The organism is Paraburkholderia sp. HD33-4, assembly GCF_021390635.1.
Taxonomy (GTDB): Bacteria; Pseudomonadota; Gammaproteobacteria; order Burkholderiales; family Burkholderiaceae; genus Paraburkholderia.
The window spans coordinates 229871-287541 of record NZ_JAJEJS010000004.1 but is presented as its reverse complement, the minus strand read 5'-3'; the positions used below and the strand labels follow the sequence as shown (position 1 = coordinate 287541).

The 57671-nt window shown below is 59.3% G+C and carries 48 protein-coding genes and 2 pseudogenes; 32 read left to right on the top strand and 18 right to left on the bottom strand.

Annotated elements, in window-relative coordinates:
- Positions 1-297: 297 nt before the first annotated feature.
- On the top strand, positions 298-612 hold the full coding sequence (locus tag L0U84_RS43205) for a hypothetical protein (RefSeq protein WP_233860267.1): 315 nt from the start codon (positions 298-300) through the stop codon (positions 610-612).
- 45 nt (positions 613-657) lie between these two features.
- Positions 658-912 carry a hypothetical protein gene (locus L0U84_RS43200; RefSeq protein ID WP_233860266.1) on the top strand — a complete coding sequence of 85 codons (255 nt, stop codon included), beginning with the start codon at positions 658-660 and terminating at the stop codon, positions 910-912.
- Between the two features lie 1156 nt (positions 913-2068).
- Here the strand turns inward: L0U84_RS43200 and L0U84_RS43195 are convergent.
- The gene (locus tag L0U84_RS43195; RefSeq protein WP_442794143.1) at positions 2069-2776 is read right to left on the bottom strand and encodes an IS6 family transposase; all 708 of its coding nucleotides are present in this window, start codon (positions 2774-2776) and stop codon (positions 2069-2071) included.
- A gap of 550 nt (positions 2777-3326) precedes the next feature.
- Between L0U84_RS43195 and L0U84_RS43190 the strand changes: the two genes are divergently transcribed.
- The gene (locus L0U84_RS43190) at positions 3327-4319 is read left to right on the top strand and encodes a hypothetical protein (protein ID WP_233860263.1); all 993 of its coding nucleotides are present in this window, start codon (positions 3327-3329) and stop codon (positions 4317-4319) included.
- 10 nt (positions 4320-4329) lie between these two features.
- The gene (locus L0U84_RS43185) at positions 4330-6342 is read left to right on the top strand and encodes a hypothetical protein (protein ID WP_233860261.1); all 2013 of its coding nucleotides are present in this window, start codon (positions 4330-4332) and stop codon (positions 6340-6342) included.
- Positions 6343-6374: 32 nt separating this feature from the next.
- On the opposite strand, the gene L0U84_RS43180 is transcribed toward L0U84_RS43185, so the two are convergent.
- From L0U84_RS43180 to L0U84_RS43160, 5 genes are all read right to left on the bottom strand, one after another.
- A complete protein-coding gene (locus tag L0U84_RS43180; protein ID WP_233860260.1) occupies positions 6375-7127 on the bottom strand; it encodes a FecR domain-containing protein in 753 nt (250 codons plus the stop codon).
- Positions 7128-7239: 112 nt separating this feature from the next.
- Positions 7240-10761 carry an nSTAND1 domain-containing NTPase gene (locus L0U84_RS43175; RefSeq protein ID WP_233860259.1) on the bottom strand — a complete coding sequence of 1174 codons (3522 nt, stop codon included), beginning with the start codon at positions 10759-10761 and terminating at the stop codon, positions 7240-7242.
- Position 10762: 1 nt separating this feature from the next.
- A complete protein-coding gene (locus L0U84_RS43170; protein WP_233860258.1) occupies positions 10763-12136 on the bottom strand; it encodes a toll/interleukin-1 receptor domain-containing protein in 1374 nt (457 codons plus the stop codon).
- Positions 12137-12425: 289 nt separating this feature from the next.
- Positions 12426-12521, bottom strand: coding sequence for a GMC oxidoreductase (locus tag L0U84_RS43165; RefSeq protein WP_233860391.1), 96 nt, complete (start codon positions 12519-12521; stop codon positions 12426-12428).
- A complete protein-coding gene (locus L0U84_RS43160) occupies positions 12490-12831 on the bottom strand; it encodes a hypothetical protein (RefSeq protein ID WP_233860409.1) in 342 nt (113 codons plus the stop codon). The genes L0U84_RS43165 and L0U84_RS43160 overlap by 32 nt, the downstream gene beginning before the upstream one ends.
- Positions 12832-13685: 854 nt before the next feature.
- Between L0U84_RS43160 and L0U84_RS43155 the strand changes: the two genes are divergently transcribed.
- From L0U84_RS43155 to L0U84_RS43140, 4 genes are all read left to right on the top strand, one after another.
- A complete protein-coding gene (locus L0U84_RS43155) occupies positions 13686-13841 on the top strand; it encodes a hypothetical protein (protein ID WP_233860257.1) in 156 nt (51 codons plus the stop codon).
- Between the two features lie 203 nt (positions 13842-14044).
- Complete coding sequence (locus L0U84_RS43150) at positions 14045-15667, top strand: Mu transposase C-terminal domain-containing protein (RefSeq protein WP_233860256.1); 1623 nt, start codon at positions 14045-14047, stop codon at positions 15665-15667.
- Positions 15668-15675: 8 nt separating this feature from the next.
- Entirely contained in the window at positions 15676-16545 is an 870-nt protein-coding gene (locus L0U84_RS43145) for a TniB family NTP-binding protein (protein WP_233860255.1), read from the top strand.
- Positions 16523-17053, top strand: a complete 531-nt coding sequence (locus L0U84_RS43140; protein ID WP_233860254.1) for a TniQ family protein — start codon at positions 16523-16525, stop codon at positions 17051-17053. The genes L0U84_RS43145 and L0U84_RS43140 overlap by 23 nt, the downstream gene beginning before the upstream one ends.
- Positions 17054-17124: 71 nt before the next feature.
- Here L0U84_RS43140 and L0U84_RS43135 read toward each other — a convergent pair whose 3' ends face one another.
- A complete protein-coding gene (locus L0U84_RS43135; protein WP_233860252.1) occupies positions 17125-17406 on the bottom strand; it encodes a hypothetical protein in 282 nt (93 codons plus the stop codon).
- Between the two features lie 280 nt (positions 17407-17686).
- Between L0U84_RS43135 and L0U84_RS43130 the strand changes: the two genes are divergently transcribed.
- The 3 genes and pseudogenes from L0U84_RS43130 to L0U84_RS43120 form a co-directional block, all read left to right on the top strand.
- Positions 17687-18421 (top strand): IS6 family transposase, encoded by a 735-nt coding sequence (locus tag L0U84_RS43130; protein WP_233860390.1) that lies wholly within the window; start codon positions 17687-17689, stop codon positions 18419-18421.
- Between the two features lie 357 nt (positions 18422-18778).
- On the top strand, positions 18779-20896 hold the full coding sequence (locus L0U84_RS43125) for a hypothetical protein (RefSeq protein ID WP_233860250.1): 2118 nt from the start codon (positions 18779-18781) through the stop codon (positions 20894-20896).
- A 398-nt stretch (positions 20897-21294) separates the two neighbouring features.
- Positions 21295-21384, top strand: a pseudogene (locus tag L0U84_RS43120) (H-NS family nucleoid-associated regulatory protein); the annotation flags it as partial.
- A gap of 783 nt (positions 21385-22167) precedes the next feature.
- Here the strand turns inward: L0U84_RS43120 and L0U84_RS43115 are convergent.
- Positions 22168-22863 carry a hypothetical protein gene (locus tag L0U84_RS43115; RefSeq protein WP_233860248.1) on the bottom strand — a complete coding sequence of 232 codons (696 nt, stop codon included), beginning with the start codon at positions 22861-22863 and terminating at the stop codon, positions 22168-22170.
- A gap of 242 nt (positions 22864-23105) precedes the next feature.
- Between L0U84_RS43115 and L0U84_RS43110 the strand changes: the two genes are divergently transcribed.
- Both L0U84_RS43110 and L0U84_RS43105 read left to right on the top strand, forming a co-directional pair.
- Positions 23106-23546: a hypothetical protein gene (locus L0U84_RS43110; protein ID WP_233860246.1), complete on the top strand. Its 441-nt coding sequence runs from the start codon at positions 23106-23108 to the stop codon at positions 23544-23546.
- 523 nt (positions 23547-24069) lie between these two features.
- Positions 24070-24315, top strand: a complete 246-nt coding sequence (locus L0U84_RS43105; protein WP_233860244.1) for a DUF3244 domain-containing protein — start codon at positions 24070-24072, stop codon at positions 24313-24315.
- Here the strand turns inward: L0U84_RS43105 and L0U84_RS43100 are convergent.
- On the bottom strand, positions 24312-24572 hold the full coding sequence (locus tag L0U84_RS43100; RefSeq protein ID WP_233860243.1) for a hypothetical protein: 261 nt from the start codon (positions 24570-24572) through the stop codon (positions 24312-24314). The two genes, L0U84_RS43105 and L0U84_RS43100, sit on opposite strands and share 4 nt — an antisense overlap.
- Before the next feature lie 189 nt (positions 24573-24761).
- Here L0U84_RS43100 and L0U84_RS43095 point away from each other — a divergent pair, with 189 nt between their 5' ends.
- Positions 24762-25250: a hypothetical protein gene (locus tag L0U84_RS43095; protein ID WP_233860242.1), complete on the top strand. Its 489-nt coding sequence runs from the start codon at positions 24762-24764 to the stop codon at positions 25248-25250.
- A gap of 127 nt (positions 25251-25377) precedes the next feature.
- Here L0U84_RS43095 and L0U84_RS43090 read toward each other — a convergent pair whose 3' ends face one another.
- Positions 25378-26109 (bottom strand): IS6 family transposase, encoded by a 732-nt coding sequence (locus L0U84_RS43090; RefSeq protein WP_442794140.1) that lies wholly within the window; start codon positions 26107-26109, stop codon positions 25378-25380.
- Positions 26110-26379: 270 nt separating this feature from the next.
- Between L0U84_RS43090 and L0U84_RS43085 the strand changes: the two genes are divergently transcribed.
- The 17 genes from L0U84_RS43085 (at position 26380) to L0U84_RS43005 (ending at position 50141) form a co-directional block, all read left to right on the top strand.
- The gene (locus L0U84_RS43085) at positions 26380-27048 is read left to right on the top strand and encodes a DUF6880 family protein (protein WP_233860240.1); all 669 of its coding nucleotides are present in this window, start codon (positions 26380-26382) and stop codon (positions 27046-27048) included.
- Positions 27049-27410: 362 nt separating this feature from the next.
- Positions 27411-28310 carry a LysR substrate-binding domain-containing protein gene (locus tag L0U84_RS43080; RefSeq protein ID WP_233860239.1) on the top strand — a complete coding sequence of 300 codons (900 nt, stop codon included), beginning with the start codon at positions 27411-27413 and terminating at the stop codon, positions 28308-28310.
- A 93-nt stretch (positions 28311-28403) separates the two neighbouring features.
- Positions 28404-30365 (top strand): aconitase family protein, encoded by a 1962-nt coding sequence (locus L0U84_RS43075; RefSeq protein WP_233860238.1) that lies wholly within the window; start codon positions 28404-28406, stop codon positions 30363-30365.
- A gap of 53 nt (positions 30366-30418) precedes the next feature.
- Positions 30419-31447: a 3-isopropylmalate dehydrogenase gene (gene leuB, locus L0U84_RS43070; protein ID WP_267940240.1), complete on the top strand. Its 1029-nt coding sequence runs from the start codon at positions 30419-30421 to the stop codon at positions 31445-31447.
- Positions 31448-31500: 53 nt separating this feature from the next.
- On the top strand, positions 31501-32949 hold the full coding sequence (locus L0U84_RS43065) for an MFS transporter (protein WP_233860236.1): 1449 nt from the start codon (positions 31501-31503) through the stop codon (positions 32947-32949).
- A gap of 28 nt (positions 32950-32977) precedes the next feature.
- Positions 32978-36472 carry an indolepyruvate ferredoxin oxidoreductase family protein gene (locus tag L0U84_RS43060; RefSeq protein WP_233860234.1) on the top strand — a complete coding sequence of 1165 codons (3495 nt, stop codon included), beginning with the start codon at positions 32978-32980 and terminating at the stop codon, positions 36470-36472.
- A 70-nt stretch (positions 36473-36542) separates the two neighbouring features.
- Entirely contained in the window at positions 36543-37724 is a 1182-nt protein-coding gene (locus L0U84_RS43055) for an isovaleryl-CoA dehydrogenase (RefSeq protein WP_233860232.1), read from the top strand.
- Positions 37725-37752: 28 nt separating this feature from the next.
- Positions 37753-39360: a carboxyl transferase domain-containing protein gene (locus L0U84_RS43050; RefSeq protein WP_233860230.1), complete on the top strand. Its 1608-nt coding sequence runs from the start codon at positions 37753-37755 to the stop codon at positions 39358-39360.
- A 49-nt stretch (positions 39361-39409) separates the two neighbouring features.
- Positions 39410-40195 (top strand): enoyl-CoA hydratase/isomerase family protein, encoded by a 786-nt coding sequence (locus tag L0U84_RS43045; protein ID WP_233860228.1) that lies wholly within the window; start codon positions 39410-39412, stop codon positions 40193-40195.
- Between the two features lie 52 nt (positions 40196-40247).
- Positions 40248-42302, top strand: coding sequence for an acetyl/propionyl/methylcrotonyl-CoA carboxylase subunit alpha (locus L0U84_RS43040; RefSeq protein WP_233860226.1), 2055 nt, complete (start codon positions 40248-40250; stop codon positions 42300-42302).
- Between the two features lies 1 nt (position 42303).
- The gene (locus L0U84_RS43035) at positions 42304-43245 is read left to right on the top strand and encodes a hydroxymethylglutaryl-CoA lyase (protein WP_233860224.1); all 942 of its coding nucleotides are present in this window, start codon (positions 42304-42306) and stop codon (positions 43243-43245) included.
- Positions 43246-43305: 60 nt separating this feature from the next.
- On the top strand, positions 43306-43632 hold the full coding sequence (locus tag L0U84_RS43030; protein WP_233860222.1) for a hypothetical protein: 327 nt from the start codon (positions 43306-43308) through the stop codon (positions 43630-43632).
- A gap of 45 nt (positions 43633-43677) precedes the next feature.
- Positions 43678-44427, top strand: coding sequence for an electron transfer flavoprotein subunit beta/FixA family protein (locus L0U84_RS43025; RefSeq protein WP_233860220.1), 750 nt, complete (start codon positions 43678-43680; stop codon positions 44425-44427).
- Positions 44428-44440: 13 nt separating this feature from the next.
- Complete coding sequence (locus L0U84_RS43020) at positions 44441-45373, top strand: electron transfer flavoprotein subunit alpha/FixB family protein (RefSeq protein ID WP_233860218.1); 933 nt, start codon at positions 44441-44443, stop codon at positions 45371-45373.
- Between the two features lie 78 nt (positions 45374-45451).
- Entirely contained in the window at positions 45452-46984 is a 1533-nt protein-coding gene (locus tag L0U84_RS43015) for an acetyl-CoA acetyltransferase (RefSeq protein WP_233860216.1), read from the top strand.
- 394 nt (positions 46985-47378) lie between these two features.
- Entirely contained in the window at positions 47379-48851 is a 1473-nt protein-coding gene (locus L0U84_RS43010) for an ISNCY family transposase (protein WP_442794054.1), read from the top strand.
- Between the two features lie 183 nt (positions 48852-49034).
- The gene (locus tag L0U84_RS43005) at positions 49035-50141 is read left to right on the top strand and encodes a helix-turn-helix domain-containing protein (RefSeq protein WP_233860214.1); all 1107 of its coding nucleotides are present in this window, start codon (positions 49035-49037) and stop codon (positions 50139-50141) included.
- Here the strand turns inward: L0U84_RS43005 and L0U84_RS43000 are convergent.
- Positions 50135-50611: a hypothetical protein gene (locus L0U84_RS43000; protein ID WP_233860213.1), complete on the bottom strand. Its 477-nt coding sequence runs from the start codon at positions 50609-50611 to the stop codon at positions 50135-50137. The genes L0U84_RS43005 and L0U84_RS43000 overlap by 7 nt on opposite strands.
- Positions 50612-50958: 347 nt before the next feature.
- Here L0U84_RS43000 and L0U84_RS42995 point away from each other — a divergent pair, with 347 nt between their 5' ends.
- Positions 50959-51267, top strand: coding sequence for a hypothetical protein (locus L0U84_RS42995; RefSeq protein WP_233860212.1), 309 nt, complete (start codon positions 50959-50961; stop codon positions 51265-51267).
- A gap of 485 nt (positions 51268-51752) precedes the next feature.
- On the opposite strand, the gene L0U84_RS42990 is transcribed toward L0U84_RS42995, so the two are convergent.
- From L0U84_RS42990 to L0U84_RS44340, 7 genes and pseudogenes are all read right to left on the bottom strand, one after another.
- Positions 51753-53384, bottom strand: a complete 1632-nt coding sequence (locus L0U84_RS42990) for an NAD(P)-binding protein (RefSeq protein ID WP_233860211.1) — start codon at positions 53382-53384, stop codon at positions 51753-51755.
- A 50-nt stretch (positions 53385-53434) separates the two neighbouring features.
- On the bottom strand, positions 53435-53833 hold the full coding sequence (locus tag L0U84_RS42985) for a hypothetical protein (RefSeq protein ID WP_233860210.1): 399 nt from the start codon (positions 53831-53833) through the stop codon (positions 53435-53437).
- A 226-nt stretch (positions 53834-54059) separates the two neighbouring features.
- Entirely contained in the window at positions 54060-54494 is a 435-nt protein-coding gene (locus L0U84_RS42980; RefSeq protein ID WP_233860209.1) for a site-specific integrase, read from the bottom strand.
- A 150-nt stretch (positions 54495-54644) separates the two neighbouring features.
- Positions 54645-56072 carry a UvrD-helicase domain-containing protein gene (locus L0U84_RS42975; protein WP_442794139.1) on the bottom strand — a complete coding sequence of 476 codons (1428 nt, stop codon included), beginning with the start codon at positions 56070-56072 and terminating at the stop codon, positions 54645-54647.
- Between the two features lie 197 nt (positions 56073-56269).
- On the bottom strand, positions 56270-56698 hold the full coding sequence (locus L0U84_RS42970; RefSeq protein ID WP_233860207.1) for a hypothetical protein: 429 nt from the start codon (positions 56696-56698) through the stop codon (positions 56270-56272).
- Positions 56699-56795: 97 nt separating this feature from the next.
- Positions 56796-57254, bottom strand: coding sequence for a DUF7713 domain-containing protein (locus tag L0U84_RS42965; RefSeq protein ID WP_442794142.1), 459 nt, complete (start codon positions 57252-57254; stop codon positions 56796-56798).
- Positions 57243-57347, bottom strand: a pseudogene (locus L0U84_RS44340) (DUF7685 domain-containing protein); the annotation flags it as partial. The pseudogene L0U84_RS44340 and the gene L0U84_RS42965, both read right to left, overlap by 12 nt.
- Between the last annotated feature and the right edge of the window lie 324 nt (positions 57348-57671).

The window sequence follows — 57671 nt, the reverse complement described above, 5'->3', positions numbered from 1 at the left end:
TTGCGACATCGCGGGCTCGCCAACATCCGAGGCACACTCAGCGCTTGTCGCTTTATGCTCGGCCAAAAAAGAGGGCCGCTTTGAGGCGACCCTAATGCGTGTACTTTCCATACTAGGCAAACAATCTTAAGGAAAGCTTAAAGATGGCTACTGTGGGGACGAAACGTGATTTTCCATGCACCGAAATGTGACATGTAATATTAATCAAATCAGCTTGCTTTCCGGTGGTTGATAACCTAATTTGAAGCACGATACATCTTATCAACTACCAATCGGCTTAGCGGATGGGAGGTTGTCATGGGTGTTTTTATCGTTGAGCTTAAAGACATCGTAGTAAAGAGATGGTTTCCTTCTATATTGCCTATCGAAGAACTATTGCTTGAGAATGGAGAGGGTTATCTAACCATTTTCGAAGAGGGTGTAATAGGGGCAGATTTTAAACTCGCCTATACCCTTCTGGTCGACAAGGCATCGGAAAGGAATCCAATGTTTATTGGAGAAGTAGTGGTTGCATGGGGGAAAGATCATCGTGGTAGAACGGTAGCCCCATCGGCACGATTGGAAGCTTATAGCTCTGGCGTACCTGCCGTCTTTCGCGCCACGGTAGGCTAGCCGTTCGCCTTAATTTTTCCCAATGACTGTTGTGCAGGAGGTTTTATGTCGTCCCAAAGTGAGCATGACTTGTCTGCACTCGACAAAGGTATGGAGGCGCTTGGCGGGACTATCCGGGAGCTTGCTGAGCAAAAGACTGTTGATGCGCTAAAGAGGATTGTTCACAAACCAGGCTGGACGTCTGTTGCCGAATACGCGCTGTTCGCCGCCAGTTTGGACGCTGTCCAACAACAGGCAGAACTATTGAAAAAGCACTGTCGCGCTCTCGTCGAGGCCGCTGAGAAAGTGGGATCGAAGTAGCGAATCGGCCAGCATACAGCCCAGCAGATTGGGGCGAATTGTCTTCTACTATCTTTAGTGGTAGACACACGCAAAGCAGTTAACTCCTCTGCACCCGCGGCGGGAGGTAAAGATGTCATCGTCTTTCAAATGCCCAAGCTCTCAGGCCGATCTCCCTGGCAGTGTCGTATTTGGGGTAGTGAATCGCGAATCGGGGGTCGCCCGCGTTGCATGGCTCACTCACGCAGTGCCGGTGGAGCGAATCGAGGGTCTAATCCCCAACTCCGTGCCCATCTCAGCCGTAGTGCGTGTCGCATCGCCATGCGCCGAGCACGCATGTCGCCATTTTTCGGGTAGCAAGTGCTCGCTCGCGACCAGAGTCGTCCGGCAACTGCCCGTTGTCGCCGACAAGCTTCCGCACTGCTCAATCCGGCCGGCTTGTCGTTGGTGGAGTCAGGAGGGGCCGGTTGCTTGTTATCGATGTCCTCAAGTAGTAACCGAGCCACTCGTGGCGTCGGACGAAATGAAGGCTCTCGCGTCACCTAACCCGTCTTGTGGCGTTCAGGCACGTTGATACAAAGTGGAGATGATGAAATGGCAACCGAAGATATCAGCCCTCAGCCGCTGCCAACTGTCCAAAGAGTGGACCTCGGAGAGCTCACCGAGGCAGTGACGAGCTCAGTGCGAAAAGCGTTAGAAGAGCGTCCCCCAACCGAAAACACTCCGCTAGTATTTCGTAATCCGAGGATCATCATCGGGATCATTGTGGAGCCGCCCGCCTCGACTGCCGAGGAATAGGGATCACCAAGCAATTTTCCTGCGTCGATCGGACCGAGAAGAAAAAACCGAGGGTCCCGAAATGCGCCCGCGGAGAAGCTCGCCGCGGTAGCGTCCGGTGAACGGTTATCTGCACGGTCTTAATACAGAAGGAAGGCAAGAAAATGAGGGGATGGATGGGAAAGTGACTCAGCGTTTAATTCCTCACTCAGAGAATTGACCCAAGCGAATTAGCGTGATACCACAGAGGGGCTTCTTTTATCGGAAACAGTGATAGCGACGCCTTGCATCGAGCACTGCCTTCGGCAGCGCTAAAACTGACGGAGAAATGCTATGGCAAACGGCTCTGGTGCAAATAGGCGATATGGACGAGATGTTTTGCGATATAAAGGATACCTGATCAGGCAAACAGGACGGCCAGCCAGACTGCGGGTGCAGCGGTATCTTTGAGGCCGAGTTTCGCGAGGCTGAATTGGCCCTTGCGAATACGATGTACCAGTTCAATACCTGAGAGAGTGATCGCCGCGTTCCGGAAACGTTTGAAGCCGAGCATGACTTTCGTCCGGGACTTGATATTGCGGTGGTCCTGCTCGACCAGATTATTGAGATGTTTCGAGGATCGGACCTTCGTGTCCTCCGGCAGCAAGCCATCGGTCTTCATCTCGCGCACGGCGCGGTGCGAGGCGGCGTAGCCATCAAGCGTGATCGTCTTCGGTGGCTGGCCTTGATGTTTGATCGCCTTCCTGAAAAACGCTTTTGCCGCCTTCACGTCGCGCCTGGCGCTGAGCATGAAATCGACCGTCTGACCCGCCCGATCCACCGCCCGATAAAGATAGACCCACTTGCCGCGCAGCTTAAGGTAAGTCTCGTCGACACGCCACGACTGGCCGGTGGGCTTGCCAAAGCGGTTCCACCGTTTGACGAATTCCGGCGCAAAACGACGCACCCAGCGCAGGATGGTCGTGTGCGCCAGCGACAGACCCCGCTCCGCCATCATTTCGACCAGATCGCGCAGGCTAAGCTTGTAGCGCAGGTACCAACGAACACACAGAATGATCACATCGCGGTCAAAATGACGGCCCGCGAACAGTTCCTCCAGACTCTTCAGCTTGCTCATCGGCGGTTCTCGATTCGTTCAGACCGACACCTTAACCGATTTGCCCCTGTGCTATTTGCACCAGAGCCGTCGGCTCGGCTCAGATCCCAGTCATGCCTCATGCGCCACAAAGCACGCTGGTTTTGCTCTTCCGAGAGGTTGAACCATTCGCGGGGCCATAGCAAGGTCTAAAAAGGCGCACATCCGACGCTTCCGTTCGTGCGCCGGCTGGTGACTGTTCTCAGCTCGGTCGCCTCGACAGCCAATGTACCTTCCAGATACGCCGCGTGTGACTCAGGACGATCTCGACTGGATGTATAAAGGAACTTCGCTGTGTGCAACGACTTCAAAACGACACTCACATCCGCATCTAAAGATCGGGAGTGCCATTCCGGGGGCTCGACCTCCAAACATGGTCAGCAAAAAAACTCCATTACAAGTTCACTTGCTAGCGACTACTGTAAACAGGTTCGACGAGCTCTACGCAAGAATGCCGACGTTCACGGGCCCGTCCGCGCGTTTATACGAATGATCGTGCCTGCACCTCTTCTGCGGAGATGCCATGAAATTCGCTTCCGCTTTCAAGATGACGCGTTTGGGTCCGGCGTGCGGCGCATGCAGGCGCGGACGACTTCCCGCACTGCTGCTCGTCGCGGTGATGAGCGACGTCGCTTTCGCGGACACATCCGAACCCACGATTCCAGACACTTCCACTGTCGAAGACGCCAGCCAGGGGACGCCTTTGCGCAAGCCGCTTGACATCGCGGTGAGTCTGGGCGTGGGTTATGACAACAACGTTAGCCGCGCTCGCGATTCCATCGATAAGCTTTCCGACGAGTCGTTGCAGGGCGAGGTCACGAAGACATTCTTCGTTCCACTCGGAAATTCCTTTCAGGTCATGCTCGACGTATACGGCGGCGCCGAAGGGTTCAGGACGTATACAAAATTGTCGAGCCTTTACGGGGGCCTGTATGGACAGCTTCAATATCGGCCGTCAATTGCTTTCTATGCGCCGGTGATCTCTGTCTTCAGCCTCTTCGAGGGCGACCAGTACGGCTCGGACCTGCGCAGGGGTTATCGCTATTCGGTGGGCGGCACGATCGATCAGCCTGTTACAGACCGGATTCGAGTGGTGGGTACGCTTGCCCATAACCAGCGCTTCGCGAAGAGCGATGTATTTGCAACCATCGACAACGCCGCGCAACTGAGCGTTAACTATCGGACGCTCGCAGGCGGTCGCTTCTACGCCAATGTGGAATACCGGCTTGGCGACACCGTGTCGTCCGGACAGCTGACGCTAGAGAACATCGACGTTGCAAACGTCTTCGTTCGTGACGACGCGTTCAATCGCAACGATTTCTTCAGCTACCGCTTCCGGGCGCATATGTGGTTCACGTCGCTGGGCTATGTCCACCCGATTGGTTCGAACGGATCATTGGATGTCTCGTGGCGCTATGCGCATGTGACGCCGACGGAGACGCCCGACTTCGAAGGGGCAAGCAATGTGCCCTATGTGTCGAGCGCGTTCGTCATCACCTACAAGCACCGCTTCTGAGGACAGGACCGTGACTTTGAGACCCTTTGCCTTGCTCCCGGCCCTCGCGCTGGCGTCGTGGCTCGCCGCCTGCACCGGAGGCAGCAGCAGCAACGATGTGTCGGCCTCTGCACCGCCCATCGCGGCGCCGACGAGTTCCGACCTGTTCCTGATCTTCCCGAACCCGCAGTTGCCGCCCGACGCCACGCAAGTGGCCCAGGCGCAGACGCTGTCCGAAGACTATGCCAAGGCGTATTACGCGGCTATCGATCCGCTCAACGAGCGGGATACGCTCGACAAGTGGAAAGCCGCAAACGGCTTCGGAAGTGGTACGGGAACCGAAGTCACCGCCGTATTCGGCGATGTGCGCGATCTGGGTTACGGGCGCAGGATGACGGCACGGCGCGATCCCGCGCGCAAGACCATTGCGTTTCTCGTCGAGAACTACCTGACGAGTCCGGGCGGCGTCTATGGCTACACGCCGCAAAGCCTCAGCGCCGCAATCGTGCAGGACACGCGCTGGCGCATTCTTTACAACGCCATCGAATTCAGTCCGAGGCCTGGCGCCGGGCCGAACGATGCACCGTTCGCGAAGTTTTTCAACTTCGATCCGATTACGGGGCAGCGCCAACTGACGGTCAATATCGACGGGCGAGGGAGTAAGGCGATGCCGACGGTCTGCTTCAGTTGTCACGGCGGACGCGCCGATGCACTGGACAGAAATGCGAGCGGTCAACTTTTCTTTGGCAGTCCATTGTTTGCAGCGTTGCCAGGGACTTCCAACGCTAACGGTGATGCACAGGCGCACCTGGCGCCGTTCGAGGTCGGTACCTTCGATTTCTCGACGATGACCGGAAACACGCGCGCCGATTACGAAGCCGCGCTGAAGCTGATGAACCGCTTCGTCTTGTGTTCATACCCGTCGCTCACCGGGAGCTCCCCCAACAACTGCCCCGATGAACCGGTCTTCCAGCGCGTAGCGAACGCGAACGAATGGCAGGGCGGCGCGGCGAATTTGATCCGTAACGCATACGGCGGTGATGGACTTCCCAATGCCGTTTATGCGGATACCTACATACCGGATTCATGGGCCAACAACAATCCGGACCTGTATCACAGCGTCATTGCGCAATCCTGCCGCGCGTGTCACATGTTGCGGGACGATGCGAGGTCTGCCGACTCCACTTTGCATCTCGACTTCGACGACTATGCGGCCTTCCAAAACTACGCCGCGCTGACACGGCACTACATGATCGATCTGGGGACCATGCCGCTTGCCAAGATCGTGTACGACAACTTTTGGCAAACGGACGGCCCGGAAAAGCTCGCTGAGTTTCTCGAGCAGACGCCCGTGTCGCCTTCCTTCGGACCGCAGCCTATCCGCGACGCATCGGGCAAGGTGATCCAGCCGGGGCGTCCGATCGCGGATCCCGGACCGCTCACTCGCACGGTGCGCATGGGATGGGTGCAGCTCAGAGCGGTTCAGACGTTCAACGACGCCTACAGCTGGACAGTCGTCTCCGCGCCCGCGGGCATCGCTCCGGCCGCGGTGCAGATCGAAAACGCAAACACGCCTTGGGCCCGTTTCAACGCAACCGCGCCCACGGGAACCTACAAGGTGCAACTCGTGACGAGCCGGGCTGGCGTGCAGAGCGATCCCGCGACCGTCGAGGTGGTCGTGAGCAACGACAACAGTCTTCTGCTGTACGATCAGAACACGATCCGGCTTGCTCAGATCAACACTATTCTTGGCAATATCAATAACAATTGCTTCTCATGCCACTCCTCGTCGCCGTTAATTCCGACGCTGACGCCGCCGGTGGATTTCGAGTCGGCTGCGGGCCAGTACGAAAGGATCACGAGCCGGATCAATTTCTCCGATACCCGATTGAGCAAGCTCCTGCTCAAACCGACCGCTCTCGTGCCGCACGCTGGCGATAGCGAGCCGTTCACCGGATTTGACACGACCGTCAGCCCGGGAGACCCTAAGAGAGTCGACTACGACAACTTCGTGAACTGGATTTCCAACGGCGCACCGCAATGACCGCGTCAGTCGGCGCGATGCGCCGACGCGCCTCATCGATAACGGCTCTGGTCGCGCTCATACAACGTGTCGAATCTCGGGAACGACGGCGGCAGCACGCGTCCCGCAATCGTCTCGATCACGGCCAGTTCCTGATCGGTGTGATTGACGAATGGCGCATTACGGATGCTGTTGCCGGCCGATTTCTTGCCCGCACTGATGAACAGCGGCCGGTCGTGATGGGTGGACACCACGGTCGTCCTGCTTTGCGGATCGTCCTTCGCGACGACATCGGTGGTGCCGAAGCAGGTGCAAAAGTAGGTCTGCTCCGGATCGGTCTCGAGATAGAGTCCGGTGCCGCGAACGCCGATGAGCGCGGTCAGCGTATCGATGCGGACCGGCCGCCCCGGCGCGAAGACGGACAGCACCTTGCCCATCGCAAGATTGAGCGACACGGGCGTGGAAGGCGCGTCGACGTCGGTCGACTTGTCGAGCAGCAACTGCGTGTTGTCGCGCATGAGCATGGCCGTGTCGCCGACGACGAAGATGAATTGGCTGCCCGGCCCTGTGACGATCGTGTCGCCCGGAACGATACGTGATTTCATCGTCGCGGCCTCGCCGTTGATCGTGCATGTTCCGTCGATGCTGAACACCGACTGGCCCGGCGGCAACTTGTGCGGTACCCCGCCGAACAGGCTCATCGCATAGGCCTGGCCCGCCGCCCCCCAAGCCGTGAGCGTACTGCCGATGAGGGCGCTAATCACGAGGCGGCGGCGCGGATCTTCTGCTTGACCAAAGCGTGGCATGGGGGGCTCCGTCGATGCGTCCGGTTGCGGGCTTGTCACGGCAGAAGACTTCACGTTCGCGCCGCGGATACTTCAAGGTATGTCAGTTTGGTTCGACTATCCATGCCTTTCTTCATTCACTCACGGCTTCGCGCGACGCGGTGCGTGCTTCGCTTGCCGGTGCTTGCTCACAGGGAACACCTTCGCACACGCAGTGAAAGGACGGTCGGCCGCCGGCGGAGATTGGCCATTCGGCGGAACGCAAATTTCGATTGACGATCGCGCAGGTCCGTTCGTGCAGCCCTGCGGGGTCGATATCCCAAAGACTCACCGAGCCGTCGAAGCCGGCCGCCGCGAGCTGTTTGCCGTCCGGGCTGACGGCGACAGCCTCCAGACGCGCGCTCGCGCCTCCGATCGTCAGGGGCGAACGAATTTCCCTCATGTCGCGCAGGATCACGTTGCGATCCCATCCGACCGATGCAAGATCGTCGGATGTTGCGCCGAACGCGACGCCCGTTGCCGACTTTTGATGTTCTTCCATGACTATGGGCTTGTCGAAGCTCGCCGTATTCCACGCATAGACGACGCCATCCCAGTCCGACGCCGCAAGCCTCTTTCCGTCATGGCTCAGAGCGAGACCGCTCACGGCATCGTGGCACTTGAACAGTTCGCGCGGTGCAGTGCCAGGTGCGGCACGCAAGTCATGTAGCAGAATCTTGCCGTCCGCCCTTCCGCTGATGAGCGTGTTGCCGTCAGCGCTAAACGCAAGCACGAGTTCCTCCTGGTTGTTGCCCTGTTTGGGATACCTCGCGACGACTTCGCCCGTGCGCCAATTCGTCAGCGTGGTTTCCGTCCCGGCGGCCACGGCCAGCAGCGAACCGTCGGGCGAGAAGATGACGCTCGTGACGCGGCCCGGCTGCTGGAAGACACGTAACGGTGCCGACAGTGGGTCGGCGTCCGCGCGCCATAACTTCACTGTGCGATCCCATCCGCCCGACGCGAACCACCTGCTGTCGGGACTGAAAGCGATACTCGTCACGACGCCCTTGTGCGCAGACAGCGCGACGCGGTGCATGCTTTGCCGGTCCCATATCACGACCTGATCGGAGCCGCTCGCGGCGGCGAGCCATTTGCCGTCCGGGCTATAGGTGAGCGCCATGACCACGCGGTCGTCGACCGGCAACCTGGTGACGACTCCACTTGCGTCGGGATGCCAAAGAATCACCGTCTGGTCCAAGCTGGCAGAGGCGATCTGGGCTCCGTCCGCGCGCCAGGCGACGCCGAAGACCTTGTCGGTGTGGCCACTCAGCGTGACGACGGGGTTGCTCGTTGCGACGTCCCACATCATGACGGTCTTGTCTTCGCTCGATGAAACGAGCTGCTGTCCGTCCGGGCTGAAGGCGAGACTCATGACCGCCTCCGTGTGGCCTTGCAAGGGCTTGCGCGGGCTTGCGCCGCCGCACATGACAGTATGCAAGTCGACGAAAACAGTCTGCGCGGCGCTGCCGCTCATGCAGCCCATGTCGAACATGTCGATGTATCCGCTCTTTTCTCCCATCGCGAGAGTGCGGTCGTCCGGGCTGAAGGCGACGCTATAGAACCCGTAGCTCCGTTTCTCGCTCAACACAGCGAGAGGCCGGTCGGGCCTCGCGACCCGCCAGACGACGATGCCCTGCGTCGTGCTGACGGCGAGCAGCTTGCCGTCGCCACTGAAGGCGAGATTCGTCACCCGCTGCGCGCCTTGATAAGCGGTGGCTTCCGCATGGCCAGCCAAGGGCCACACGAGGACGTTGCCCGCGGTATCGCAGGCGGCGAGCATCGTGCCGTCGCGGTTGAACGCAACGCTCACGACTTTCTCGCTGAAGCCACCGAAATCCCGGATCTTCATACCCGTGTCGGCATCCCATAACGTGACGGTTTTCGCGTCACCGTTCGCGGTGACGAATTCATGCGTTTTCGGCCGGAACGCCGCGCCGTAGAGTTCGGTGGCCGCGGGTGTGACGACGCGCAGCAGCCTGTGCGTGGCTGCGTCCCAGATCGCGGCGGTGTAATCGTAGCTGCTGGAAACGAGCAGCTTTGAGTCGTCGCTGTAGGCGACGCCAAATACGGTCGCTTTATGTCCGCGCAGAAAGGTGATCAGGTCGGGATTTGCCAGGATCCGCTGCATGAGACGCGCGTCGTCTCCCTCGTCGTGCATGCTCCGAGTTGCTTCAAGATGCAGCAGCAGTGCGCGATCGTAGTAGCTCTTTTCGACGCTGTCGGCGAGAGCCATCAGCGTGTCGTGCCGAACGCCTTGGCGGTACCGCTCCGACGTGACCATCAGCACTGCGATCACGGCCACACACAGCGCGGTCGCGCCGAATGCGCGTAGCGCGTTGCGGATGCGTCTGCGCCGCGCTTCGAGCATCGCCTCGCGAGCGCGCCGAATATCGCGGCTCTCCTTGACCACACTGGTGAGCACGTCGTGGGCCAGCTCCAGCCGGCGCATGCCGCGCCGCTCGTCGATACGCAACAGGCGACGTTTGACGAGCAATTCTAGCCCGTCGCGCATATGGTCGCCGCGCGTGAGCGCTTCGAGATAATCGCGGCTGTCACGGTCGCCGCGCGAGGTAATCAGTTCCTCTTCGACGAACTTTTGCAGGTCGTCCGGACACCCCTCCATGCTGCGACGATAGAAGCTCGACAGAATCTCGCGATCCGCGCCTTCCAGCAGTCCGATGTCGATAGACGGTAGCCCCCGCTCGATCCGCTTGCGGTTGAGTTCACTGCAGACCACGCTCAGCAGGGACGGGTCGATCTCCATGGACTCGAAGTTCGATCGTTCAGCCGGAGGAGCCGGTTCGTTCTTCCAGGCGAGCTGAATGATGCGCCGGGCGATATCATCGTCGACCAGCCCGCCGCCCGCGCGTGTGATGACCGAATACGCCTGGTCGCCGCTCATGGCGGTGAGCTGCAGCCGGTTGTACATCAACGACGGCATGAGTTTTCTGCGGCTCTCCAATTCCGCCAGAAAGTCCTTACGGAGGCTCAATATGACTTTCGCGCGAGCGTGCGTGAACTCGAAACGGCCCGCTGCTGCCGGATCGCGTTCCAGCAGCGAGCGGACGGCTTCTGACGGGCGGTTCTCGACCAATTCCGAGAGCGCGATGAAGAAATGGGCAGCGCGAGCGCGCGCCGCTTCGTCGTCGCGCTCTACCGTAAAGATCTCCTCGAACTGGTCGAATACCATTACCGGCGTGACTAGCTGAGTGCGATCGTTCCAGAACTCGACGTCGCGGCGCTGGAAATAAGACCACAGAGTTTCGTCCGGCGCGGACGGCGGACATCGCGTAGCGGCGCGTTCACATGCCGCCAGCAGGGAATCGAACACCTGTCGTACAAGGGGAGCCGCGTCCGGTGCATGGTCGAGGCGGATATAGACTGGCAGCCAGGCCTCGTCGCGCAGGAGAGGAAACAGACCCGCATTGAGCAGCGAGGTCTTGCCGAGTCCCGAGCGCCCGTGCAGAACCGTCAGCGTCTCGCGTCGCACGAGGCGCAGCAGAGTCTGCGCCTCCCGGTCCCGGCCGAAGAAGAACCGGCGCTCGCTTTCGCTGAATGATGCGAGTCCCGGCCAGGGATTCTCCGGCGTCAGCGGGTCACGCGCGAAGTCGTCCATGTCAATGCGCCGGTTGACGCCGATGGAATTCCCGCACGAGCGTCGCGAACCGGCTTATCGATGCCGCGTCGATCTTTCCACCGGGCGCGTCGATCGCCTGAGCGCGTCTGAAACAGGCGGGTAGCGCGTCGGCGCTGGCCACGCGAGTGCCATCGATCACGACAGGCATGATGAACGGTTCGCTCGCGGCGATGCCATCCGCGATTCGGGTTGCGCTGTTCCATTCTCTCCAGAAGTAGCGGCGGCGATTCGATTCGCTGAGCGCTTCGCGCGACACGACAGGCACGAACAAGGAACATCGCTCGACGTTGCGGCGGATTTCTTCGTCGAAGTCGTCGCCCGGCTTCAGCGCTTCGCGGTCGAACCACACATCGAGGTGGTGCATGCTCAGTGCATTGGCGAGCAGCTTCGCCGCGTCGCGGTTCTCGCTCGCATAGCTGATGAAGATCGCGCCACGCGCAACCATCTTCACGACACGCGCGGGGGCAACGGGGCGAGGCGACGGGGTGTCGTCGTGATGCCGAAGGCGCCAGCGGCGCGCCAGCTCTTTCACGAACGTGTAAGAACTCGTCTTGACTACGCGTGTCTTGTGGCTGAAGTTCTCGAGAAAGAGCAGCAGGCCGGCGGCTTCATCGGCCTGTTCGCCGACGAGCGTTTCGCAAAACCGGCGCGATTGCGAGAGCCCCGCGCTGCGCGACGCACGCAGGAAGAAGCGCGTCACCCAGTCGTTGAGGCCGCAGCCGAGAATCAGCAAATAGTGCTCGCGCAGCGCATCGAATAAATGTTCGGGTTGACGCTGCCGGTCCTGCAGCGCATGCAGAAATTCGAGCAGATCTTCTTCGCAGGTCACGAATTCGGGCGCGCAGCATGCCTTGCCCAGCAGGTGAAATACGACCGGCTCCGTCAGATCCTCGAACGGCACTGGCAGGTCGCTGATGTTGTTCGGCGCATAGGCGATTCTTTTGGCGCGTTGCTGAGGCCTTGTGTCATCGATCGCTTGCGCAAGCGCGGAATCGCAGGTCAGCAGTACGAACAGCTTGAATGCCTCGATGGACGCGAGATCACGCAGTGCGTGATCGTCGGCGAGCGCGATGCCCGGTTTGAGGATCGCGTAGATGTCAGCGTAGATTTCCTGCCGGTCGCCGCCGCAGCTCATGTATTTCGACACGACGTCATTGTACGTAAGCCGCTTTGGAAGATCGCATTCAGACAGGTTCAGCCTCTTCAGCAATCTTTTAGAAATCCACTGGTCAATTGGTACGAGCGTGAGGTCGTCGGGAAGTAGCACGAGTTCCGGGCCAATCACCGGGATGACGCGGCCATCCTCGATGGAATCGAGGAGCGTTTCCCATTGGCGCTCAGGATCTTCGTTCATTGCGTGTCCCATCTGCAACTCAGTGGCGCGCCGGCGTGCACCGGGCCTCTGACACGGGGTCGTGCTCGAATCCAATCATGCAGCAAAGCATATTGCTTGTCGAGCGAACGCCCAATAGAACGATCAGGTTCAATCCCCGAGTCAATTGAAAAGCCGTCTTTCGCGCGTTCCTCGGGTGCCACGCCAGGTGACTATCCTCTTAACGTGCCGATCAGGTCTTGTCGAGCAACAACGCGACGTTGCGTTCTGCCAGCGCAGCAATCGCGCGCGACGGATCCAGTCCGAGCGCTCACGGGACAACGGCACCATCCATCACGTACAGATCTTCGTACCCGAATACTTTTCCGTTCGCGTCAACGACACCATCCGCCGCTGTGTCGCCCATATTGCAGCCGCCTAATGGGTGAGGGGTGATCAGCTTGTGCAACTCGCTCCATGTTGGCGGGATGACAGGGCGGCCGTCCGTGGGCCGACAGGCGCTTGTGAGCATCGATCATCGCATCGATCACCACCTGTGATCGAGTGTACGACCAGTCGAGTCGCAACTCACGGCGCCAGGGCGCATACCAGCAGCGACCGAGGCGCATCCGCCCATCGCCCGGATCGAGCGCCTGGCCGAACCACGGCATCATGTTGTTGACGGGATCATCGGAATCGAAATGGCGCGCGAAGCTGCGCCAGAAAGCATGCAGCATCCCGCGCGGCGTGTGCTGAGCCGGCGCCGCACGAGGTCATGCGCGGGCACCCCGCCGTCTTCAACGAACAGCGACTGACCGTTGGCACCTGCAGGACAGGTCCCTTTGGAGCCTGCCTGGAGCCCGCGACGTGAATCAGGTTGCATGCGTGACCGTCGCCGGCGCGAAACGCGACAACCTCTTCGTGGGACATGGGCAACTCCTTCTGGGTGATACGAAGGTGCACTGTGCACAAATGTCAATGAACAACGCTGGCTGAATCGTGGCACTCTTTATTTGAATGCGTCAAGCAGAATGGCCGGGAAACTGGTTGCAATGAGCCCAGATGCGAATGAATGTCCGGTCGAGCTCGACAGTCTCATCATGAAAACGATTGATCCGGATTGTCTTTGAAATCGACACATTTTCAGAAAGAGGAACATGCAATGAAAAAGATCCGGGTCGCTCGCTGAAGGTAGGGGGCTGCGTGGCGTCAAATGGAACGTCCCCCGCCTGACTACTTCGCATGCGTCGTCACGCCTTGTAGCTTCAGCTCCACTACAAAGGAGGCATGCGGGTGCAAGTCAAAGTTGAGTCGCGCAAAAGCCCCTGGCTACATCGCCGGCGCCCCCGACATTTCAATCTGGCTTGCAAATCACAATAAATTAAGCTCATAACTAGATCGTAATTGTCTCGGAAGGCCATCCTGGCCCGGGCACCCGGCCGGGCTTTAGCAGGCTGAACGGACTGCAGGTTCGGTTATCAGCACTGTTTACCAAGAGAGCGCGCCGATTCAATTTCTCTGATCTCCAATCGTCTCTACTGCATCGTAAAGGTGCGTATGCAATTCATGAGCGCGCCAAAAGGAGACTTGAATGAGCACCGTCAAGATATTCCTGAGTCACACGTCGGAGTTCGTCAACATTGCGCGAAGTTTGAAATGGTCAAGCTTGGCTCTGGCGTCTCCCGGTTCGGTCGAGGTGAAGTTGAGTGAAGAAATGATGGGCGGCACCAACTGTTGGGGTTCTTAGTTTCTGCTAGCCGTGGTCACAGATATTGCTAATGACTTTTTTGCTTGAAAGCCGCGTCAGTAAAGGGGCGCAGCAAGATTGACCAATTCTTTTCTGATGTTGCCCGAACGCAACAGTTTGCATTCAGTTGCCCGCTAATTTTGCTAGTGCGCCTTGGGTGTCCTTAAATGCTGCTAATGCGGCGAGAGTGGCGCGAGGGCAACATGGCTTTCTCCAACGAAACGAAGAGTCGTGTCGCGAAGCTGGCAGCGGTCCTGCGGCCGCTCGGGAACGGGCCGCTAACACTTGCTCAGGCGAAGCGCGCCGGACATTTGCTTTGCGTGCACTGGACTACCGTCTATCGGCTGCGGCGGAAGTTCCTCTCCGACCCTGTCGCAAGTTCACTCAATCCCCGACACCGTGGTCCAAAAGTGGGCAGTCGCCGTTTGGATTTGGCTGTCAACGATGTCATTGAGAAGGTCGTGCAGGACTGGTTGCCGGCTCAGCAGCAATTAGCCCATCCTGCGACGGATCTGGTGCTTGAGATACGACGTCGATGCGTCGCGGCGGGATTGGCGCCTCCGAGTCGGTCAACTGTCGCCCGTCGATGGTCGGAACATCGCGAACAGGATGCTCTGCGACGTGCTGCACTTCCTGAAGCACAGGTCGCGCCAGGAACATTCACGGCACAGCATCCGTTGGACATCGTTCAGATTGACCATACACAGGCGGACATTCTGCTGGTCAGCGAGTTGGACGGGAGGGTGATCGGTCGACCATGGCTTTCAGTTGCGTTAGACGTCGCGACGAGGTGTGTGCTCGGCTTTTACCTTGGTATGGAAAGACCGGGAGCGGCTACGGTTGGGCTGCTTCTCACGCGAGTTGTGCTCTCCAAGGCCCCTTGGCTCGCAAAGGTCGGGGCAGACGCAGAGTGGCCAATGCGCGGCACACCGCGCGTTTTGCATCTCGACAACGCTGCAGAATTCAAGAGTCGGGCGCTTCGCAGCGGCTGCCGGGAATACGGTATCGATCTGATGTACCGTCCGGTTGGTCGGCCACATTTCGGCGGACACATCGAACGTTTTAACAGGACAATGATGGAACGCGTTCGTGGGTTACCCGGTGCGACTGGCTCTTCCACGAAAGGGCGCAAGGCGCGGCAGGCAGAAAAGAGCGCTGCGCTAACGCTTAACGATTTTGAGCGATGGCTTGCGATCGAGATCGGGAGGCGATACCACCAGAATCCTCATCGGGGACTACTGGGTGCGACCCCAGCGGACACCTGGCGAAGGCTCTCGTATTCGACTGCTGCGCGGCAGTTGCCAGCGGCAGTCGACGCGGAGCTGCGTTTCCTGATCTGGTTCCTACCAGTCGCTTCAAGGACGATTCAGGCGGACGGACTCACGATCTTCCGGATACGTTATTGGCATCCGTTGTTCGCCGCGTGGCGAGAAACACGACGTTCGGTGACCGTACGCTACCACCCGGAAGACCTGTCGCGCGTGTTTGTGAGCGCCGCAGGTAAAGACTATATGGAAGTCCGGTATGCTGACTTGCGGCGCCCGTCTATCTCCCTTTTCGAACACCGAAGTGCGTTGAAGGCGATCCGGGCCGAGGGCCAGCGTTCGATCTCGGAAAGCCAGATTTTTCGCACAGTAGAAGAGCAGCGGCGATTGATCGCCAATGCGGCACGCGAGACAAAGGGACGTCGACGTATACGGCCACGACGCATACCGACTATAGAGGCATTCAACGATCTGTCTCTCCGACGGCAGAGTTCAGAACGCGAGAGCGAGCACGTCGACTATGACGCCCCGGTGAAGGCATATGACGTCGAGCAATGGTGAGGTGCAACATGAGGCAGGACGTGTTGTCACATTTACTCCCAACCGCGAGAGAACAGGCACGGTTGGGGACCGAGGAACGAATACGTAGCCTTCTTCGTGACCGATGGATCGACTACCCTCGTGCCACCGAAGCGCTGCAGCTCCTTGAACGCCTTTACGAGACACCGCGGCGCGACCGCATGCCATGCCTGCTCATCCACGGCGACTCAAACATCGGCAAAACGAAGATCACCGCAAAGTTCAAACGCGCGCATCCCAGCGAATTCGATGAGCGAAGCGGTGTCGAGCGATGTTCGGTCGTCACCATGCAAATGCCTCCGACACCTGATCAGCACAGGTTTTATTCCGGCCTGCTGTTCGAACTCGGCGCTCCCCACAACGCCGCGGCTGGTCTTGCTTCGCTGGAGCGACTGGCTCGTGACATTCTGCGGCGGATGGCGCCTAGGATGCTGATTGTCGATGAGGTACATCACCTGCTCGCGGGCACCTACCGTGAGCAACGTGCTTCCCTGAATCTGCTCAAATATCTAGCGAATGACCTACAGATCAGTATGGTGCTCGTCGGGACTCGCGACGCTGTGCTCGCCCTCCAGAGCGATACTCAGATGTATAGTCGCTACCGACCGTTTGAAATTCCCCGCTGGAGGGAAAGCGATGGTCTCCGGCGTCTTCTGGCGGCGTTCGAGCGTGTACTGCCGCTGCGCAAGCCATCTGATCTCACGCGACGCGAAATCGTTCAGTTTGTGCTGAGCGCGAGCGGTGGATTGACGGGGGAGATATCGACGCTTCTGAACGATGCGGCAGAATTTTCGATTCGTAGCGGCGATGAGTTCATCGGACTGTCACATCTCGAGCATGTCGCGCGAGACACTGTCTGAGGCTGTGGTTCCATGGCCGGTCGCGCCGAGACCGTTTTTTGAAGAGGCGTTTGGTAGCTGGCTGGGCCGCGTGGCGGCTCGATACCAGATCAGCGTCAGAATGCTCTGGGAAAGCAGCATTCCGAACGCGCTGCCGACGCTCGGCACAGCGGGGTGGATATTGTTCCCGACACTCGCTGAGCCAACTCTTGAACGACTCTCGACGCTGGCTCGTCTAAAAGATGGCCGCTTGAAATCCATCCAGACGCCGGTTGGTTGGATGACGAACCGTCAACGCCTCCCATACTGTTTCCGCTGCCTAGTACTCAACGATGCCGACGTGTCCGCGCCGAGCTGGAAGAGGGAATGGCTTGATCCAACAGCGGACTATTGCCAGGCACATCACACTTTGCTCGAGACGATTCCGGCATCTGCTTTACGCAATGCGGCCAACTTCGCTACCGCTCTTCGAGCGATAAATCGTTATCGCGACGACTGCAGGTATCGTTATCCCCTCAAGGCGCGCTAGCCGAATTAGTGGGCACATTAGTGCATCTGTGAACACCATTAGCGGAAAATGTGAGCTGCAACAACTGCGTCTTAATAGACAGGGACAACGCGCTGCGGGTCCGGTGAGAACTGGATGCCGGCGACAGGGCAGTTAATGGTGCCCCCTACGACGACTACCTGGTCGACGTACTTGGCGAGGATCATGGGGTCTCCGACGTTCATGTTCCAGAGCAACATCTGCCGTACGGGCTTGCCCGTGCACGGGGAGATCTCCGTATTCAATAAATCGATTTGCGTGTAGTGACCGGAGGCGTATTTGTCCTGGCCGACAGTGATCTTGCCGACCAGGTATATCAGCTCGCCTTCTGGCATAGACCTCGGGCCTCCAATTGAGACGTTGGATAGACCGAGGGCGGAGGCTGCAATGGCCGGCAGAACAAGGGCGCGTCTAATCTTGGCCATGGTGCGTGGATCAGCGGAACTCGATATGCAAAGGCGTTGCCGTTGCCCGGTGTGCGTCGTGCCCGAAACGATATTGGCGTAAACAAGTATATGCCGCCTTACGTCCTCACCGCTTACTCAAAATTGTCTGGTCTCTGAGGTCTAGCGCAGGCACTGTCACGTTGCTGAGATGGGCGGGTAAGATCGCGTGATGAAGAATGCAAAATCGCTCTACCACGGTCATCGCTTTCCGGCGGCGGTCATCAGCTGCGCGGTGCGCTGGTATTTCAGGTTTCAACTCAGCCTGCGTGATATCGAAGAACTGTTGTTCGAGCGCGGGGTTGTCGTCAGTTACGAAACGGTCCGACGTTGGTGCACTAAATTCGGCGCGTGCTTCGCGCACCGTGTCAAGGCGGCTCGTCGCAAGCCCGGCACGACCTGGCACCTTGACGAAGTATTTGTAACGTTGCGCGGCGAGCCTTACCTGTTGTGGCGCGCCGTCGATCAGCATGGCGCCGAGCTCGATATCCTGTTACAGAAGCGCCGTGATAAGGCTGCAGCCAAACGATTTTTCAAGCGGGTGCTTGCCTCGAGTGCTGAAGCATCGCGCAAGATCGTGACCGACCAACTGCGCAGCTATGCGGCGGCGAAAGCCGAGATTCCCGAGCTCGCCCACGTCAGGCACGTATTCGTCAAAGCCAGTGCGCGGCTGAACAACAGGGCCGAAAACAGTCATCAACCGACGCGCGAACGCGAGCGACGCATGCGTGGTTTCCGCGATCCTGAGCGCACGCAGGCTTTCCTTTCGAGCCTCGGTCCGATCCGACAGCACTTCGCGCTCAAGCGACATCTACTGCGCGTCTCGCTCCATCGCAAACAACTCGCCGCACGCTTCGACGCCTGGCATCGCTTCACTGAGATCACCCGAGATCCGTCCGCTTTCTGAGCGAATGCGCGTCCTCTCCGCTATTGCGTCGCAAACGCTTTAACGTGACAGCGCCGCCTTGGCGAGAAAAAGCTAATGCTACATATTTCCTGTCTAAACAGACGCGTAACTTACATCGGGCACTCGCTTGACGAATCGCTTTAATATTCCTAAAACAATGAGCATAAGCTAGTTAGGAAGCTTACTTCATTGAAAGAACACGCTGACAGGATGGCTGGTCAACTCGAAAAAGACCATAGCGTTTTTTTTTGAATATCCCGATGGCCTGTTGTACGAGGTCCTGACTCGCGGCCGGTTGTTTCAACAAGAAGCGGAAGTCTCCCCCAGTTGTTGTGCCTGCACTCTAGGGAGTCAACAATGCCGTCGATCCTGGTCACCTCAATGAGAATGGTTTTAAGGTTGGTGTCCGCGGTCGGCGGGTGGGTGCCTCGCCTCGGCGCAATTGCCGCGGTATTCGCGTTATGCGCATTTGGCAACGCTGATTTTTCAGCGCTTATCCTGAAGCGGGAGTTGGCGGCACAGTGGCAGGCGCTGGACGCCACGCAACGCGCGATTGGTGACCGGGTCAAACCCGGCGACTGGTCCGCCGGTGTCTTCATCGGTTCCGCACAACTCAACGCCATCCTCAATCGGGTCGTCGGCTACAAGTTGCAGAATGTCGGCGATAACGACCTGAAGGATACAACGGTCACCGTCGAGTCCCTGAAGCTGAAACCGGCGCTGGGCTATGCTGAAGCGGAGGTTATGCTTCGTGCAGAGAAGGGTGACCTGAAACTCGACCTTAGACTGCTGGCGAACGTCTCATTTCAGGGCGTGCGTCAACCCGATGCGGCAAATCCCGCTGTTGCCGCATATTTCCGGATCGAGCCGCTGGAGATCGAACCTCAGGTGAGCTTCGGCTTTCTTCACGCGGGCCTGAGCGGTTTCTGGGGAAAGCTCGCCCCACAACTCGCCGTCGCTTTCGCAGACCCGCAATTTATCGAAATCCCGGTGCCGATCAGGGACGAATATCAGCTCCCGTTGGCAATTGACGAGCCCGGAACGCAGGTCGTTAATAAACAAACGAACGCCACGGTCGCGTATCGCATAACGATGCCTGAGACCCCGCTTGACCAGCACCTCTCCTTCTCCGCCCCGGTCTTTCGTCCTGAAGGGATTTCACTGCTCGCGCGGTTGACGACAAATGGTGAGCAACTTGTTCCTCCCGGCACGCCGCCGACACAATCGACCGCGGAGCTTCAATCGCTAGTGTCGACGTTGAAGGGCGAGGTCGACAAGCAGACCGCGGCCTTTACCGGAAAAACGGATGAAGCGACGGTCTGGCTCGCGAGCGGCGTCTTCGACGACATGATTCAGCGGATCGGGAGCCTCCCGGAACCCCAGCGGCAGGTGACGATTCAGGCTACAGGTTCCTCTGGGCATCTCGCGGAAGAGACATGGGTTGATCCCTCCCTGCTCGGGAGTGGCAACGTCTACGCAGACCTCCCCAACACCCAGGACGCGCACGTGATCATCACGTTCGGTTCGCCCCAGCTGCAATGGAACGCTTCAACCATGACGTTTTCGTTGCCGGTCACTGCGCAAGTGAATGCACTCATCCAAGTGAGTTTTGTCCCGAAGCTCCAGGGCCTGCCCAGCGCGCGCCCTTCGGTAGACATCAACGGAAGCGCCTCGAGCACGCTGGCCGCCACAACGACGCCTGCGATCGCCGCGTCGGCCGATGTGAAAGTGGCGGCACTCAAAACCACGGTCACATGCAACCCAGTGACGGCGGAGGTGGGCAGCAACGGACAGTTCAAGATCGACCAAGGGTGGATCTCTGTGCCAAAGGTTGGAATCAAGATGACAATGCCGCTCGGCGTATTTCAGATCGCGCCCATCGCGCTTCTCGACGACGGTCCGATTTTCTTCGCAATGCCTGCTCGTGATCCGCGACAGGGAGCAGACGCGGTGGCCATCAGCGAGTCGCTCAAGAAGAATCCCTGGACCGTCATTCCCCCCGTGGCTGCTTTAAAACTGCGGGCCATACCCATGTCCGTGACGCAAGATCAGTCCGGATATGCCATGAGTGTCACTTTCGACAGTCAGCCGATCAACACACAGCTAACAAAGGATGCACTTGACGATGCTCGACAGGCGGTCAAGGAAGAGGCGGCTGCGCATAAGAAGAAAGTCTCCGAATTGCTGAAGAGTCAAAAGCCTTCGAGCACGTGCAACGATGATACAACGATCGACGTCTTGCTTGGACCCGTGCAGATTGGGCCAAACAGCGAGATCGTTAAGTTTGCGCGTGGTAACATTGCATTGCTAGATCCGAGAACGCCCATAGCCGTGGCCGTCAAGGCAGAACTAGCAGCAGAAAAAGCGGCTAACGGCGGTGTGAACGTAGCAGTACCGAAGCCTCCGGGCAAAGTCCCACTGCCCCCACCTCCGCCCCCTATCTTAACGCCGGGCGTAAAGCTTCACTGGGGATAACTCGAGAAGGATGCCGACACGGGTAGCTGTTCGCGCACTCCATCACCGACACGACACAGGAAAGGGTTGTGTCGCGATAACGGAATGGGATGAGCAAACTCCCACAATGAGCAGGACTGCTTACATCGCAATAGGATAGAATTGATCGGAGACATTTTCAGCGACGCCATCGAGACGCATTTGCCCCCTTTCGGATCATGTGCATGATCTCGACGCCGGACAGGATGATGGGGTAATCGTCCTTTTCGTGCAAAATCCGGCGGTGGACGCCTACAGAGCCGCTTGCAGCAAGGCTCGGCGACTCCCCGGTTTTCGCGGAATATAAGGACGCGCAAATCGTTGATCGGCAACGGTTTTTAGAAACAAACCGCCAGATTTTGCACGAAAAGGACGATTACCCCAAGACGGGCGTCACGTGGAGCGGCCGCGGCCGTGAGCCATTCTGGATCAAGGGCAAGAAGCGAGAGCGTTTCCTCATCGCCGTGTGAACGGACCACACATCCTTGAAACCAGCCGCTACTTCTCGGAGTTATCGTCCTTTGGGCCCAGCGCTTTCCTTATTGCCAGCGATAGAGCTGTATCCGGTGCGACCAGCACGCGAGGGGTTCCAGTGCGCGCCATTCTAGGCGGTGTGGGGCTCCCTGCCCTTTGTGCATTGACCGCTGGGCGAGCTGCTGACTGAGAGCTCGTCCGAGCCGCCGACAATGCGTTTTGATTTGAGGGTTTTCGCTCGAACGCCGTACGCGTACCGTCTTTCGCGACATGGTAAAGGGTTTTGGCGACAGCGCTCGGACCGTGTTTGGGCGCTTCAAATGTCCTGGTACGAAGATGCGCGTGAAGCGCATGCAGTTCGGCAGGCAACTCGGTCACGGGACGCCGGCTCATCCTGGACATCAATCCACCAAAAAGGGGAGCTGCAAGCACATACAGCGGCACACCTGCAATGACGGTTTGCGGAATGCCCAACCCCACAAGCAACTCGCGGGACCGGCTGATACGTCCATTGCCAATGGGGCGCTCAAAGTCCTCGGGCCGAAGCAACTGCAAGCGCACGAAGGTTTCCTTGCACCGGTCGACAAGCATCTGCAGTTCGAAGCGCGAGATGCCTGGAGTGCTTTTGTAACTCCAGGTAGCGCGTGTATGCCGGGTCCCTTTGTACATAGAGTTATCACGTCCGCTGAGATACTTCATATTACCACGTGCTTACGGCCCATCTAAGCCGCCCCCAACGGCAGCACCGAAGGATCAAGGGCAACATGCGCGACAGGTTCCTAATCGCCGGTGTGAGCGGACCGCACATCCCTGCGCTCGGCGTTTTGAGGTTCTAAGGTGCTTCGCCGCAACCATGCCCATAACGCATCGATCGGCTCTTTCACACGCCCCTGATGGACGTTGTCCAGGCCCCGCACACCGACATACACACTGGCTGAAAGGAAGCCAAAAAAGAACGCGGGGTCCTCCAAGGGAATTTGCGCGTCTGTGGCTAATGCGAGTCGATACGAAACAATGAGCGCGAATAACGTTTCAGTAACGCCGTACACCATCCTGAACTTCAACCTAAAAACAAAAAGAAGAAGCGTGCAGAGTGCCGTTGCTGCAACGACAGATGGGACTTTTAACGCACTAGCAGTGCTAGGCGTTTGAAGCCATGCCAGGGTACGCAATGCCAGAGACGTCCCTGCCAGTAACCATGGTGCTATCACAAGTGGCAAGACAATAAAGAACGCGATGACCGTTCCACGATCCCAGTAGCGCCTTCTACGCGCGAAGTAGCCTGCCCATAAGAGAAAACCCATGCTCGCGATTGACAACACGTAGAACCCGACGGCGATCGCCATCGAGATTAGTGGATACGAAGCACTATACGGGGCGTCAGGGAAGTCAAACGACGGAAACACAATGCGCACGGCGAACGTCACCACGAGGATGCTCAAAAGCAACTGCGCAGGATCGTAGCGGTCAGTCACGACCGAACAGATTCGCCGTATCCAACGCTTCCAATTTGACATAACTAATTTATCACCTTTCGAACGGTCGTGCGTTTTACTCGTCTTTTTCGTCGGGATCGTTGGGCAGGACCCGCGGCCTCTGCGACGGCTGGCCGGGCAGGAAGCCAAGGGCTCGGGCCGCATGCGCTATGACCGGCTGTAACACCTCGAAGGCTGCATGACCGGTAACGTAACCGACGGCCCCAACACCGGCAGCAAAAATGGCATCCAATCGTTTCTCGCGTTTGTGTTCCGCAGCCTTCTTCGCACGTGTCCCAATCGGACCTGCGACCTTTGGCTTATTTTTCCGGTTCCGCCTCATGCGTCACCTCGTCTGCCAGCGACCACTCCACGTATTCGCCATCGCGCGGCCGGGAACTGCATTTCTGGAGCCCCGCCTCCATCCGGTCGCCACTTGGCTCGACCGGATTTTTTGCAAGTCTAGTTTCTCATCACTTTTACCTTTTGTGCGGAGGCCCATTCAAGGGATCGAAATCGGCACGGTCATTTTTACTTTTTCAGACACCCATGCATCGCATCAAGGACAAAGTCAATTTGCTTGGTTTTCTGCCAACGTAATTATTTCCTTTTCTGATTATCGACTGCTGCGACGCACCTTGATTTATCCGCCGTTATCTCGCCGTATCTCGCGCCGAAAGTGAAACGTAATGGCCGCTTTCTAAGCTTGCAGGGCGGCACTGTCGATTGTAACGGATGGTAATAACCAGTTTCCTTTTTGGAGATCGATCATGCGACGCGCAGTAGCAGCTGGGGCGATACTGGTCCTATCGTCATTTTCCAGCTTTCTTGAGAGCGCCAGCGCTCAAATATGTCCATACCAGAGTACCAACCTGCCTCCCGGAAGCTTCCAGAAATCATGCTTCAATTGCAAGGTAAACGGAGGGGTACTCTCGTGCCAGAATTGCGGCACTGGCGCAGTAGCCCCGCCCTTCAATGTCGGACAGAGTCAACCCACCTCAATCGATATTTGCTCGTGCCAGGACAGTAACGGCAATGTTGCAATCTGGAATGATCACGGGAACCTGACGTGCGGACCCGGCTGATTCCGTTTTCGCGATTCGGAGGTCAAATCGCTGCTTATCTCTGATCGCTGGCACGAGACCCCGTTAATAAACGTCTGCGCCAGTATCAGAATGCCGGCTACGAACTGCATAGGGAGCAATCATGGGTAATGTAAGTTTCAGAGTTTGCACGCCAAACGCCATCGGTGACACGACTATCGTCGTCAAGGATTCGAACAATAACGGTGCAGTCATATTTAACGGCGCGGTCGCGCAAGACACCTGTAGCGACCCGATACCGGCGACAGGCAATGCCTCCGGTGAAGCCACGCTTTCAATCTCGGTGAATGGCGGTGCGTTCTACGGGAAACCATTTGTCAAAGATGGCGACAACGTAAACGTGTTCTAGCGTTGCGGATTGCGCGCCCTTCTTCGACTGTTCAAATCGAGTTTGCCTTGCGTTGTAACAGCACGGTTAAAAATGAGCGCCGAATACGTTTCCAGTGTGGTAACAAGAGGAGGAGGTACGTCATGGATATCCCAAGAACTGCTGCTGAGGCTGATCACCGCGGCTGGCGAAAGGCCACCCCTGAGGAGATCGCGGCCATGCACGCTCACCCCGACACGGAACACTTTCAGCCAATGGATGAAGGAGACCTTTGCCATAACGGGCCTTGCAACAATGGAACTCGAACGGTCTGTTACCAAGATGCAAACGGCAATTGCACCGATTGTCGTTCTTCCAACGAAGGATGCGACTAAGCGATCGTGCGCGCAGTAGCGGACAAGCTCTGATGGAGCCTGCAGACGACAGGCTCCGCTCTCGTTGCGTGAAAAGGAAGAGTGGACACGGCAATGAAACTTCCATTTTCTGGCTCACCCGCCATTGGCTTTCTTGCGCTTGCACTGTTAGCGACAGCAGCTCCGGTACATGCCCAGACTCAACAATGGGTTTTGAAGGTGAAGGAGGCAAACTGTTATGCAGGCACTCTTTTCTGCCGTGCGGATGCCTACTACTACGAAACATCTTCGCTGGAAGCGTATCACTGCGTCGCCTACTCAAAAGGGAATGTTGGAGCAACATTTGCTCGAGCGCGCGTAGATAAAGTTTTCTGCACCCGCATGAATATCCCGCTGAGTTCCGACGGGAAGGTAGATATCGAACCCGCCGCTGGTCAGCCGGAAGACGCCGGCAACCCCTTGCCGCCAGGAGCTACGATGAAATTCGCGTGGGGCGATGGTTTCTGGGTGTCATCTGAAACCAAAAAAGGCGTAAGTTACTGTGTGAATACAGCAACGATGCCAGTTGCGCAGGTTTGCGGTCCTGCTACTGTCTGGAACTAGCACTACGACCGCTTGGTTTGTATCGAGAAACCGACATGGGACGCCCCAAGAAGAGCAAAAGACTTCGAAGGGTTGTGTCGCGTTAAGGGGGATAGGGTGAGCTAGTACCCGTGTTGAAGAGGACTGCTTACATCGCGAGAGAATAGAATTGCTCGGCAGCAGTCGATGCAACGCCATCGTCACACATCTGTCCCTTGCGGATCATGTGCGCGAGCTCGATGCCGGACAGGATGATGCGCGCACACCGGAAATCCTTGAACCCCATCATCGGTTTGATGATGCGTTTGACGGAGCGGTGGTCCTGCTCGACAACGTTGTTCAGGTATTTGTTTTGCCGGACCTTGATTGGCGTTGAACGCTCGGCATTGAGCGCCTCAAGCGCAGCCATATTCGCGCCGCTCTTGTCCACGGTAATTGTCTCAGGCTCGCCGTTCTGAGCAATCGCCTTTTCGAAGTGGCGGCGAGCAGCGGCCTTGTCACGCCGGGCGCGCAGCAGGAAATCCACCGTGTTGCCCGCCTTATCGACGGCACGATACAAGTATTTCCACTGGCCTTTGACCTTGACGTAGGTCTCATCGACTCGCCAGCTCTTGCCGACAGGCCGTTTGCGATTGCGGAATGCCTTTTCAAACACCGGCAGCAGCTTGATGACCCAGCGGTGCACGCTCGAATGATCCACTTCGATTCCCCGTTCGGCCATCATCTCCTCGAGGTTGCGCAAGCTCAGCGAGTACGCCACATACCAGCGCACGCACAGCAGAATTACATCCAGCGGATAGTGCAGTCGCTTCAGTACCTTGCCAATACCGGTGGGCAGCGTCTTGCGTGGCGTCTTCGTCTTTGACATCGTACTCATCATGCTTTGCGGTTCGACCGATTCTACTTCACCGCGTTAGCGCGACAGAACCATTTCGGCACGTGTGAGTATCGAGAGGCGGTGCGTGGCGGTCGTGAGTTTATATTCTTGAACCCGCGCAGGAGGGAGTCAGGGTTTCGGTTTGCTTGAGCGTGAGCTTGCTGGCTAAGGACGGACTTTGAGTTGCCCTCGGAGAACGTAGCACAGCCGACAGGTTCAACATTCCACCGTAACCGAGGCCTCAGCGGTTTTCATTCTGCAGGAGGAGCGACGATGTCGAACAAGGAGAATCCGACCGATGCCAAAGCCTTGACGGCTCTCGGACCAGAAAGACTGGCGACACTGCTTGCCGGAGCGGCTATGACGAACCCATGCGTGGGGCGTCGGTTGCAATTTGAGCTGTCCGCACAAGAAGGCGAAAACCTTGCCGCGTCCGCTCGTCAATGGATCAGCGCGTTCGGCGCGCAAACGTCGTTTCTCGAAGCGGAGCAAGTCGGCGAACTGGCCGCGGAGCTCGACGCCATGCGGGTCACCATTGCCTCGAATGTTTCCGGGGTGGCGCCGCATCTTGCGCCAGATCTGATGTGGCAGCTCTTCGCGTTGGCCGGAACAATATTTGAACGCACGACCGAAGAGGGATGGGAAGTCAGCTGCGTTTTTGACGAGGCCTGCTCCGATCTGGCCAAGGTGAGCGTCGACGCAGACGTCGAGCCGGTGGAATTCGCCACGAAAGTTGTCGCGGCGATCATCTCCGATCAGTACGGAGAGTACCGTGCCCTGATTCGGGCTATTGCGTCGGCTCAGCCGTGGGCACCTGCATACGTCTCTGGTCTGAAGGCCTTGCTGCAGCGATTGCTGGAGGAGCTGCCCGGACCGAATAGCGACCACGGCCGAAATTTCCAGCGTGCATTGCGGGAACTCAACTCGCTGTCTGCAACATAGTTTGGGTAGCGATTTGCGCTAGTGCGTATTCCCGGAGCCTTGCCTGGTATGCGATTGAGGGATTTTCAGTTTTCGGGGGTTGGGCGAAGATAGCCTCATTCGCGTACAGCGGCTCGTGCGCCGCTTATCGGCCTTTGCACACAACGAACGAGCCGTTCGTCAAGGACAGGTTACGAAGACGTCGGAATTAGTGCCGTCGGGCCCGGGGGCAATTGCCACGAGAACGAGCTGGACTATAGGAGTGCGAGCACGCGGCAGACAGGAACAGCGACGGCGGTACAGTTTTCGGCGTTCCTGTTGGTTGCTGACAGATCAAGGGCCAGAGGTAAAATTGCGCATCTGTTGGGACGACGTGGGCACTTATGAGAATCGATCCGTATAGCCTTGAACTCTTTCTTGCTGTTGCTCGGGAAGGCTCTATTACACGTGCCTCCAGGCTGGAACATATCGCACCGTCGGCGTTGAGCCGACGAATCGCCGATTTGGAAGAGGTAATTGGGTTACCATTGTTGATCCGTTCACCATCTGGCGTCGAGCTAACGGAGGCGGGTCATCACGCGTTTGTCCGTGCCACGAGGCTGCACGAAGACCTCCAGTCGCTTGCTCGCGAGGTTCAGTCGCTCAGCGGCCAGGTATCAGGTACGGTGCGTTTATTCGCCAATGCTTCCGCCATCGTCGGCTTCCTCCCTGAGAGACTCAAGCGCTTTCAGGCGCAATATCCACTGGTCCAAATCGCGCTGACCGAGCGTATCAGCGATGAGGTGTTGCGGGCATGCCTCGAAGATCGGGCGGATGTGGGGGTATGCGCAGCTTTGCGCGCCAAGCCGGCCGGCGTCGACTCGTGGCACTTCGCCGACGACCCTCTAATGGTGGTTTTGCCACCCGAGCACGAGTTGTCGGCGAAAGACACTCTGACGTTTGAGGACGTCGTACAGTATCCGCTTGTCGCGTTGCAGGCCGGCGGCGCGCTTGATCAGGCGTTGCGGGAGCGTGCCGTTGCTAGTCACGTAGGTATCCAGGTGAGCGTCACCGTGAACAGTTTCGACGCGCAGTGCCGCATGGTGGGGGTGGGACTGGGCATAGGCATTGTCCCAAGCAGCGCCGCGTCCGCCTTCGCAGGAACTAGCAACTTTGCACGACGTCCTTTGAACGAGTCATGGGGAAACCGCGAGTTGCACGTTCTCGCGCTCCGCAAATCATCTCGCCTCAAGGCTGTTCAGGCCCTCATTGACGCTTTAGTCTCCCGAACGACCGAGGGTTAATCCGGACGTCGCGAGCTGCGATACCCCTCCTGCCGAAGTAGCACTTCGTCTCGCTCCTCTTTGCAACCTACATTGCTTGCAAGGAGGCGGGACATGACACATCTGACATTGGCGAAGAGGGTTCTTTTCCTAAGCGCGGACCCGCAATCCATCAAAAGACAACTCGACGGTGAAGATCTCACGTTCGAAACCGCAGGCGCTCTTCGCGACGACGTTTCGACCGACGAAATCACGCCGATGAGTGTGCTCACGCAATATGACGAGCGCCTCGGGCGCTATCCCTATCTCGGTCTGCGGGCGGGTTCGGAATGTCCGATAGGGATCGACAGCGTCAAGTCGGGCGGATTTTCTGTAACCGTTGCGGGAAATCGCTACGGCAAAGGCTCATCGAGGGAGCATAGCCCGGTTGCCGAGCTGCGCGCGGGGATTCGGCTCGTGATCGCAAGGAGCTTTGAGCGCATCTACCGTCAGAACGCGGATAACCTCGGACTGTTCACGTCGACCGACTTCGGTCTGATCGATCGCATCCAGCGGGGGGAGCCAATCGACATCGAGGAGCTCGTCGCCTCACGTGATGAGCTTGCCGCCGCCATCCTGCGCAGCGGCGGCTTGCTACGCTATGGCGAAACGCATATGCGCAACGTTTCGGATTCCGACGTCGTCGGCGGCAGCGTAACCCCCCGAACCCTGACTGAAAAGATTCTTGCTCGTCATGCCATTCGTACTGAGCAGACCAACGCATCCGTCGAAGCAGGCAGCGGCGCGTTCGTGCGCGCCGATTGGCGCTTTATCCACGAGTACTACACCGGCATGGCCGCGCACATGCTGCATGCCACGTTCGGGCGGCCACTTCAGCTGTTTCAGCCTGAAAGCATTCTCGCTTTCGAGGACCACCTGTCGTACTCGCACCGCAGCGAACTGCACATCAGGAACGGCCTTTTGCCCAACGTGCACGAACTGTCGGCCGCGCACAGGAGTTTCGCGGACGACTATGGAGTTCGCAATCACGGCTATCTCGACGGCATTGACGGCAAGCCTGCCGAAGGCTCCGAAGGCATCTCCCACGCGATGATGGCCGAGATTTACGCGCTACCGGGCCAGGTGGTAGTCGGCACTGATTCGCACACACCGCATAGCGGGGCGTTGGGGTGCGTCGCATTCGGCGTCGGCACGACTGACATGGCGAACGCGTTCGTTACCGGGGCCGTGCGCATGACGGTCCCGCCGTCGATGCGCATCGAGATGCGTGGGCCGGTAAGTGCTGGCGTGACGGCCAAGGACCTGGTCCTTAGTCTGCTTGCGAATCCAAAGATCCGCGCGGGCGCCGGCGTTGGAAAGGTGTTCGAATTCACGGGTTCCGCCATTGCACAACTCACGACAGACGAGCGCGCGACGCTCACGAACATGACAGCCGAACTCGGCGGCTTCACGGGGATCGTCGCGCCGGATGAGGAGACGGTGCGGTTCCTGAAGGAGCGGCGCGGCATCGATTTCGCGCTCGAACCCTGGATGCAAAGCGACGCAGGCGCGCAGTACGCCGATACCATCGTGCTCGAGTGCGCGGCGATCAAGCCGATCGTTGCCTCGCCGGGTGACCCCGGCAATGGTGTGGCGCTTGATGAGCTGAAGGAACGGCCCAGGATCGACGTCGCCTATGGCGGCTCCTGCACGGCGGGCAAGCGCGAGGACTTTGACCACTATCACGCCGTGCTGGCGTGGGCCGCTGAACGCGGGCTGCGCGTGCCGGCCAATGTGAAGCTTTATCTCCAGTTTGGAACGACTGGCGTCCGCGACTATTGCGTAGCTCGCGGCTACATGAAGACGTTTGAGCGCGTAGGAGCCGAGGTCCTGCAGCCTTCATGCGGAGCCTGCGCGAATTGCGGGCCGGGTTCCTCAACCGAGGCGTCACAGGTCACTGTGAGCGCGATCAATCGCAACTTTCCAGGCCGGTCAGGGCCGGGCCAGGTTTGGCTGGCGAGTCCGCCAACTGTTGCGGCGAGTGCCATCGCGGGCGAGATCGTCTCGTTCGACGAACTCAAGGAGCGCTTCGCGTGAAGATCGCGGTTATCCCCGGCGACGGCATCGGCCCGGAAATCGTAGCGCAGTCAATGCGCGTTCTCGAAGCATTACGTGCTTTCGACTTTTCCTTCGTCGCAGACACAAAGGCCGCCGGCGCCTGCGCCTATGACCAGTTCGGAGATCCGCTTCCCGAGGCGACGGTACGAGCCGCGTTCGATGCTAACGCGGTGCTATTCGGCTGTGTCGGTGATCCACGCTACGACACCCTCGATCGTGAGCTGCGCCCCGAACAAGCCATTCTTGGATTAAGGAAAAAGCTAGGGCTTTACGCAAACTTGCGGCGAGTGCAGATCGATCCTTCCCTGGCAGAACTCTCGCCGCTGAAGCCGGAACTCGTATCGGATCTGGACATTGTGATCGTTCGCGAGCTTTCCGGAGATGTGTACATGGGGACGCCGCGAGGCCAGCGCGTCACGGCCGAGGGTGCATGGCAAGGTGATCGGGAAGGTTTCGACACAATGCGCTACAGCGAAAGGGAAGTGCGCCGGGTGGCACGCGTCGCATTCGAGTCCGCCCGCGGGCGTAGTAAGCGACTGTGCAGCGTCGACAAGGCCAACGTGCTGGAAACATCTAAGCTCTGGCGGCGCATTGTCATGGAAGTGGCAAATGACTATCCCGACGTGGCCGTGACGCATATGTATGCCGACACTGCCGGCATGGAACTGATTGCACAGCCAAAGTCATTTGACACGATCGTAACAGGGAACCTGTTTGGCGACCTACTATCGGATGCGGCTTCCGGGTTGACCGGATCGGTCGCGCTCGCAGCGTCGGCTATGTTCGGAGAAGCAGGGCCTGACATGTATGAGCCCGGTCACGGCAGCGCGCGGGATCTTGCGGGAAGAGATATCGCCAATCCTATCGCGAGCATTCGCGCGGCGGCGCTGATGCTCCGTCACTCAGGCGGTCGGCCGGACCTGGCGGATCGCGTGGACGTCGCGGTTAAGAAAGTACTGGAGCGCGGTTTGCGCACGGCGGACATCCATCGGCCGGGCACCACGCTGGTCGGCACCCAGCAAATGGGCGATGCGATCGTCCGGGCAATCGGCGAACACTAACCCCCTCTTCAGGCAGTTCCGTCCTTAATTTCAAAAACCAGCAGGAGACAAGCATGGCTAGTGCACACCCCGCCCCGCAAGGGTTGCGGCCGACGCTGAACGTTGCTGATCCAGCGCTCGTTCATCCTCGCACCGACGGTGGCGCAATTTCTGCGCGGATGGACAGATTGCCAGCAACACGCGCGATCTGGAAGCTGATCGCCTTGCTGAGTTTGGGCTTTTTTTTCGAAATATACGATCTTCTGTTCACCGGGTATATCGCGCCTGGTCTCGTACGCAGTGGCATTCTCACTGCGACGACAACAGGGCTGTTTGGCACGTCTGGCGTTGCCAGCTTCATCGCTGCATTGTTCGGCGGGCTATTTGTGGGAACGATTTCTTGCGGCTTCTTAGCTGACCGCTTTGGTCGGCGCGCTATCTTCACCTACGCCCTGCTTTGGTATGTGGTGGGAAACACGATAATGGTGTTTCAAACCACGGCACTGGGCCTGAATGCCTGGCGGTTCATTTCCGGGCTCGGCATCGGCGTGGAGCTGATTACGATCGGAACATACATGTCCGAGCTCGCGCCGAAACATCTGCGAGGCCGCGCCTTCGCGATTTGTCAGGCTATCGGGTTCTCCGCTGTGCCGGTGGTCGCGTTTCTATCCTATCTACTGGTTCCGCAATCGCCGTTCGGCCTCGACGGCTGGCGCTGGGTAGTACTGCTCGGCGGTGGCAGCGCGCTGATGATCTGGTGGGTCCGACGCAACCTGCCGGAAAGTCCGCGATGGCTTGCGAGCAAAGGTCGGGTTGACGAGGCCGACGCCATTCTCACAAAGCTCGAAGGCAAGGTGGAGAAGGAGTATGGCAGATCGTTGCCCGCTCCGGGTCCTTCTGAGCCGGTCGTGCGCAAAGCGAGTTTCAGTGATATGTGGAAACCGCCATATCGCACACGTACCGTGATGCTTCTTATCTTTCACGTGTTTCAGACCATCGGATTTTTCGGATTCGCTAACTGGGTTCCCACCCTGCTCGTCAAGCAAGGCATCACCGTGACGTCGAGTCTTCTTTACACGACAATTATCGGTCTCGCGGCGCCCATGGGTCCGCTCCTTGGCTACTGGATTGCAGATCGCTTCGAACGCAAGCACGTAATTGTCTTCATGGCGGGCATGAACGTCGTGTGTGGTCTCGTGTTCAGCCAGGTCAGCACGGCCGTTATGGTCGTCGCGCTGGGCGTTTGCCTGACGCTCGCTGGAAACATTATTTCCTTCACCTACCACACCTACCAGCAGGAACTCTACCCAACGGCAATCCGCGCTCGTGCAGTCGGATTTGTCTATTCATGGAGTCGAATGTCGGCGGTTTTTAGCTCATTCGTGATTGCGTTCGTTTTGAGGGACTTCGGTGTAGCCGGCGTATTCGTGTTCATTGCTGGCGCGATGATCGTGGTGATGATCGCGATCGGAACGCTTGGACCTCGAACCAAAGGCAAGTCGCTCGAAAGCATCTCGCACTAGCAGACAAGGCATCACTAGGAATTCCATCATGACAGCAGCCGTTTCCCTTTCCGACAAGTATGAGCTGCCAAAAGGCCGTGTCTACATGACCGGCACACAGGCATTGATCAGGCTTCTTCTGGCTCAAAAGGCGCGCGATGAATCCCAGGGTCTGAACACGGGTGGGTTTGTGTCGGGCTACCGTGGTTCCCCGCTCGGTGCGGTCGATCAGGAACTGTGGAGGGCCAAAAAGCATTTGGCGTCCCACAACATCAAGTTTGTTCCGGGACTCAATGAGGAGCTTGCGGCCACTGCGGTCTGGGGCACCCAGATGGTCAATCTGGACCCGAACGTAACCGTGGATGGCGTGTTTTCGCTTTGGTACGGCAAGGGGCCTGGCGTGGACCGCAGTGGCGATGTGTTCAAACACGGGAACATTGCCGGCACGTCCAGAAACGGCGGCGTCCTCGTCGTCGCCGGTGACGACCACAACTGCAAATCATCGAGCCTGCCGCATCAAAGCGAACATGCGTTCATTGCGGCCATGATGCCGGTGATGAACCCCTCAGGCGTTCGGGAGTTCCTCGAATTCGGCTTGCACGGCTGGGCCATGTCGCGATACTCCGGGTGCTGGGTGGGCTTCAAGACGATCACCGACACCATTGAAACGTCGGCGTCGTTCGAAGTTGATCCGAACTCCGTTGAGATTCGCGTTCCAGACACTTATCCAGTTCCACCCGACGGTTTCTCGATCCGCTGGCCGGACGCCCCGCTCGAGCAGGAAAACCGTCTGCAGCGTGAACGTCTCTACGCGCTGCTCGAATATGTGCGTCTGAACCGCCTGAATCGCCAGATCTGGGAATCCCCGTCTGCCCGCTTCGGGATAGTGACTACTGGAAAGAGCTATCTCGATACGCGGGAAGCATTGGCATTGCTCGGAATCGACGAGGCGCGTGCAGGTGAACTCGGCATTCGTGTACTGAAAATCGGCGTGTCGTGGCCCCTCGAACCTCAATGTGTTCGCGATTTCGCCGAAGGCCTCTCTGAAATTCTGGTCGTCGAAGAAAAGCGCCAGGTCATCGAATATCAAATCAAGGAGCAGTTGTACAATGAGCCGGTCGCGTCTCGTCCCCGTGTCGTCGGGAAGTACAACGAAGTGGGGGAGTGGGTACAGGTTCCGAAAAGCGGCGTCCTTCTCTCTCCCAACGGCGAACTCAACGCGGCGACGATTGCTTCGACTATCGCCGCGCGTCTCGCACGGCTTTTTGAACGCGACGAATTGCCCGCGAGTGTACAGGCCTACCTTACGACCGACGAATCAGAAGCACCGTGTATGAGCCTCGATGCCAGCCTCCCTCAGCGAGTTCCGTATTTTTGCTCGGGCTGTCCGCATAACACGTCGACCAAGGTACCTGAAGGGAGCCGGGCCGTGGCCGGTATCGGTTGTCACTTCATGTCAATGTGGATGGATCGGAAGACCGAAACCTTCACGCAGATGGGTGGCGAAGGGGTAACGTGGGTAGGCCAGTCTCCATTTACATCGACCCGTCACATCTTCGCCAATCTTGGTGACGGCACATACATGCACTCGGGATCCCTTGCCATTCGCGCAGCCATCGCTGCCGGTGTCAACATCACCTACAAGATTCTTTATAACGATGCTGTGGCGATGACCGGTGGGCAACCTGTCGAAGGGAGCCCCAGCGTGCAGCAGATCCTGCATCAGGTTGCCGCCGAGGGTGTTAAGCAGGTTCACTTGGTCAGTGACGAGCCGGAGCAGTTCAGCGGCGTAACAGTGCCGCAAGGCACCCGTGTGCTGCACCGCGATCGGATGGACGCGTTGCAGAAGGAACTGCGGGACGTCGAAGGGGTGACCGTGATTGTCTACGCGCAGACTTGCGCAGCGGAAAAACGCCGCCGCCGGAAGCAGAAGAAGCTGGTTGATCCTGCGCGCCGGGTGGTCATCAACGAAGAAGTCTGCGAAGGCTGTGGCGATTGCGGCGTGCAGTCGAATTGCGTCTCGATCATGCCGCTCGAAACGGAGCTGGGCAGGAAGCGCACGATCGATCAGAGCGCCTGCAATAAGGACTTCTCCTGTGTGAAGGGCTTTTGCCCGAGCTTCGTTACCGTCGAAGGCGGTCAGCTGCGCAAAGCCGCGAAAGCACGCGTTCCAGTTCCGACCGACTTGCCCGCTCCGACAATCGCCGGACTGTCACGGCCGTATAACGTCGTTGTCACCGGCGTCGGCGGCACCGGTGTGGTCACGGTCGGTGCGCTGATGGGGATGGCCGCGCACATCGAAGGCAAGGGGGTGTTGGTCCTCGACATGGCGGGCATGGCGCAGAAGGGCGGCGCGGTGATGTCCCACATCCGCATTGCTCAAACGCCGGAAGCGTTGCACGCTGCGCGAGTCGCGGCTGGGAAAACCGATCTTCTCCTCGGGTGCGACATGATGGTCGCTGCGAGCAAGGACGCGATGGCGTTGAGTAGCCCGCTGCGCACGCTTGCGATCGTCAATCTCGACGTCGCACCTACGGGCACTTTTGCACGAGATCCCGACTGGCAGGCCGCCCCAGCCGGCCTGTTGAGCCAGGTAAAGGCAAATACGCGAGCGACCGACGCGCTGGAGGCGTCGCGGATCGCGACCGCGCTGATGGGCGACGCGGTTGCGACGAATGTTTTTCTGCTCGGCTACGCATGGCAAAAGGGCATGATTCCACTCGAGGAGCAATCGCTGGTGCGGGCGATTGAGCTGAATGGCGCAGCCGTGGAGATGAACAAGTCAGCGTTTGCCTGGGGGCGACAGGCCGCACTGGACCTGTCGATCGCTCGCTCGGCAGCAGGTCTCGAGAAAGTTAGCATCATCGCGATGCCCCAGCGCAAAGCGACTCTTCAACAGATTGTCGCAGACCGGGTTGGCCGATTGACGGGGTATCAGGGTGCTGCATATGGGGGCCGCTATGAGCAATTCGTCCACGAGATCGCGGCGCTTGAATCCGGTCGTGTGAGTGGCGACAGGTTCAGTCGCGAGGTGGCGATCAGTCTGTACAAGCTGATGTCCTACAAAGACGAGTATGAGGTCGCACGCCTTTTCACAGAGACCAACTTCCTTGCACGACTGAACGGACAGTTCGAAGGGGATTTCAAGCTTCGTTTCCATCTGGCGCCACCCCTGTTGGCGAAGAAGGACGAGAAAGGCCACCTCATCAAGAAACAGTACGGCGGCTGGATCGTCCCTGCGTTTCGCCTTCTCGCGAAAGCGAAATTCTTGCGTGGCACCGTGCTTGACCCGTTCGGCTACACGGCGGAACGGCGGAATGAACGCGCTGCGATTGGAGACTACCAGACACTCGTGAAACGTCTCGCCGAAAATCTTGACGAAGCGCAGATGAAGACATCGACCGAGCTTGCGAAGTTGCCGCAGACGGTTCGTGGGTTCGGACATGTTAGAGAGCGCAATGCGGCCGCTGCTGCGAAGACCGCCGCTGCGTTGTTGAAGGACGGCGAGACCGCGCGACAGGGGTCGTCGAAAGTAGCGGCGTGATGCCGACCCTTGCGGCAAAACCGCCCGGCCGCACACGGAAGTCAACGATTCCTACATAGGGAGACATGAAATGGTACAGATTCCTGGACTCAAATTCCCGCTCGGCGAAGAGGTCGAAATGCTGCGCGACAGCATCGCGTCGTTCGCCGCCAAAGAAATCGCGCCGCGCGCGGGGGAAATCGATCGCACCGATCAGTTTCCGATGGACCTGTGGAAGAAGTTCGGCGACCTCGGCGTGCTCGGCATGACGGTCTCCGAGGAGTACGGCGGCGCGAACATGGGCTATACCGCGCACATGGTCGCGATGGAGGAAATCTCGCGGGCGTCGGCATCGGTCGGCCTGTCATATGGCGCGCATTCGAACCTGTGCGTGAACCAGATTCATCGCAACGGCACCGACGCGCAGAAGCGCAAGTATCTGCCGAAGCTCGTGTCTGGCGAGCACGTCGGCGCGCTCGCGATGAGCGAGCCGAACGCGGGCTCGGACGTGGTCAGCATGAAGCTGCGCGCCGAGAAGAAGGGCGATCGTTACGTGCTGAACGGCACCAAGATGTGGATCACCAACGGTCCCGATTGCGACACGCTGGTCGTCTATGCGAAGACCGATCCTGAAGCGAACTCGCGCGGCATCACCGCGTTCATCGTCGAGAAGGGCATGAAGGGTTTCTCGGTCGCGCAGAAGCTCGACAAGCTCGGTATGCGTGGTTCGCACACCGGCGAACTGGTGTTCCAGGACGTCGAGGTGCCGGAGGAAAACATCCTCGGCCAGCTCAATGGCGGCGTCAAGGTGCTGATGAGCGGTCTCGACTATGAACGCGCGGTGCTCGCGGGCGGTCCGACCGGCATCATGGTCGCGGTGATGGACGCGGTCGTGCCGTATATCCACGACCGTAAGCAGTTCGGCCAGTCGATCGGCGAATTCCAGCTGATCCAGGGCAAGGTCGCCGATCTGTACACGACCCTGCAGGCATGCCGCGCGTATCTGTACGCGGTGGGCCGTCAGCTCGACACGCTCGGCAACGGCCACCTGCGCCAGGTGCGCAAGGACTGCGCGGGCGTGATTCTGTACACGGCAGAAAAGGCGACGTGGATGGCCGGCGAGGCGATCCAGATTCTCGGCGGCAATGGCTATATCAACGAGTACCCGGTCGGGCGTCTGTGGCGCGATGCGAAGCTCTATGAAATCGGCGCGGGCACGAGCGAGATTCGTCGCATGCTGATCGGCCGGGAGCTGTTTGCCGAAACGCTGTGATCGCGAGCGAGAAAGAGGAGACACAGCGATGCCGATCATCGAATCAAAACTGAACCCACGCTCGGACGACTTCCGCACGAACGCGGCCGCGCTCGAAGCGCTCGTCGCAGATCTGCGCGCGAAGATCGAGCTGCTCGCGCAGGGCGGCGGCCAGGCCGCGCGCGACAAGCACACGAGCCGCGGCAAACTGCTGCCGCGCGAGCGGATCGCGCAACTGCTCGATCCGGGCACGCCCTTTCTCGAACTGTCGCAACTCGCCGCCTACGGCATGTATAACGACGACGCGCCGGGCGCCGGCGTGATCACCGGCATCGGCCGCATCGCGGGGCAGGAGTGCGTGATCGTCTGCAACGACGCGACCGTGAAGGGCGGCACCTACTATCCGGTCACCGTGAAGAAGCACGTGCGCGCGCAGGAGATCGCCAGCGAAAACCGCCTGCCGTGCGTGTACCTGGTCGACTCGGGCGGCGCGAATCTGCCGAATCAGGACGACGTGTTTCCCGATCGCGATCACTTCGGTCGCATCTTCTACAACCAGGCGAATCTGTCGGCGGCGGGCATTCCGCAGATCGCGGTCGTGATGGGCTCGTGCACCGCGGGCGGCGCGTATGTGCCGGCGATGAGCGACGAGTCGATCATCGTGAAGAACCAGGGGACGATTTTTCTCGGCGGTCCGCCGCTCGTCAAAGCCGCGACCGGTGAAGTGGTCAGCGCGGAAGACCTCGGCGGCGGCGACGTGCATACGCGTCTGTCGGGTGTCGTCGATCATCTCGCGCAGAACGATGCGCATGCGCTCGGGATTGCGCGCAGCATCGTCGGCAATCTGAATCGCGTGAAGCCGGCGTCGCTCGTGTTGCAGGAGCCGAAGCCGCCGCGCTACGACACGCAGAGCATCTACGGCGTGATTCCGGTCGACACGCGCAAGCCGTTCGATATCCGCGAGGTGATCGCGCGCATCGTCGACGATTCCGCGTTCGACGAATTCAAGGCGCGCTACGGCACGACGCTCGTATGTGGCTTTGCGCATATCTGGGGGCATCCGGTCGGCATCGTCGCGAACAATGGCATTCTGTTTTCGGAGTCGGCGCTGAAGGGCACGCACTTCATCGAGCTGTGCTGCCAGCGCAAGATCCCGCTCGTGTTTTTGCAGAACATCACCGGCTTCATGGTCGGCCGCAAGTATGAGAACGAGGGCATCGCGCGCAACGGCGCGAAGATGGTGACAGCCGTTGCGACCGCGAAGGTGCCGAAGTTCACGGTGATCATCGGCGGCTCGTTCGGTGCGGGCAACTACGGCATGTGCGGCCGTGCTTATTCGCCGCGCTTTCTGTGGATGTGGCCGAACGCGCGCATCTCGGTGATGGGCGGCGAGCAGGCGGCCTCGGTGCTCGCCACCGTCAAGCGCGACGGCATCGAAGCGAAGGGCGGCAGCTGGAGCGCGGAGGAAGAAGAGGCGTTCAAGCAGCCGATCCGCGAGCAATACGAGCAACAAGGCCATCCGTACTACGCGAGCGCGCGTCTGTGGGACGACGGCGTGATCGACCCCGCGCAAACGCGCGACGTGCTCGGTCTCGGCCTGTCGGCGGCGCTGAACGCGCCGATCGAAGAGACGCGCTTCGGCGTCTTCAGGATGTGATAGCTGACGGCGCCACGAGGCGACGACGCAAGGCAAAGGAGTGCTACGCATGCAATACGAAACGCTGAAGGTCGAGATTGCCGGCCAGATCGCGACGGTCACGCTGAATCGTCCGGAGGTGCGCAACGCGTTCAACGAAACGATGATCGCCGAGCTGAGCGCCGCATTCACCGCGCTCGACACCCACGACGACGTGCGCGCGGTCGTGCTCGCCGCGAACGGCAAGGCGTTCTGCGCGGGCGCCGACCTGAACTGGATGAAGAAGATGGCCGGCTACTCGGACGACGAGAACCGTGCCGACGCGATGCGGCTCGCGGGCATGCTGTCGGCCGTATATCGCTGCAGCAAGCCGGTAATCGCGCGCGTGAATGGCGACGCGTACGCGGGCGGCATGGGCCTGATTGCCGCGTGCGATATCGTCGTCGCGGTCGACAGCGCGCACTTCTGCCTGTCCGAAGCACGGCTCGGGCTGATTCCCGCGACGATCGCGCCGTACGTGATTCGCGCGCTCGGCGAACAGGCGTCGCGTCGCTACTTCGTCACCGCCGAGGCGTTCGACTGCGCGAGCGCCGTGCGGCTGGGTCTGGTCAGCGAAGCGGTGAGCGCGGAGCAGCTCGATGCGACGGTCGCGCAGCTCGCGCAGACGCTGTGCGCGAACGGACCGCAAGCGGTGCGCGCCTGCAAGCGGCTGGTGCAGGACATCGCGGGCCGGGAGTTGAGCGACGCGCTGATCGAGAACACGGCCGCACGCATTGCGAAGACGCGCGCCGGCGCCGAAGGCCGCGAAGGCGTCGCGTCGTTCCTCGAAAAACGCCAGCCGGGCTGGCGCAACTGAGATGCCCCGCTAACTACAACCGCCCCGCAGCGCCTATTTCATCGAGACACTCATGTTCAACAAGATCCTGATCGCCAACCGGGGCGAGATTGCGTGCCGCGTTGCGGCAACCTGCAAGCGGCTCGGCATCGCGAGCGTGGCCGTGTATTCCGACGCGGACGCCAACGCGAAACACGTCGCCGCCTGCGACGAAGCGGTGCATATCGGCGGCCCGGCGGCGGCGCAAAGCTATCTGCGCATCGAGCGCATCATCGAGGCCGCGCGCGCGACCGGCGCGCAAGCCGTGCATCCGGGCTACGGCTTTCTTTCCGAGAACGAAGATTTCGCGCATGCGTGCGAGGCGGCCGGCATCGTCTTTATCGGGCCGCCGGTCGAGGCGATTGCCGCGATGGGCTCGAAGGCAGCGGCGAAGGCGCTGATGCACGCGGCCGCGGTGCCGCTCGTGCCCGGCTATCACGGCGACGATCAGGACCCGCAACTGCTGCAACGCGAAGCGGACGCGATCGGCTATCCGGTGCTGCTGAAGGCGAGCGCGGGCGGCGGCGGCAAGGGCATGCGCGTGGTCGAGCGCGGCGCGGACTTCGCGGCGGCGCTGCTGTCGTGCAAGCGTGAGGCGGCGAGCAGCTTCGGCAACGATCGCGTGCTGATCGAAAAGTATCTGACGCGGCCGCGTCACGTAGAAGTCCAGGTGTTCGCCGATCAGCGCGGCGGCGCGGTTTACCTGTTCGATCGCGACTGCTCGGTGCAGCGGCGTCATCAGAAGGTGCTCGAGGAAGCGCCGGCGCCGGGGCTGTCCGCCGAGGTCAAGCGCGCGATGGGCGAAGCGGCCGTGGCCGCCGCGCGCGCGGTCAACTACGTCGGCGCGGGCACGGTCGAGTTCATCATGACGCCGACCGGCGAGTTCTATTTCATGGAGATGAACACGCGGCTGCAGGTCGAGCACCCGGTCACCGAGATGGTGACCGGACAGGATCTGGTCGAATGGCAATTGCGTGTCGCCGCGGGCGAGGCGTTGCCGCTCACGCAGCAGCAACTGAAGCTCGACGGCCACGCGATCGAGGTGCGCATCTACGCCGAGCATCCGGCGCGCGGGTTCCTGCCGTCCACGGGTACGCTCAAGCATCTACGCATGCCCGAGGGTGTCGAGTTCGCGATCGATGCAGCGGGACAGGGCGAGCCAGGCCGCAAGGCGCCGGTGCGTATCGACAGCGGCGTGCGCGAGGGCGACGCGATCACGCCGTTCTACGATCCGATGATCGCCAAGCTGATCGTCCACGGCGCGACGCGCGAGGAGGCGTTGGCGCGGCTCGCACGCGCGCTGCATACGTGCGAGGTCGTTGGGCCGCATACGAACGTCGAGTTTCTGCAGCGCATCGTCGCGAGCGAGCCGTTCGCGAGCGGCGATCTCGACACCGGCTTGATCGAGCGTCATCACGATGCGCTGTTCGCGCCGGCGAAAAAGCCGTTCAAGGAAGCGCTCGCGCTTGCATGCGCCGCGCTGCTCACGCGCGAGGGTGGCACCGCGCACGGCGCGTCGCCGTGGGATGCGCTGTCGCATTGGCGGCTGAACAGCGGTTACACGCAAACGCTCGGCTGGCGCATGATCGACGACGCCGCCCACGACGCCAGCAATGACCCCTTCATGGTGGTCTTCGCGCGCAACGGTGAAGCGCAGGCGCTCGTGCAAACACTCGAACACGATGGCGTGCGCGAGGACTTCTCATGGTCGGTTGGCGCGGGCGCGCACGAGTTCCGCGCGACGATCGGCGATGCACGCGTGACGGGGCGCGTGTTCATCGACGGCGACAGATTCCACGTGTTCTGCCATGGCGAGACGCTCGCATTCGAATGGCAGAACCTGCTCGCGCATGCCGCCGATGCCGAGCACGGCGAAGGCCGCCTGACCGCGCCGATGCCGGGCAAGGTGATCGCGGTGCTGGTCGAGCCCGGCGCGGTGGTCGAGAAGGGCACGCCGCTGATCGTGATGGAGGCGATGAAGATGGAGCATACGATCGGCGCGCCGACGGCCGGCACGGTCGCCGAGGTGCTGTATGCGGTCGGGGACCAAGTCGCCGATGGTGCGCAGCTGCTGATTCTCGAGGTGTGAAATGGACGAAATTCAGATGGCCGACCTTCCGAGGGGCGCAGCACTTCCGGGCCAAGTCAAAATTGTCGAAGTTGGGCCACGAGATGGCCTACAGGCAGAAAAGGACGAAGTGCCAACAGACATCAAGATCGAACTTGTCAATCGGTTGTCAGGATCCGGGTTGAGCAATATCGAAGCAGCATCATTCGTGTCTCCGAAATGGGTGCCCCAAATGGCTGATGGAGCCCGCGTGATGACGGCGATTGAACGTCGTCCCGGCGTAACTTATTCAGCATTGGTACCGAATCAGCGAGGTTTGGAAAGCGCGCTGGAAAGTAAAGTGGACGAGGCCGTGATTTTCGGGGCCGCTAGTGAGGCATTTTCCCAGCGCAACATCAACTGCTCGATCGCCGAGGCTAGCGATCGCTTTTCTCTCGTTGCCAGGGCGGCGAAGGATGCAGGAATACGCTTGCGCGGAAGCATTTCGTGCTGCTTCGGATGTCCATACCAAGGGGCGGTATCTCAGGATTCGGTTCTTGACGCTGTAAGGAGATTTGCTGATCTCGGTTGTGATGAGATTGATCTGGCAGACACCATCGGAGTAGGCACGGCAATGCAGGTTGCTTCGGTTGTCGAGGAAGCTGCGCGTGTATTTCCTATGGAACGTCTATCGGGACATTTTCACGATACCTATGGTCAGGCACTGGCAAACATTTTCGCGGCTATGCAGGTCGGCATGAATATCTTTCACTCCTCTGTTGCTGGACTGGGAGGCTGCCCGTATGCGAAAGGCGCGACGGGCAATGTTGCGACGGAGGACGTGCTGTACCTCCTCAACGGACTCGGCATCGAAACCGGTATCGACATACACACAATAGTGGCTGCGGGCGACTTCATCAGCCGTGCCCTTGGCAAGCCAAACGGCTCGAGGGTCGGACGTGCTCTGCTTGCCAAGGCCACGTGAGTTCCGGCAATTAGCCAGGGGAAGTCCAACTGTGACAATCCATCAGCTTATGAGTTAGGAATGCAGATGATAGAAATGAGCGGAAGGCTGGCCAGACTGGAAGCGGCGAATCTGGCAAATCGGGACGACGCGGATTTATGGCGATGGTTTTGTCGTATGTACGAGGAAAATCGCTTGAGATGGTGCGCATCGGGCTATGGCTGGCTAGTCAGCGTTGACCATCGGCACCTGGCCACTGAAGTTGATTTCGATGCTGCCATCCGGAATGCGCGGCAGCGTTTCGAATCGGGACGTCGCCAGACGCCTAAAGCGAGGCGTGAAGCGCATCAGGTGACTAACGTCGTTATTTCAATTGGGGTGGGGCGTGTCAAGGCGCAAGCGAAGTAGTTAAGCGCATGTTCAGTTGACTCCTGTTATTTGCGAGGTCTCGAAATGAAGGTGCTTGTTCCAGTTAAACGGGTAGTGGACTACATCGTGAAAGTCCGCGTGAAATCGGACGGTACGGGCGTCGACATCGCCAACGTGAAAATGTCGATGAATCCGTTCGACGAAATCGCCGTGGAAGAGGCGGTGCGTCTGAAGGAAGCAGGTGTGGTTAGTGAAGTGATCGCCGTGTCGGCGGGCGTGACGCAGGCGCAGGAAACGCTGCGCACCGCGCTCGCGATCGGCGCGGATCGCGCGATCCTGATCGAATCGGGTGAAGACCTGCAGCCGCTGGCGGTCGCCAAGCTGCTGAAGGCGCTGGTCGACAAGGAGCAGCCGCAGCTGGTGATCCTCGGTAAGCAGGCCATCGACGACGACTCCAATCAGACCGGCCAGATGCTCGCCGCCTTGGCGAACCTGCCCCAAGCCACGTTCGCTTCGAAGGTCGTCGTTGCTGACGGCAAGGCGACGGTGTCGCGTGAAGTGGACGGCGGTGCGGAAACGCTGTCGCTGACGCTTCCTGCTGTCGTCACGACCGATCTGCGCCTGAACGAGCCGCGCTACGTGACGCTGCCGAACATCATGAAGGCCAAGAAAAAGCCGCTGGAAACGATCAAGCCCGAAGACCTCGGCGTCGATGTCACGCCGCGTCTGAAGACGCTGAAAGTCGTCGAGCCGCCGAAGCGCTCCGCCGGTGTGAAGGTGCCGGACGTGAAGACGCTGGTCGAGAAGCTGAAGACCGAAGCCAAGGTGCTGTGAGGAGACACAAGAAATGACGAACCTGGTAATTGCAGAACACGACAACGCGTCGATCAAGGCCGCGACGCTGAACACGATCGCAGCGGCGCAGAAGATCGGCGGTGACATTCACGTGCTGGTCGCGGGTCACAACGCGCAGGCTGCGGCTGATGCGGCAGCGAAGATCGCTGGCGTTTCGAAAGTGCTGCTCGCCGACGCGCCGCAACTCGAAGCGGGCCTCGCGGAAAACGTCGAAGCGACGGTGCTGAACATCGCGAAGAACTACACGCACATCCTCGCGCCGGCGACCGCCTACGGCAAGAACATCGCGCCGCGCATCGCCGCGAAGCTCGACGTCGCACAGATCAGCGACATCACCGCAGTGGATTCCGCCGACACGTTCGAGCGCCCGATCTACGCGGGCAACGCGATCGCGACTGTTCAATCTCAAGATCCGATCAAGGTCATCACGGTGCGCTCGACGGGCTTCGACGCAGTGGCAGCCGAAGGCGGCAGCGCGGCGGTCGAAAAGGTCGAAGCGGCAGCCGATGCCGGCATCTCGCAGTTCGTGAGCCGCGAAGTGACGAAGCTGGACCGACCGGAGCTGACGAGCGCGAAGATCATCGTGTCGGGTGGCCGGGGTCTGGGCAATGGCGAGAACTACACGAAGGTTCTGGAGCCGCTGGCCGACAAGCTCGGCGCAGCGCTGGGAGCATCGCGTGCGGCCGTCGACGCGGGCTTCGTGCCGAACGACTATCAGGTCGGCCAGACCGGCAAGATCGTCGCGCCGCAACTGTACGTGGCGGTCGGCATCTCGGGTGCGATCCAGCACCTCGCGGGCATGAAGGACTCGAAGGTGATCGTCGCGATCAACAAGGATCCGGAAGCGCCGATTTTCAGCGTGGCGGACTACGGCCTCGTCGGCAATCTGTTCGCAGTAGTGCCGGAACTCGTCGCTTCAATTTGAGATTTCGCAGGCGCACTAAATACGCGAGACGGCTATCGCGAGATGCGATGAAGACATTTCGTATCTCGCGTTGATTGCATGCAAGGAGCTTTTATGCGGGACGAGCGCACACCAGTTATCGTAGGGATCGGTGAAATCGTTGACCGGCCGACGGTTCCATCGCTAGGTTTGGAACCACTGGCGTTGATGGAATCTGCGCTACGTCGCGCCGCCGAAGATGCAGTCGGGCAGGAAATGGCCATTCGTCTATTGGCGGCGATCGATTCTCTAGACGTGATCAACCTGGCGAGCTGGCGATACGATGATCCAGCAGGGCAGCTTTGTTCGCGGCTGGGGATCTTGCCCCGTCGCGCTGAATATGGTCCCCTTGGCGGGGAGAGCCCGGTCCGCCTGTTGCATGAGGCGGCTCTTTCTATCGCTCGAGGACAACAACATATCTGCGCAATTGTCGGCGCTGAGGCACGCAATACCCTTGTGAAAGCGCGGAAGATGGGCATAGAACTTCCGTGGTCGCCTCTGTCACAGAGCGCCCCGAGAATATTGCGGGGAGAGGAAATCTTGCGGCGACAGTCGGTGAAACTGGGTGTTGATCAACCAACTACCGTCTATCCATTCTATGAGACTGCAACTGCGGCGCACTGGGGACTGTCTCCTCGCGAAGCGTTGAAGGAGTCGGCCGAGTTGTGGGCTTCGTACTCGCAGGTAGCCGAGGCGAATCCAATATCATGGCTCAAAAAAAAGTTTAACGCTGACGCAATTGGCAGGGCGTCTCCGGATAATCGCATGATTGCGTGGCCCTATACGAAGCTTCAGGTTGCGAATCCAACAGTAAATCAAGGTGGGGCGGTACTCATCATGAGCCTCGCTCGGGCTAGGGCAGAGGGAATCAGCGAAGACAGGATCGTTCATGTCTTGGGAGGAGCGAAGGCCAACGAACCTCGCGACTATCTCGATCGCGACCAATACTACAGGAGTCATGCTCAAGAGGCAGTTCTGAAGGCCGGACAGGCAATCGCAGGAGATCGCGGCTTTGGCTTGATGGAGCTGTATAGTTGTTTCCCGTGCGTGCCCAAGATGGCACTACGATCTCTGGGGGGCGCAGGCAAAATTTCACCTACCGTCACCGGGGGGCTCACGTTCTTCGGCGGCCCTTTGAACAACTACATGACGCACGCAGCCTGCTCGATGGTCAGCCGCTTGCGTACAGATCGCGGCGTTGGCTTGCTGTATGGTCAAGGGGAATTCCTGACGAAACACCATAGTCTGGTGCTTTCGACCGATAGGCCGAAGCGGCCGATCGCGTGTTGGGATCCATCTGTCCAAGCCAGCGCCGACAGCCAGCGGTGCCCGGTACCCAAGTTTGTTGTTCGATATACAGGACGAGCGGCCCTCGAAACGTCTACGGTTATTTACGGTAAGGACGGGCAGATCGTCCACGGGGTGGTGATATTGCGCTGTCACGATGGCTCTCGGACGATTGCGCGGGTCCCGGCGGACGACCCTCAGACCCTACGGAGTATATGCGACCCTGACCGGACTCCGGTGGGCCTTGAGGGCACTCTTTTACAAGGCCACGACGAAGTCGCGAACTGGTCCGTCGGCAGTGACTAAATTGGCTCGACCTCTTAATGTTCGCTTCAACGGTGGATCTAGGAAGCGTTCACTCTTCTCGCAAACTAAACTCGAACGGACGGGGTTTTTTGCAAGTCGCCGACCGGGCCAAAGCTAGCCTCTATCCCGGAACAGATGTCACTGTGAGCCGATCTTTTTTGGTCAGGGCGACGGACGCATTCGTTTGCGCCTGTTCGTTCACCAAAGGAGGTGGGGCCAAAATTTTGCAATCGATTGGGCATGTATACATTTAGCAATCCGCCCACAATTTAACATAAAAGAAATTATCACCTTGTAAGTTGTAGGTCCCAAATAGAAATGTCGGGTTTCCGCTAAATAGAAATGTCGTGTTTTGGGTAGTTTGACTGCCGGACATCCGCTCAGGGAGCCGGCGATGAACGCGACTGGGACGATCACGATGACGATGCGTGAGATCGATCGGCTGAAGGTCATTCAGGCCGTGACCGAGTTCCGGCTCAAGCCGGGCCAGGCCGCCGAACGCCTGGGGTTGAGCGTGCGCCAGATCGAACGGCTGGTGTTGCGTTACGGCGCGGCCGGCGTGGCCGGGCTGGTGTCAGGCAAGCGTGGGCGTGCAGGCAACCACCAGCTGCCTGCCGGCAAGGCGCAGCGGGCGCTGGCGCTGATCCGCGAACGCTATGCGGATTTCGGGCCGACGCTGGCGCGCGAGAAGCTGCGGGAATGTCATGGTATCGAACTGGCGGTCGAAACGGTGCGCACGCTGATGATTGCCGCGGGACTGTGGGTGCCGCGCAGGGATCGCCCGCCGAAGGTGTACCAGCCGCGTAATCGCCGTGCCTGTCTGGGCGAACTGATCCAGATCGACGGCAGCGATCACCGCTGGTTCGAGGACCGGGCGCCCGCCTGCACGCTGCTGGTATTCATCGACGACGCGACCGGACGGCTGATGACGCTGCACTTCACGGCGACGGAGTCGACCTTCAGCTATTTCGAGGCACTGTCGAAGTATCTGGGCGCGCACGGCAAGCCGGTGGCGTTCTACAGCGACAAGGCCAGCGTCTTCTACGTGAAGCAACGCTCGGAGACGGCGGGCAAAGGCGTCACCCAGTTTGGCCGGGCGCTGTATGAGCTCAATATCGACGGATTCTGTGCCAACACGAGCCAGGCCAAGGGACGCGTGGAACGCGCGAACCAGACGCTGCAGGACCGGCTGGTCAAGGAGCTGAGGCTGCGCGGCATCAGCACGCGGGACGCCGCGAATGCGTATGCGCCCTCCTTCATCGCCGACTTCAACCGGCGGTTCGGCAAGCCACCCAGGAGCGACTACGATGCACACCGGCCGCTGCGCGACGACGAGGATCTGCGGCAGATCCTGGCCTACCGTGTCCCGCGCAGGATCTCGAATGCGCTGACGGTGCAGTACGATCGGGTGCTGTACCTGCTCGATGACACACCCGTCAGCCGGGGGCTCATGCATGAATATGTCGAGGTCGTCGAGTATCCCGATGGCGTGATCGAGGTGCAGGCCCGTGGCGAGGTACTGCCGTACCGGCAATATGACCGCATCACCCATATCGATCAGGGCGCGGAGATCGAGAACAAGCGCCTCGCGGGCGCACTGGAAGTCGCCCGCCGGGTTCAGGCCATCCGCGACGATCGCCGGGCAGCGGGCTCCCCATCACGCACGCACTGCGGCGAGCAGGTCCAGGCAAAGAAGGCGCTGATCGGGCTGAAGAAGCAGCGCGCAATCGAGGTCGCCGACCTTAATCAGGCGATTCTCGAAGTCAGCACAAAAATGAGGGACGGACGGGGGGCGGCTTCGCCGCCCCACCCCAAAACCTTGAAAAAAGACCGGAAACAGCGAGAAAAACCCGACATTTCTATTTAGCTGGCACCACGACGTTTGAACTTAGCGGGGACATAAGTATACAGTTAACACGCGATGTTGGGGCAAATTTTCAGGACCGCTAACACGGTTTCGTGTTGCCTGAACTTGACAAAACTTGACTGACTTCGGTCTAGTGAGTACTATTTGTCAACCATGCTGAACACAAATTTAATCCACGAGAAGATGGCGCGACTCGACCTGAACCAGGCCGACCTCGCCAGTGCGTGCGATGTCAGTCGCGAGGCCGTATCGAATTGGTTGTCGGGAGAGTCGCTCCCTCGACCTAAGAAACTTAGAGCACTCGCGGACACGCTCGGAGTCGACATTGATTTGCTGCTCTCGACGAGCATGTCGCTCCCAGAGCCCGTTGTTGCATATAGATCAAAGAAAAATTTGCCGGTTACTGGCGCCGCGATCGAAGCAGCGTCCGAACTGGCTCGGCATCTGCGTGAACTTGCTCGCTTGGTGCCGATTGAGAATCTGTTTTCCCCTGCCGTGTTACAGGCTCCATCGCAGGACGAAGCGTACATCCAAAAGGCTGCCGCGCAGACTCGGGAGCGCGCAGGCCTGTCCTCGATCGAGCCACTGACTCGCGATCATTTGATTAAGCTCCATGAGCTTTTCGGCTCGGTTCTTATACCCGTTATGTGGGGCGAGGATAAAGTGGGGCATGAAAATGCTTTAAGCGTTTATCTTCCAGATAGCAAGTCTTCGTGGGTAGTGTTCAGCCTTAACGCCAGAAGCGATGACTTCAACTATTGGCTCGCGCACGAACTGGCGCACTGTTATACCCTGCACGCATTGCAAGGTGATGAGGGTGAACTCTTTGCTGAGCGGTTTGCACAGGAATTACTATTCCCTCGGGTCGTTGCCGAAAAAGCATTGGGAGAAATTAAGGCGAGCGACGATCCGATGTCGAAGGCCCGCTTCTATGCGAGTGCTCACGACATTTCGATTGTCACCGTAGTTCGACAAATTGATCGCGCGGCCTTGGCGTTAAATGAAAATAAGTCCGAGCTCGAAACTGATGAATTTTGGGCTGAGTGGACTAACACACGAGCAATGGTGCCAACGGTGGGGCATGCACTTTTCGGGAGCGAAAAATTCGACGTTGCCACTTACATTGCGGGATGCGAAAAAATTTTCCATACGCCGTTTTTCAAAGCGCTTGCCCAGTGGCAGCATGAAGAAGGCGGTCGATCGCCCGCCTTTATCGCGTCAGTGATGAACATTTCGCTTCAGGACGCGCTTGAGATTTCTCATTTTCTTACAAAACACAGATTTCATTGAAGTCGCGGCGCTTGTTCCTTGAATAGTTCCAAATAGGTATCGCGCCATCCGCGAGGTAGCTTTTCGTCCCAGAGGAGCCACGAGCGTACGGTGCTCCGCCTTTCGTCGCTTGAGATGTGGCCGTTAGTCTCCAACATGTGAAGGACGTGGATGCTGGTGACGATTTCGATCTGGTAGTCGTCACCGCCACCGATCAATTCGTCGACAACAAATTTCAACGGCCATTCATCGCTCGCGATAACACTCTCGAATACCGCTGCCGTTGCTAGCAATAACGCGTCGCGCCGGGACAGTTGGCGGAGCCCTATTCCCGCTTTCTGGCAGAAGTTCTCAAGCAACTTATTCGCCCAAGGCCGCAGCTGGTTGAGTTCCGCAAAAATGTCGTCTTCGTCTTCTTTCGACGTGGCAATCGAAAACGCCTCGGCTGTTTCTTTCGCGATGTCTTGTTGTAGCCACGCGTAATCGGTCATCAAGCGCTCACTATGCAAAAATTCGTCGATCAATGATTGCAGAGTAACAACCTTGTAATCACCTACCTGAACTCCCAAGAAAGGCCGTAAGGGTGAGTGATAGATTCGCAGAAAACAGTTTGTATCGACAATCAAAAAGCGCAAAGTTCAGCCTTCTTGTTAATGGTTATTTCGAAGATGAAGAGACGTATCGCTGATGGTTGCATGCCGGTTGGCGAAGTATAACGGCTTGCTTGCACTTCCGAATCGAAATATCATCTTCAAAACGAAGTTATCCACAGATTTGGTGCCTATATTGGCACCAAGGGGGCGAAATGCCAGGTCCGACCTTCGAGTTGGCGCGAGAAATGTCCATAGAGGTAGTCAAAGAAAAACTCGCCGACAGAGTGCGCTTTGAGCGGCAGAGGCTCGGATTCTCGCAGGCTGCATTTGCCTTGCACTGCGGTGTGCCGCTGCGCAGTTACAAGCGCTTCGAACTAAAAGACAGCGATTCTTTAACGACCTTCCTCAGAATAGTCGCGGGATTCGATCGGATTATGGGTCTGGAGACCCTGTTTCCTGCGCAACCGCTTAAGTCAGAAGTGCGAACGGCTACTGGAATCCTTGATCGGTTAATGCAAAAGCGCGATGCAGACAAAAAAAGCACAGAGCGATGAGGTGACCAAGCGAGGTGGATGTAGACCCGAGCGCTCGTGCGCAAAGTGAGACGCATCCTCAATGCGCGGTGGCCTACGCCAGGTGGATTCTCGGGCGCATGGTGGTGTGGATACCGTCTCGCGTTCATGTCGGCTGAAGGGCGAGGAAGAGACGAATTGATCGCAAAATCGGCATTTTGGCATACCCTTCAACCCGAACCATCGTCGCCACTTGTCTTAACTGTGCGATTCCCAGACAAACCATTGCCTTACCATGTTCGTTGGAACGTTGTTTCCCTTCGTCTGAGGTCGACCGGTGGCTCAACCCCGCTGCCGCGACGGAGGCAAGGCAGTCTAACGAAATCTCGTCACGAATCCAGCGAGTGTAATCATCCTGGTGAAAGACGCAGGCCACGGCTGACCGAAAAAGCTTGCAAGCCATAGATTTTTAAAATCGCTGCACTCCGGCCAATGAGGAGGTCGGCGGCCCTGAGCCGCGTACTCTGCTATCGAGGCAAATCAAATGGCACCTGCTGCTCCGGCACCGATGCTCCACCCAACAACGGCGCCGGATCCTGACCATGCCTGATCAAAATGACGTCGTACGGTGCGGGAGGAAGGGCGGAGTTTGTGTCCAGGTCAGTCAACACGACCTCGTGCTTTTCCCCGTAGCAGAGTTGGGGGTCGCCAACACAGGTATGAGGCGCAACCGGCGCAATGGCGGCGATTTGATGCCTCAGCAGGAGAACAGGTGCGATGGGCGGCCGCAGCACGTGCTCCATCAGTTTGACCACCAGCATGCTTAGAAAGCGGTTGAGTCCGTAAGAATAGGTCGGTACTGCTTCCCGTATTACCCACCGAACGCGTGTCCCGGACGAGGTGAGCCCCAGCAAACCGTTCAACACCTCGGGCCTCAGCACACGGTTGGCGACCGATGACTGCTCGTGCGCAGTCCACCGCGTCCAGACCTCGTGTATCGCGCGAGCATACTGGTCATCCCAGTAGGCGAACGACTCTGCGAGGGAGGATCCGGCAGGTCTCCACCCGTGAGCCCGGCGCGCGTAGTCTTCGGCAAGCGAGGCGTCCAGCATCGCATTTTCGGGCGTGAACCGTCCGGGGCCGACGGAGCGCAATATCTCGTCGTAAAGGTCCAGGCCGAACAGCCGTGTGGTAGCCCTCTGGAAATCCTGCATGGCTCCATCCCCGGAGCCCGAGATGAGAATTGCGCTCGGTATCGCGCCCCCCGGCCCGGGTTTGAATCCGTTGACCCACATACCATCATCGTCCTGCCAGAAACCGTGGCCTTTGAAGCCGTTCCAGGCGGGCGCGTGGCCCTTCGGGGGCTTCTCGTACGTTATCTCGATGCCAAAGCCGATGCACGAAACAACCGCCGCGAACGGCTCGTCAACCCACGTTGGCAACTTGTTCCAGTGCGTCCTCACCCGAACAAGTGGCGTCTGCATGGTCTTAGAAACCGACATCATGAGGTCTCCGGGGTCACGCCTGGCTAGTTCGATGGCGGCTGCGCTGTCATCGATGGATAGCTCATTGGCGTCGTGGTCGTAAAGAATGCAAACCGAGCCATGGTTGTTGCCGTAGGCTACCGGTGCCCCGCCCGAATAAAGGATCGCGCCGTGCGTGTTCGTCCACGCCGTAACAAGCCCTACCCCTGATGCCCTGCTCGGCGGCAGCGCGAGGGGGCGGGTCGGTGGCGTTGGACGACCGGGTAGTTGCGCGGGCAGTTTGCTCTGGTTCCAGTGCGGATGTGGCCAGTCGTATTCGGTAGGGTCAACTGTTCGCCAGTTGCAGGTGCCCCAGGAACCGAACGCATAGGTCTTCGTTTCAATAACCGTGACATCAGCGCCCTGCTCGGCTGCAGTCAACGCGAGTGCAATCCCGGAAACGCCTGCGCCAAAAACGAGGAGTCGCTTCTTTTGGGCAGCTTCCGCTGCTTCGTCGGGATCGTCCGGGGGATCCGGGTCGACGACAATGATGCCCGATTTCACCAAGGCATCGGCTAGCAGAGTCGCCCTGACCAGTTGATCCTTGACGCTGCCGGTCCGAACGCTGCTGAGGTCGTAGCATCGGGGAGAAATTCGGTGGAGACTTAAGACCTGCGCAACCCTGTCGTCCGACATTATTGGCTCCTGTCGCGATGCGGCCGGAACTTCTTTCGGTTTTACGCTCGTTATTGGTCAGTCACTGCGTGCTGAGACCATGCGAGTGCCTCGCTATGCTCAGCGAACTGACGGTTGCCAGCAGCTTCGAGACTCTCGCCATCGGCGAGGGCTAGGGAAATGCGCCAATGCGCGAGGTTGTAAGTGCGCGTGTATCGGTCGAAATCAATCACCTGCGTGTCCGGCCATATCCATTCCCCGGCTGTGTCGAGGACCAGTCTGCCACCGGCCCCCGGCTTCCGTCGCCGGATCTCGTTCAGCTTTGTGCTGACGAGATGGAATGCGCCATCGAAGGCATAACGCGACGGCACAAGGGCAATCACGAGGCCGTCGTGGAGGGCCCATTCGACATCGTCATGGCGCCAGTGCACCGCGTAATCGGGTCTGCGCTCCCTGCGAATAAGTACCATATCAGCTCCGCGACCGATGCTCTCTGTCAGCGTACTCCGGGACGATAATCCGGTCTACCGGAGTGTCTCGTGAACGCGCGCAAGCCCACTGTGCGCGCAGGACGGCGCTCCGCAGCCATTCCTGCCCCGGCGGTGCCCATACCAGCTGCCAGCATTATCTGGGCCCACCTGGCGTTGCGGGCAAGCCACGATCCAAGGGGGTGTGTTGCACCCGGCAGCACCGCATTCAGATCGAGTCTGCGAGAAACTCGTCGACCTCGCGGTATTGTCGCGCGATTTCGGCTGTGGAATATATGCTGGTCGTCGTCAACGACGCGTGCCCGAGAAAGTTACGCGCCGTCTCCAGCGCCATACCCTTCGCCACGGCGTGCGAGCCGAAGGTGTGCCGCAGCCAGCGGGTCGACTCCTTCCCGAACTTCGTCCCGAGTTCAGGCGACTCCAGCGCCGCAGCGCTCGCCGCATTCCCGAAAAACCGCTTGACCGCGTCGTAGAGCTGCCCGGGCGCCACGGGACGCTCCCGCAGCGGCCGGCGCACATCGTTCACCGCCTCGATCACCTCAACGCCCGCGGCCGCCTCTGCGGCCTTGCGTGCGGCCTTCTCGCGGTTGTCCTCCAACGCCGGGATGAGTGGCGTGTCGGGGTATTTGTTTTTTTCGTGCATTTTCTGGCGGTAACGGCGCAAGAAGCTGCTTGCAGCAAGACTGAGCGGCCTCAGAGGCTTTTGCGACTTAACGTATTTTCACGTATTTGATTTGAAAGCGTTTTTTCATGCAAAACGCCGGAAAATGCACGAAAAGGACGAATACGCCGACTAGCGCCGAAGACTGAAGAGCCGCAGCAGCTCGTCACGCAGCCCGGAAATGTCGAGGACATGCTGCGCGCGCGTGACCGCCACGTAGAGCAGGCGAAGCTCATCGTCGTCCGGCATCGGGCTGCCGTCGGCACCGCGCAGGCGGAAATCGTTCGCCACCCTGACCCGCTTCCATTCGAGGCCCTTCGCGCGGTGGACAGTCGAGATCACATAGCCGACGGAGCCTTCCGCCGCCGAGCGCTGCGCCAGGGCCCGCAAATAGCCGGTACCGAGTTCGTCCACGATCTGCACCACTGGCAGCAGGTCCTGGCCAAACGCACTGCGCGCAAACGCCTGTGCGTCGCCCCAGTTCTCGAACAGCGAAAACGCCGCCGGGCGGAACGCGCGCTGGCCGGCCAGCAGCCGGTCCGCGCCATCGGCGTAGGCGAGAATCTCGGCCGGACTCATCCGGATCGCCGGGCGATGTCCCGCCTCGAGTCCCGCGGCAAACTGCCAGATCGCCGTGACGTTCTTGCGGCACAGGACCGCGTCGACCGGCGGCGCTATCGCAGGATCGTCCACCATGATCGAGCCGATGGTCACCTGCCCACGTATGGACGTGCGCTCACCGAGCAGTGCGAGCAGGCGGCTGGCAAGCGCCGCGAACGTGGTGCCAAAGCGGAACGACTCCGTGAGCGCGCATTCGGGCGCGTCGATCTGCGCCATCGCATTGACCGCGCCCCGCCACTCATAGATCTGCTGGTACGGGTCGCCCACGTAGATGATCTGCGCGTGGCGCTGCCGCCCGAGCACCGACAGCATGACACCGTCGCTGTCCTGCGCCTCGTCGAACAGGAGGTAGTCGGCTTCAATGCGTGGCTCTGAAAGCGCCCAGAGCTTCAGGAGCACGTCAGGCGAAACGGCACCCACGGCGCGCGCAGCCGCGCCCTCTTCCCACAGACGCTGGACGTAAGGCAGCAGATAGAGGCGCAACTGCGCGGCCACCGCATCGTCAATTTTTTCGTCGACTACGATATGCTCCACTGCCGGCTTGATGTCAGCGGACCGGCAGAACCGGTCCCGTCCATCGGCGATCATCCGCCCGATCTCGAACGGGGTGACCTCGACGGCCTTGCCCGTCACCGTTCTCACTTCCAGCGCGCCAAGCCCGTAACGTGCAGCCAGTTCATGCGGTGGCTCGCCATGAAGACTCATCCTGTTTCGCAGCGATGGGCTGACGGATGCCCACGCCAGCGAATGCATCGTCCGGGAGTCGACGTGAGGCGGGAATCGCCGGGCGGCGCTTGCTGCGATTTCACGGTTGAACGCGAGATACATGCCGCGCCGCTGGTCGAAGTGTTGGGCCACGAGTTGTAGCGTGGAGGTCTTGCCCGCGCCAGCAAATGCCTTGATCTTCAGGTCCCCGGCGCCACCCGCCGCCTCGATCACGGCCTCCTGCTCCGCCGTTGGAGTAAAGGTCCTCTTCACGCGGTACCAGACCTCATGCGCGCTCGCTCCTGGCGATGTGAAATCGCTGATTTTCGCACGGGCCGCAGTCGATCGGGCGCCCGACGCGTCGGCAGAACACTTCCGCGTTTGATCACAGCAGACGTCCCACCTGGCGTTGCGAAAACTGACAGCGCCTGTCACGTCTCAACAAGCTCAATCCCGTTCTCTGCACACCATTGCCTCAGCGCGCTTTCGACAGCATCGGCTTCAAACGCATACCAGCGCTCGAGAACGCCTTCACGCTCCAGCAAATCCTTGAAACGCGCACAAGCCCCCTGCCGCCGGAAAAATCCTTCGACCTGGTCATAACACGCAGGCAATTCCTGCCCGACAAAACGCAAGGCAAGACGTCCTCCCAGATCGAGCTCGTTCTTATGCGGTATCTCAAGGTAGCGGTCGGACGTTTCAATGTCGTCAGGAAGCTCCTCGTCGAACGCGTCGCTGGAATCGGAAATCCAATAGATTTTGCCCGTATCGAGCGAGACATACGCGTTATGCTCCGCTGGTGCCCCGTAGCTGACGAAGTCGAAAGCCATAGAAAGATCGTCGTGCCTGACTGCGACCATGGCTGTCCTCCCACAGGTTGTAAGTTTCGGGCAGCCGCGTTGGCAACCGGCTCAAGGACAGGGTTGGCCCCGCGTCTTGCCGCATCGGCTACGCGACTCAAAGCTCTTCGCTCGGGTCAGCGAGATCGAGCCGGAACTGCCATCCTTCCATGCTCATCAGCATTCGCCCAAGATCGTTCCACGAGACCTGCCTGCCGTCGACCACCACAAGTGGCAAATGCGCTGCCTGCGACTCGTCCCATTCGATACGCCCGCGCACCGTGCTGTCGATGATCTGGCGCTCATGAAAATCGATGTGCCTGACCGACAGTGCGCGACGAATCCTTTCGACGAGTCGCCCGAGCAGCACGAACACATCATCGTCGGCCTCGCCGATCACCTGGAACCGGAAACCTGCTGGAATTTCTCCGCGAAGCTCAAAGCCATCCAGAGCAATCCGGTCGCCCAGGAGGCGGAGCTGGAAATGGAACTGGTGGGACTCCCCCTGGCAGTCGATCATCCGGATGGCGTCAAGACGGACGTTCTCGAAATCGGTGAGTCCGGTGGACTCGGCGATCCTGGCATTGAAGCACGAAGTGCAGAGCAACTCATAGCTGCCATCGCCGGAGCCGCAGTGGATGGTGTCCCAGGGCGGGGTCTGGTTGCCACATTGTTCGCATCGCTCGTGTGCCGTGTCGTGCCTGCTGTAACGGTTCTACCTGCGATCGCTGCGAGGTTGGATTCCGGTTGCCGTCTGTGCCGGCACTCTTCGTCGCACGGTGCGGCAACATGCAGCCCGACGAAGCTGCAATGGTGTGCGCAGGAACTGGCGAACGGATGCCCGCCATTTTGACAGAGACCGCGAGCAGCGCCTAACTGGCGTCGAGCGCCTTGCGCCGCCTGACCGGCAAGGCGACACGCCATCCAGGATCGACGCGTTCGATGAGGTCATTCCAAAAAGGTGGCTTCCATGAGGACGCGCTACAGGCCTGAT

Coding starts and splice junctions, on each gene's coding strand:
- L0U84_RS43205 (WP_233860267.1), top strand. CDS start 298: ATGGGTGTTTTTATCGTTGAGCTTAAAGACATCGTAGTAAAGAGATGG.
- L0U84_RS43200 (WP_233860266.1), top strand. CDS start 658: ATGTCGTCCCAAAGTGAGCATGACTTGTCTGCACTCGACAAAGGTATG.
- L0U84_RS43190 (WP_233860263.1), top strand. CDS start 3,327: ATGAAATTCGCTTCCGCTTTCAAGATGACGCGTTTGGGTCCGGCGTGC.
- L0U84_RS43180 (WP_233860260.1), bottom strand. CDS start 7,127: ATGCCACGCTTTGGTCAAGCAGAAGATCCGCGCCGCCGCCTCGTGATT.
- L0U84_RS43175 (WP_233860259.1), bottom strand. CDS start 10,761: ATGGACGACTTCGCGCGTGACCCGCTGACGCCGGAGAATCCCTGGCCG.
- L0U84_RS43170 (WP_233860258.1), bottom strand. CDS start 12,136: ATGAACGAAGATCCTGAGCGCCAATGGGAAACGCTCCTCGATTCCATC.
- L0U84_RS43165 (WP_233860391.1), bottom strand. CDS start 12,521: ATGGGCGACACAGCGGCGGATGGTGTCGTTGACGCGAACGGAAAAGTA.
- L0U84_RS43160 (WP_233860409.1), bottom strand. CDS start 12,831: ATGCTGCATGCTTTCTGGCGCAGCTTCGCGCGCCATTTCGATTCCGAT.
- L0U84_RS43155 (WP_233860257.1), top strand. CDS start 13,686: ATGAGCACCGTCAAGATATTCCTGAGTCACACGTCGGAGTTCGTCAAC.
- L0U84_RS43150 (WP_233860256.1), top strand. CDS start 14,045: ATGGCTTTCTCCAACGAAACGAAGAGTCGTGTCGCGAAGCTGGCAGCG.
- L0U84_RS43145 (WP_233860255.1), top strand. CDS start 15,676: ATGAGGCAGGACGTGTTGTCACATTTACTCCCAACCGCGAGAGAACAG.
- L0U84_RS43140 (WP_233860254.1), top strand. CDS start 16,523: ATGTCGCGCGAGACACTGTCTGAGGCTGTGGTTCCATGGCCGGTCGCG.
- L0U84_RS43135 (WP_233860252.1), bottom strand. CDS start 17,406: ATGCCAGAAGGCGAGCTGATATACCTGGTCGGCAAGATCACTGTCGGC.
- L0U84_RS43130 (WP_233860390.1), top strand. CDS start 17,687: ATGAAGAATGCAAAATCGCTCTACCACGGTCATCGCTTTCCGGCGGCG.
- L0U84_RS43125 (WP_233860250.1), top strand. CDS start 18,779: ATGCCGTCGATCCTGGTCACCTCAATGAGAATGGTTTTAAGGTTGGTG.
- L0U84_RS43110 (WP_233860246.1), top strand. CDS start 23,106: ATGGCATCCAATCGTTTCTCGCGTTTGTGTTCCGCAGCCTTCTTCGCA.
- L0U84_RS43105 (WP_233860244.1), top strand. CDS start 24,070: ATGGGTAATGTAAGTTTCAGAGTTTGCACGCCAAACGCCATCGGTGAC.
- L0U84_RS43100 (WP_233860243.1), bottom strand. CDS start 24,572: ATGGCAAAGGTCTCCTTCATCCATTGGCTGAAAGTGTTCCGTGTCGGG.
- L0U84_RS43095 (WP_233860242.1), top strand. CDS start 24,762: ATGAAACTTCCATTTTCTGGCTCACCCGCCATTGGCTTTCTTGCGCTT.
- L0U84_RS43090 (WP_442794140.1), bottom strand. CDS start 26,109: ATGATGAGTACGATGTCAAAGACGAAGACGCCACGCAAGACGCTGCCC.
- L0U84_RS43085 (WP_233860240.1), top strand. CDS start 26,380: ATGTCGAACAAGGAGAATCCGACCGATGCCAAAGCCTTGACGGCTCTC.
- L0U84_RS43080 (WP_233860239.1), top strand. CDS start 27,411: ATGAGAATCGATCCGTATAGCCTTGAACTCTTTCTTGCTGTTGCTCGG.
- L0U84_RS43075 (WP_233860238.1), top strand. CDS start 28,404: ATGACACATCTGACATTGGCGAAGAGGGTTCTTTTCCTAAGCGCGGAC.
- leuB (WP_267940240.1), top strand. CDS start 30,419: ATGCGCGTTCTCGAAGCATTACGTGCTTTCGACTTTTCCTTCGTCGCA.
- L0U84_RS43065 (WP_233860236.1), top strand. CDS start 31,501: ATGGCTAGTGCACACCCCGCCCCGCAAGGGTTGCGGCCGACGCTGAAC.
- L0U84_RS43060 (WP_233860234.1), top strand. CDS start 32,978: ATGACAGCAGCCGTTTCCCTTTCCGACAAGTATGAGCTGCCAAAAGGC.
- L0U84_RS43055 (WP_233860232.1), top strand. CDS start 36,543: ATGGTACAGATTCCTGGACTCAAATTCCCGCTCGGCGAAGAGGTCGAA.
- L0U84_RS43050 (WP_233860230.1), top strand. CDS start 37,753: ATGCCGATCATCGAATCAAAACTGAACCCACGCTCGGACGACTTCCGC.
- L0U84_RS43045 (WP_233860228.1), top strand. CDS start 39,410: ATGCAATACGAAACGCTGAAGGTCGAGATTGCCGGCCAGATCGCGACG.
- L0U84_RS43040 (WP_233860226.1), top strand. CDS start 40,248: ATGTTCAACAAGATCCTGATCGCCAACCGGGGCGAGATTGCGTGCCGC.
- L0U84_RS43035 (WP_233860224.1), top strand. CDS start 42,304: ATGGACGAAATTCAGATGGCCGACCTTCCGAGGGGCGCAGCACTTCCG.
- L0U84_RS43030 (WP_233860222.1), top strand. CDS start 43,306: ATGCAGATGATAGAAATGAGCGGAAGGCTGGCCAGACTGGAAGCGGCG.
- L0U84_RS43025 (WP_233860220.1), top strand. CDS start 43,678: ATGAAGGTGCTTGTTCCAGTTAAACGGGTAGTGGACTACATCGTGAAA.
- L0U84_RS43020 (WP_233860218.1), top strand. CDS start 44,441: ATGACGAACCTGGTAATTGCAGAACACGACAACGCGTCGATCAAGGCC.
- L0U84_RS43015 (WP_233860216.1), top strand. CDS start 45,452: ATGCAAGGAGCTTTTATGCGGGACGAGCGCACACCAGTTATCGTAGGG.
- L0U84_RS43010 (WP_442794054.1), top strand. CDS start 47,379: ATGAACGCGACTGGGACGATCACGATGACGATGCGTGAGATCGATCGG.
- L0U84_RS43005 (WP_233860214.1), top strand. CDS start 49,035: ATGGCGCGACTCGACCTGAACCAGGCCGACCTCGCCAGTGCGTGCGAT.
- L0U84_RS43000 (WP_233860213.1), bottom strand. CDS start 50,611: ATGACCGATTACGCGTGGCTACAACAAGACATCGCGAAAGAAACAGCC.
- L0U84_RS42995 (WP_233860212.1), top strand. CDS start 50,959: ATGTCCATAGAGGTAGTCAAAGAAAAACTCGCCGACAGAGTGCGCTTT.
- L0U84_RS42990 (WP_233860211.1), bottom strand. CDS start 53,384: ATGTCGGACGACAGGGTTGCGCAGGTCTTAAGTCTCCACCGAATTTCT.
- L0U84_RS42985 (WP_233860210.1), bottom strand. CDS start 53,833: ATGGTACTTATTCGCAGGGAGCGCAGACCCGATTACGCGGTGCACTGG.
- L0U84_RS42980 (WP_233860209.1), bottom strand. CDS start 54,494: ATGCACGAAAAAAACAAATACCCCGACACGCCACTCATCCCGGCGTTG.
- L0U84_RS42970 (WP_233860207.1), bottom strand. CDS start 56,698: ATGGTCGCAGTCAGGCACGACGATCTTTCTATGGCTTTCGACTTCGTC.